Annotated in this window: 57 protein-coding genes, 1 tRNA gene and 1 other annotated feature (2 of these 59 cut by a window edge); of the genes, 36 read left to right on the plus strand and 22 right to left on the minus strand. The window is 61.7% G+C overall.

Going from position 1 to position 54,761, the window contains the following annotated elements:
• The 3 genes from prfB to ACTZWY_RS03650 form a co-directional block, all read right to left on the minus strand.
• Positions 1–107 carry the 5' end (the start) of a peptide chain release factor 2 gene (prfB, locus tag ACTZWY_RS03640; protein ID WP_444789379.1) on the minus strand. The gene continues 1,021 nt to the left of window position 1, outside the view, so 107 of the gene's 1,128 nt are visible here — the first part of the coding sequence; the start codon lies at positions 105–107; its stop codon lies beyond the left edge, outside the window.
• 380 nt (positions 108–487) lie between these two features.
• On the minus strand, positions 488–3,040 hold the full coding sequence (locus tag ACTZWY_RS03645) for a penicillin-binding protein 1A (RefSeq protein WP_444789320.1): 2,553 nt from the start codon (positions 3,038–3,040) through the stop codon (positions 488–490).
• A 129-nt stretch (positions 3,041–3,169) separates the two neighbouring features.
• Positions 3,170–4,441 (minus strand): N-acetylmuramoyl-L-alanine amidase, encoded by a 1,272-nt coding sequence (locus ACTZWY_RS03650; RefSeq protein ID WP_444789321.1) that lies wholly within the window; start codon positions 4,439–4,441, stop codon positions 3,170–3,172.
• Positions 4,442–4,686: 245 nt separating this feature from the next.
• Here ACTZWY_RS03650 and ACTZWY_RS03655 point away from each other — a divergent pair, with 245 nt between their 5' ends.
• Complete coding sequence (locus tag ACTZWY_RS03655; protein ID WP_444789322.1) at positions 4,687–5,547, plus strand: DsbA family protein; 861 nt, start codon at positions 4,687–4,689, stop codon at positions 5,545–5,547.
• A gap of 119 nt (positions 5,548–5,666) precedes the next feature.
• Entirely contained in the window at positions 5,667–7,517 is a 1,851-nt protein-coding gene (locus ACTZWY_RS03660) for an ABC-F family ATP-binding cassette domain-containing protein (protein WP_444789323.1), read from the plus strand.
• Positions 7,518–7,532: 15 nt separating this feature from the next.
• On the opposite strand, the gene ACTZWY_RS03665 is transcribed toward ACTZWY_RS03660, so the two are convergent.
• A complete protein-coding gene (locus ACTZWY_RS03665; RefSeq protein ID WP_444789324.1) occupies positions 7,533–8,612 on the minus strand; it encodes a DUF6456 domain-containing protein in 1,080 nt (359 codons plus the stop codon).
• A gap of 192 nt (positions 8,613–8,804) precedes the next feature.
• On the opposite strand from ACTZWY_RS03665, the gene ACTZWY_RS03670 reads away from it, so the two are divergent.
• Positions 8,805–9,134 carry a DUF6477 family protein gene (locus tag ACTZWY_RS03670; RefSeq protein WP_444789325.1) on the plus strand — a complete coding sequence of 110 codons (330 nt, stop codon included), beginning with the start codon at positions 8,805–8,807 and terminating at the stop codon, positions 9,132–9,134.
• 42 nt (positions 9,135–9,176) lie between these two features.
• Here the strand turns inward: ACTZWY_RS03670 and dusA are convergent, their stop codons facing one another.
• Positions 9,177–10,202 carry a tRNA dihydrouridine(20/20a) synthase DusA gene (dusA, locus tag ACTZWY_RS03675; protein ID WP_444789326.1) on the minus strand — a complete coding sequence of 342 codons (1,026 nt, stop codon included), beginning with the start codon at positions 10,200–10,202 and terminating at the stop codon, positions 9,177–9,179.
• Between the two features lie 616 nt (positions 10,203–10,818).
• Here dusA and ACTZWY_RS03680 point away from each other — a divergent pair.
• A complete protein-coding gene (locus ACTZWY_RS03680) occupies positions 10,819–11,205 on the plus strand; it encodes a DUF4168 domain-containing protein (RefSeq protein WP_444789327.1) in 387 nt (128 codons plus the stop codon).
• Between the two features lie 191 nt (positions 11,206–11,396).
• Here the strand turns inward: ACTZWY_RS03680 and ACTZWY_RS03685 are convergent, their stop codons facing one another.
• Both ACTZWY_RS03685 and ACTZWY_RS03690 read right to left on the minus strand, forming a co-directional pair.
• A complete protein-coding gene (locus ACTZWY_RS03685; protein ID WP_444789380.1) occupies positions 11,397–12,014 on the minus strand; it encodes a peptidylprolyl isomerase in 618 nt (205 codons plus the stop codon).
• The gene (locus ACTZWY_RS03690; protein WP_444789328.1) at positions 12,004–12,510 is read right to left on the minus strand and encodes a peptidylprolyl isomerase; all 507 of its coding nucleotides are present in this window, start codon (positions 12,508–12,510) and stop codon (positions 12,004–12,006) included. The genes ACTZWY_RS03685 and ACTZWY_RS03690 overlap by 11 nt, the downstream gene beginning before the upstream one ends.
• 170 nt (positions 12,511–12,680) lie before the next feature.
• On the opposite strand from ACTZWY_RS03690, the gene ACTZWY_RS03695 reads away from it, so the two are divergent.
• From ACTZWY_RS03695 to ACTZWY_RS03705, 3 genes are all read left to right on the plus strand, one after another.
• Positions 12,681–13,907, plus strand: coding sequence for a phosphoglycerate kinase (locus tag ACTZWY_RS03695; RefSeq protein WP_444789329.1), 1,227 nt, complete (start codon positions 12,681–12,683; stop codon positions 13,905–13,907).
• A complete protein-coding gene (locus ACTZWY_RS03700) occupies positions 13,895–14,110 on the plus strand; it encodes a hypothetical protein (protein WP_444789330.1) in 216 nt (71 codons plus the stop codon). Before ACTZWY_RS03695 ends, ACTZWY_RS03700 begins: the two co-directional genes overlap by 13 nt.
• Positions 14,111–14,209: 99 nt before the next feature.
• The gene (locus ACTZWY_RS03705; protein WP_444789331.1) at positions 14,210–14,506 is read left to right on the plus strand and encodes an FtsB family cell division protein; all 297 of its coding nucleotides are present in this window, start codon (positions 14,210–14,212) and stop codon (positions 14,504–14,506) included.
• A gap of 296 nt (positions 14,507–14,802) precedes the next feature.
• Here ACTZWY_RS03705 and ACTZWY_RS03710 read toward each other — a convergent pair whose 3' ends face one another.
• Positions 14,803–15,096 (minus strand): DUF1330 domain-containing protein, encoded by a 294-nt coding sequence (locus tag ACTZWY_RS03710; protein WP_444789332.1) that lies wholly within the window; start codon positions 15,094–15,096, stop codon positions 14,803–14,805.
• Positions 15,097–15,300: 204 nt separating this feature from the next.
• Here ACTZWY_RS03710 and ACTZWY_RS03715 point away from each other — a divergent pair, with 204 nt between their 5' ends.
• Positions 15,301–15,531, plus strand: coding sequence for a hypothetical protein (locus tag ACTZWY_RS03715; RefSeq protein WP_444789333.1), 231 nt, complete (start codon positions 15,301–15,303; stop codon positions 15,529–15,531).
• 12 nt (positions 15,532–15,543) lie between these two features.
• Here the strand turns inward: ACTZWY_RS03715 and cueR are convergent, their stop codons facing one another.
• The 3 genes from cueR to ACTZWY_RS03730 all read right to left on the minus strand — a co-directional run bounded on the left by cueR (position 15,544) and on the right by ACTZWY_RS03730 (position 19,139).
• Positions 15,544–15,939 (minus strand): Cu(I)-responsive transcriptional regulator, encoded by a 396-nt coding sequence (cueR, locus tag ACTZWY_RS03720; RefSeq protein ID WP_444789334.1) that lies wholly within the window; start codon positions 15,937–15,939, stop codon positions 15,544–15,546.
• Positions 15,936–18,413, minus strand: a complete 2,478-nt coding sequence (locus tag ACTZWY_RS03725; RefSeq protein WP_444789335.1) for a heavy metal translocating P-type ATPase — start codon at positions 18,411–18,413, stop codon at positions 15,936–15,938. The genes cueR and ACTZWY_RS03725 overlap by 4 nt, the downstream gene beginning before the upstream one ends.
• Positions 18,414–18,521: 108 nt before the next feature.
• Positions 18,522–19,139 (minus strand): (d)CMP kinase, encoded by a 618-nt coding sequence (locus tag ACTZWY_RS03730; protein WP_444789336.1) that lies wholly within the window; start codon positions 19,137–19,139, stop codon positions 18,522–18,524.
• A 183-nt stretch (positions 19,140–19,322) separates the two neighbouring features.
• Between ACTZWY_RS03730 and ACTZWY_RS03735 the strand changes: the two genes are divergently transcribed.
• From ACTZWY_RS03735 to hisA, 4 genes are all read left to right on the plus strand, one after another.
• Entirely contained in the window at positions 19,323–20,096 is a 774-nt protein-coding gene (locus ACTZWY_RS03735; RefSeq protein ID WP_444789337.1) for a MipA/OmpV family protein, read from the plus strand.
• An 88-nt stretch (positions 20,097–20,184) separates the two neighbouring features.
• Positions 20,185–21,669 (plus strand): leucyl aminopeptidase, encoded by a 1,485-nt coding sequence (locus ACTZWY_RS03740; protein WP_444789338.1) that lies wholly within the window; start codon positions 20,185–20,187, stop codon positions 21,667–21,669.
• 2 nt (positions 21,670–21,671) lie between these two features.
• Positions 21,672–22,136, plus strand: a complete 465-nt coding sequence (locus ACTZWY_RS03745; RefSeq protein ID WP_444789339.1) for a DNA polymerase III subunit chi — start codon at positions 21,672–21,674, stop codon at positions 22,134–22,136.
• 125 nt (positions 22,137–22,261) lie between these two features.
• Entirely contained in the window at positions 22,262–22,984 is a 723-nt protein-coding gene (gene hisA, locus ACTZWY_RS03750; protein WP_444789340.1) for a 1-(5-phosphoribosyl)-5-[(5-phosphoribosylamino)methylideneamino]imidazole-4-carboxamide isomerase, read from the plus strand.
• A 5-nt stretch (positions 22,985–22,989) separates the two neighbouring features.
• On the opposite strand, the gene ACTZWY_RS03755 is transcribed toward hisA, so the two are convergent.
• Genes ACTZWY_RS03755 through glmU form a run of 3 tightly spaced genes read right to left on the minus strand, consistent with a single transcriptional unit; the run spans position 22,990 to position 26,815 of the window.
• The gene (locus ACTZWY_RS03755; protein ID WP_444789341.1) at positions 22,990–23,652 is read right to left on the minus strand and encodes a DNA alkylation repair protein; all 663 of its coding nucleotides are present in this window, start codon (positions 23,650–23,652) and stop codon (positions 22,990–22,992) included.
• On the minus strand, positions 23,649–25,460 hold the full coding sequence (gene glmS, locus ACTZWY_RS03760) for a glutamine--fructose-6-phosphate transaminase (isomerizing) (RefSeq protein WP_444789342.1): 1,812 nt from the start codon (positions 25,458–25,460) through the stop codon (positions 23,649–23,651). Before glmS ends, ACTZWY_RS03755 begins: the two co-directional genes overlap by 4 nt.
• A gap of 5 nt (positions 25,461–25,465) precedes the next feature.
• Complete coding sequence (gene glmU, locus ACTZWY_RS03765; protein ID WP_444789343.1) at positions 25,466–26,815, minus strand: bifunctional UDP-N-acetylglucosamine diphosphorylase/glucosamine-1-phosphate N-acetyltransferase GlmU; 1,350 nt, start codon at positions 26,813–26,815, stop codon at positions 25,466–25,468.
• 208 nt (positions 26,816–27,023) lie between these two features.
• Between glmU and ACTZWY_RS03770 the strand changes: the two genes are divergently transcribed.
• From ACTZWY_RS03770 to ACTZWY_RS03785, 4 genes are all read left to right on the plus strand, one after another.
• On the plus strand, positions 27,024–27,437 hold the full coding sequence (locus ACTZWY_RS03770) for a universal stress protein (protein ID WP_444789344.1): 414 nt from the start codon (positions 27,024–27,026) through the stop codon (positions 27,435–27,437).
• A gap of 24 nt (positions 27,438–27,461) precedes the next feature.
• Positions 27,462–27,878, plus strand: a complete 417-nt coding sequence (locus tag ACTZWY_RS03775) for a universal stress protein (RefSeq protein WP_444789345.1) — start codon at positions 27,462–27,464, stop codon at positions 27,876–27,878.
• 99 nt (positions 27,879–27,977) lie between these two features.
• Entirely contained in the window at positions 27,978–28,394 is a 417-nt protein-coding gene (locus ACTZWY_RS03780) for a universal stress protein (protein ID WP_444789346.1), read from the plus strand.
• Positions 28,395–28,479: 85 nt separating this feature from the next.
• Positions 28,480–30,519: an ASKHA domain-containing protein gene (locus ACTZWY_RS03785; protein ID WP_444789347.1), complete on the plus strand. Its 2,040-nt coding sequence runs from the start codon at positions 28,480–28,482 to the stop codon at positions 30,517–30,519.
• A 75-nt stretch (positions 30,520–30,594) separates the two neighbouring features.
• Here the strand turns inward: ACTZWY_RS03785 and ACTZWY_RS03790 are convergent, their stop codons facing one another.
• Positions 30,595–31,260, minus strand: coding sequence for a hypothetical protein (locus ACTZWY_RS03790; protein ID WP_444789348.1), 666 nt, complete (start codon positions 31,258–31,260; stop codon positions 30,595–30,597).
• Between the two features lie 243 nt (positions 31,261–31,503).
• Here ACTZWY_RS03790 and infC point away from each other — a divergent pair, with 243 nt between their 5' ends.
• Complete coding sequence (gene infC, locus ACTZWY_RS03795) at positions 31,504–31,992, plus strand: translation initiation factor IF-3 (RefSeq protein WP_444789349.1); 489 nt, start codon at positions 31,504–31,506, stop codon at positions 31,990–31,992.
• A gap of 348 nt (positions 31,993–32,340) precedes the next feature.
• Here the strand turns inward: infC and ACTZWY_RS03800 are convergent, their stop codons facing one another.
• The 4 genes from ACTZWY_RS03800 to ACTZWY_RS03815 form a co-directional block, all read right to left on the minus strand.
• On the minus strand, positions 32,341–32,898 hold the full coding sequence (locus tag ACTZWY_RS03800; RefSeq protein ID WP_444789350.1) for a carboxymuconolactone decarboxylase family protein: 558 nt from the start codon (positions 32,896–32,898) through the stop codon (positions 32,341–32,343).
• Positions 32,895–34,220, minus strand: coding sequence for an aspartate aminotransferase family protein (locus tag ACTZWY_RS03805; RefSeq protein ID WP_444789351.1), 1,326 nt, complete (start codon positions 34,218–34,220; stop codon positions 32,895–32,897). The genes ACTZWY_RS03800 and ACTZWY_RS03805 overlap by 4 nt, the downstream gene beginning before the upstream one ends.
• 12 nt (positions 34,221–34,232) lie before the next feature.
• Positions 34,233–35,138, minus strand: coding sequence for a MurR/RpiR family transcriptional regulator (locus tag ACTZWY_RS03810; RefSeq protein ID WP_444789352.1), 906 nt, complete (start codon positions 35,136–35,138; stop codon positions 34,233–34,235).
• A gap of 67 nt (positions 35,139–35,205) precedes the next feature.
• Complete coding sequence (locus tag ACTZWY_RS03815) at positions 35,206–35,469, minus strand: hypothetical protein (RefSeq protein WP_444789353.1); 264 nt, start codon at positions 35,467–35,469, stop codon at positions 35,206–35,208.
• 228 nt (positions 35,470–35,697) lie between these two features.
• On the opposite strand from ACTZWY_RS03815, the gene ACTZWY_RS03820 reads away from it, so the two are divergent.
• The 8 genes from ACTZWY_RS03820 (at position 35,698) to ACTZWY_RS03855 (ending at position 42,134) form a co-directional block, all read left to right on the plus strand.
• Complete coding sequence (locus ACTZWY_RS03820) at positions 35,698–36,564, plus strand: HpcH/HpaI aldolase/citrate lyase family protein (RefSeq protein ID WP_444789354.1); 867 nt, start codon at positions 35,698–35,700, stop codon at positions 36,562–36,564.
• Positions 36,565–36,569: 5 nt separating this feature from the next.
• The gene (locus ACTZWY_RS03825; RefSeq protein WP_444789355.1) at positions 36,570–37,124 is read left to right on the plus strand and encodes an NnrU family protein; all 555 of its coding nucleotides are present in this window, start codon (positions 36,570–36,572) and stop codon (positions 37,122–37,124) included.
• 3 nt (positions 37,125–37,127) lie between these two features.
• Positions 37,128–37,331 carry a DUF1737 domain-containing protein gene (locus ACTZWY_RS03830; protein ID WP_444789356.1) on the plus strand — a complete coding sequence of 68 codons (204 nt, stop codon included), beginning with the start codon at positions 37,128–37,130 and terminating at the stop codon, positions 37,329–37,331.
• Between the two features lie 56 nt (positions 37,332–37,387).
• The gene (locus ACTZWY_RS03835; RefSeq protein WP_444789357.1) at positions 37,388–38,416 is read left to right on the plus strand and encodes a MaoC family dehydratase; all 1,029 of its coding nucleotides are present in this window, start codon (positions 37,388–37,390) and stop codon (positions 38,414–38,416) included.
• A 249-nt stretch (positions 38,417–38,665) separates the two neighbouring features.
• Entirely contained in the window at positions 38,666–39,049 is a 384-nt protein-coding gene (gene sdhC / locus ACTZWY_RS03840) for a succinate dehydrogenase, cytochrome b556 subunit (RefSeq protein WP_444789358.1), read from the plus strand.
• Positions 39,050–39,062: 13 nt separating this feature from the next.
• Positions 39,063–39,443, plus strand: a complete 381-nt coding sequence (sdhD, locus tag ACTZWY_RS03845) for a succinate dehydrogenase, hydrophobic membrane anchor protein (RefSeq protein ID WP_444789359.1) — start codon at positions 39,063–39,065, stop codon at positions 39,441–39,443.
• Between the two features lie 9 nt (positions 39,444–39,452).
• Complete coding sequence (gene sdhA / locus ACTZWY_RS03850; RefSeq protein ID WP_444789360.1) at positions 39,453–41,258, plus strand: succinate dehydrogenase flavoprotein subunit; 1,806 nt, start codon at positions 39,453–39,455, stop codon at positions 41,256–41,258.
• A gap of 96 nt (positions 41,259–41,354) precedes the next feature.
• Positions 41,355–42,134 (plus strand): succinate dehydrogenase iron-sulfur subunit, encoded by a 780-nt coding sequence (locus ACTZWY_RS03855; RefSeq protein WP_444789361.1) that lies wholly within the window; start codon positions 41,355–41,357, stop codon positions 42,132–42,134.
• A gap of 85 nt (positions 42,135–42,219) precedes the next feature.
• Here the strand turns inward: ACTZWY_RS03855 and ACTZWY_RS03860 are convergent, their stop codons facing one another.
• A complete protein-coding gene (locus tag ACTZWY_RS03860) occupies positions 42,220–43,110 on the minus strand; it encodes a tetratricopeptide repeat protein (RefSeq protein ID WP_444789362.1) in 891 nt (296 codons plus the stop codon).
• Positions 43,111–43,249: 139 nt separating this feature from the next.
• On the opposite strand from ACTZWY_RS03860, the gene ACTZWY_RS03865 reads away from it, so the two are divergent.
• Together ACTZWY_RS03865 and xth are read left to right on the plus strand one after the other, a co-directional pair.
• Complete coding sequence (locus ACTZWY_RS03865) at positions 43,250–43,873, plus strand: hypothetical protein (protein WP_444789363.1); 624 nt, start codon at positions 43,250–43,252, stop codon at positions 43,871–43,873.
• Between the two features lie 343 nt (positions 43,874–44,216).
• The gene (xth, locus tag ACTZWY_RS03870) at positions 44,217–45,026 is read left to right on the plus strand and encodes an exodeoxyribonuclease III (protein ID WP_444789364.1); all 810 of its coding nucleotides are present in this window, start codon (positions 44,217–44,219) and stop codon (positions 45,024–45,026) included.
• A gap of 44 nt (positions 45,027–45,070) precedes the next feature.
• Here xth and ACTZWY_RS03875 read toward each other — a convergent pair whose 3' ends face one another.
• Positions 45,071–46,366: a surface lipoprotein assembly modifier gene (locus tag ACTZWY_RS03875; RefSeq protein ID WP_444789365.1), complete on the minus strand. Its 1,296-nt coding sequence runs from the start codon at positions 46,364–46,366 to the stop codon at positions 45,071–45,073.
• Between the two features lie 168 nt (positions 46,367–46,534).
• On the opposite strand from ACTZWY_RS03875, the gene ACTZWY_RS03880 reads away from it, so the two are divergent.
• Positions 46,535–46,861, plus strand: a complete 327-nt coding sequence (locus tag ACTZWY_RS03880; RefSeq protein ID WP_444789366.1) for a PilZ domain-containing protein — start codon at positions 46,535–46,537, stop codon at positions 46,859–46,861.
• A 312-nt stretch (positions 46,862–47,173) separates the two neighbouring features.
• On the opposite strand, the gene ACTZWY_RS03885 is transcribed toward ACTZWY_RS03880, so the two are convergent.
• Complete coding sequence (locus ACTZWY_RS03885) at positions 47,174–48,085, minus strand: LysR family transcriptional regulator (RefSeq protein ID WP_444789381.1); 912 nt, start codon at positions 48,083–48,085, stop codon at positions 47,174–47,176.
• A gap of 118 nt (positions 48,086–48,203) precedes the next feature.
• On the opposite strand from ACTZWY_RS03885, the gene ACTZWY_RS03890 reads away from it, so the two are divergent.
• The 8 genes from ACTZWY_RS03890 to ACTZWY_RS03925 all read left to right on the plus strand — a co-directional run.
• A complete protein-coding gene (locus ACTZWY_RS03890; protein WP_444789367.1) occupies positions 48,204–49,703 on the plus strand; it encodes a CoA-acylating methylmalonate-semialdehyde dehydrogenase in 1,500 nt (499 codons plus the stop codon).
• A 137-nt stretch (positions 49,704–49,840) separates the two neighbouring features.
• Positions 49,841–50,983, plus strand: coding sequence for an acyl-CoA dehydrogenase family protein (locus ACTZWY_RS03895; protein WP_444789368.1), 1,143 nt, complete (start codon positions 49,841–49,843; stop codon positions 50,981–50,983).
• Positions 50,983–52,029, plus strand: coding sequence for an enoyl-CoA hydratase/isomerase family protein (locus ACTZWY_RS03900; RefSeq protein ID WP_444789369.1), 1,047 nt, complete (start codon positions 50,983–50,985; stop codon positions 52,027–52,029). Before ACTZWY_RS03895 ends, ACTZWY_RS03900 begins: the two co-directional genes overlap by 1 nt.
• 1 nt (position 52,030) lies before the next feature.
• Entirely contained in the window at positions 52,031–52,903 is an 873-nt protein-coding gene (gene mmsB, locus ACTZWY_RS03905) for a 3-hydroxyisobutyrate dehydrogenase (RefSeq protein WP_444789370.1), read from the plus strand.
• Entirely contained in the window at positions 52,903–53,541 is a 639-nt protein-coding gene (locus ACTZWY_RS03910; RefSeq protein ID WP_444789371.1) for a Crp/Fnr family transcriptional regulator, read from the plus strand. The genes mmsB and ACTZWY_RS03910 overlap by 1 nt, the downstream gene beginning before the upstream one ends.
• An 88-nt stretch (positions 53,542–53,629) precedes the next feature.
• Positions 53,630–53,833 (plus strand): YgaP family membrane protein, encoded by a 204-nt coding sequence (locus ACTZWY_RS03915; protein WP_444789372.1) that lies wholly within the window; start codon positions 53,630–53,632, stop codon positions 53,831–53,833.
• 110 nt (positions 53,834–53,943) lie between these two features.
• Positions 53,944–54,018, plus strand: a tRNA-Gln gene (locus ACTZWY_RS03920).
• 377 nt (positions 54,019–54,395) lie between these two features.
• Positions 54,396–54,451 (plus strand) — a sequence feature (sul1 is cis-regulatory element that is thought to sense ions involved in sulfur or methionine metabolism; They are found in Alphaproteobacteria).
• Positions 54,452–54,514: 63 nt separating this feature from the next.
• On the plus strand, positions 54,515–54,761 hold the 5' portion of the coding sequence (locus ACTZWY_RS03925) for a SulP family inorganic anion transporter (protein WP_444789373.1). The gene runs 1,244 nt beyond the window's last position; the window shows 247 of its 1,491 coding nt (coding positions 1–247); it begins with the start codon at positions 54,515–54,517; its stop codon lies off the right edge, out of view.

Here is a 54,761-nt window from a genome sequence, read left to right on the forward strand (position 1 = left end):
TCGAATTCTTCCAGCCGGTGCGGCGCGGTTTCGATATCCATCCGCTGGCCAAGCAAGGCAAGTGATTTGCGGATCGCGTCAATGGTGCTAAGCGTCTCTGCGCGCATGGGGATCGTCCATTCCTGAAGCTGAAAGCTGGGCTTGTCCATAGCGCGACGACGCATCAGGGGCAAGTCGCCCGACCTGTGATCTTGTTTGCACGCGGCCGGTTCTTTGTATGAAGCCAGGCCATCATCAGCGGTTGTGGTGGGTTTTGGGGTGAAGGGGCGTTGAAGAAATGCCCAAGGCGCGGCGCAAAGGGCGCAGCCCGCCGCGCCATCGGCGGGCCGTCCCGCAGCCTGCCGATGCCCTGAAGGCGCGCCAAGCTTTTCGAGTCAGGAGTATGCCGCCTGCATAAAGTGAACGTCACTGACGTCGGATCGGCAGACCCCGGCCCGCTGACAGTGCGGGCTACATCCAAGGATAAAGGGCAGGTTCAACCTGTGCCCTAATACAACCCACCCGTGGAAACTGTGCCGAAACTTGCAGCCCCTCCGCCGCCGTCCCTGCCACTGGTGCGGTCATCGGGCAACTGGCCACGGCCTGAATCCTCGCGCTGCAATTCCTGATAGGACTCGCCGGGTTCAAACATCGGCAAATCGCCCCCCAAGGTAAACCCGCCATCGATAATGGCCGCCAGACCGAAGATCGGCTCCACCCCCTCGCGGAAGAATTCGGCAATGACATTCGGGCCAGTTGCCCCTTCGGGCAATCTTGCCCCTGAATGGCGGTCGATATTTATAAAATACCCGCCCGATGGCACGCGAAAGCGGCTGCCGCCGTATTTCTTGACGGCTTCTTGCATGAATTCGTTAAACACAGGGCCGCACATGGTGCCGCCCCCTGCACCGCGCCCCAACGGGCGGGGCTGGTCATAGCCGATATAACACCCGGCCACGATATTGGACGTATAGCCCACAAACCAGACGTCGCGCGCTTCGTTGGTGGTGCCGGTTTTTCCGGCGGTGGGCACGGGCAGGTTGACTGTGCGTGCCGCCGTGCCGCGCTGCACCACCCCTTCCATCATCGAGGTCAGCTGATACGCCGTGACCGCATCCATCACGCGCTGGCGCTGCGATGTAATCCAGGGCGCGCGCCCTTCCGGCAGGCTTGCTTCGCTGCAATCAACACAAGTGCGCTGGTCATGGCGATAGATGGTCTGGCCCCAGCGGTCCTGCACGCGGTCCACAAGCGTGGGTTCAACCCGCTCGCCCCCATTGGCAAACATCGCATAGGCCGCAACCATACGAAACAATGTGGTTTCCTGACTGCCAAGTGCCGCCGCCAGATATTGCTGGGACCTGTCATAAACCCCGAACCGTTCGGAATAGCCGCCCACAACATCCATGCCGATTTCCTGCGCCAGACGCACGGTCATCAGGTTGCGCGACATTTCAATGCCTGTGCGCACGGGCGTGGGGCCATAAAACTGGTTGCTGGCATTGGTGGGCCGCCAGATACCTTGCACTGTTTCCACCTCTATGGGGGCATCAATGACGATGGTGGCGGGCGTAAACCCGCTGTCCAATGCTGCGGCATACACAAACGGCTTGAACGCCGAACCGGGCTGGCGTTGGGCCTGTGTGGCGCGGTTGAACACCGAATATTCATAGGAGAACCCGCCCTGCATGGCGATGACACGGCCAGTATTGACATCCATTGCCATGAAACCGCCCTGCACTTCTGGCACCTGCCGCAAGGACCAGCGCTGGAAATTACCGGCATCATCGGTAACGCGGCGCACATGGACCACATCCCCCACTGTCAGATTGTCCGACAGCGACCCGCGCGCCCAGTTTATATCAGGGCGGTTGACGACATGGGGCGTATCCACATCGGCGCGCACATCTTCAATACCCAGCCGCACCTGATCGGGCGAAGCGTCCAGCACAACCGCAGGATACCAGCGCCCGCCAAGGGTAATGTCGCGCGCCACTTCAACCCGGGCCAGCGCCGCACGCCACGCAGCCTCGTCCAGCAGATCTTCCGCCTCCAGCCGCTCGCCGCTGGGGCGCAACTGGCCACGACTGCGGTCATAGTCTTCCAGCGCCCTTTGCAGCGCATGGGCCGCATGGGTCTGCATCTCGGGGTCGATGGTGGCGCGAATGCTCAGACCGCCGGTGAAGAATTCCTCCTCGCCGAAGGTGCCCGAAAGCTGGCGGCGCACTTCATCGGTGAAATAATCGCGCGGCGGGATAATGTCGCGCGGGCTGGCAAAATCGCCCGATTGCACGGTCAGCAGGGGCAGTTCGCGCGCGCGGTCATGTTCGGCGCGTGAAATATGGCCATTGCGCAGCATTTCGCCCAGCACATAATTGCGCCGCGCAACAACGCGGTCGCGGTTGCGCACAGGGTGGTAGTTTGACGGGGCCTGCGGCAAGGCCGCCAGAAACGCCGCTTCATGAAGTTCCAGATCATCCAGCGTCTTGTTGAAATAGGTCTGCGCGGCGGCAGTCACCCCATAGGAATTCTGGCCCAGAAAAATCTCGTTCAGATACAGCTCGAGGATCTGGTCCTTGGTCAGTGTCCCTTCCACGCGGCTGGCAAGGATAAGTTCCTTGATCTTGCGCTCTCCGGTGCGGTCGCCTGACAGCAGAAAGTTCTTCATCACCTGTTGGGTAATCGTGGACGCCCCGCGCACATTCCGCCCCCGAGAGGCGATGGCTTCATACCCGGCAACTGCAATCGCGCGCGGGTCAAACCCGGCATGGATATAGAAATTGCGGTCCTCGGCACTGATAAAGGCATTTTTCACCAGTTCGGGAATATCGGCCACAGGGGTGAAAAGCCGCCGTTCGATGGCGAATTCGTCAATCAACCGCCCTTCGCCGGAATAAATGCGGCTGATGGTGGGGGGGGTGTAATTGGCCAGTTGTTCATGGCTTGGCAAATCCTGCCCATACATCCAGAACACACCGCCTATGGCCAGTGCGACAAAAAACACAGCCGTTATGGCGAAGCTGAACAAACCGCCAAAAAAAGATAGAATCGTCCTGAGCACGCGTTACCCCTTGCACCGAATGGCGCGCTTATACGCCCATTCGCGCAGCGCGTCAAAAACCCCCGCTTCACGATTTCGGGTTTCGGACAAAACCCGCCGCCGCAGGCCCGCCACGCCCGCGCCTGCGCGCTATTGGCGGCGCAACAGGCTTTGGGCCTGATCTTCGCGCAGCCATGTTTCAATGGCATCGGCAATCGCGCCCGCCATGCGCGATATCCAGTCAGGATCGCGCAGATTGGCCATATCGCGCGGGCTGGACATGAACCCCAGTTCAATCAGCACCGACGGCATGTCAGGGGCGCGCAATACGCTGAAGGCCCCGGCCTGCACGGGGCGGCGATGCAACCGCAGCCCGGTCTGTGCAATGCCCTGCACCAGCGCTTCTGCCAGATGGCGCGAACGTGGTGCCGTATCCTGCCATGCAACCGACATCAGCACACGGGCAATTTCATCGCTGGTGCGCGCAAGGTCCACCCCCGCCAGAATGTCCGCGCGGTCATGGCGTTCGGCCAGATAGGCGGCGGCGGAATCGCCCTCGCCCTCGCCCAGCAGGTAAACAACGGTTCCCGTGGCCAGCCCTTCGGGCAGCGCATCGGCATGCAACGAAATGAACATATCGGCATTGGCGGCGCGCGCGGCCCTGATGCGCCCGTCAAGGGACACAAACACATCGGCGTCGCGCGTCATGGCCACATCGACCAGATCGCGGCGCAGCAATTCCTCGCGCAGGGTGCGCGCGAAGGCCAGCACCAGATCGGATTCGCGCACACCGTCGCGTTCGGCGCCCGGATCAACCCCGCCATGGCCGGGGTCCAGCATGACAACAGGGCGCCGCCGTTGGGGATTGCGCCCTGCCACATCGTCTGACGCGGGTGGGTGCAACAGGCCCGCGGGGTTGCGCGCAAGAAAATCCTGTTCTGGCATTGCGCGCTGTTCGAAGTGGTCGCGCGCCACGCGTGCCAGCACCACCTGAATGCGCGCCAGCCCAGTTTCAGGGTCAATGCGCTGGTCAACCTGTTGGGGCAGGAATGGCCCGTCCATATCCAGAACCAGCCGCGCCCAGCCATTGCCAAGCTGCCCTTTGCGCATGTTGCGCACCCCGACAGCGGGCAGCGCGACCACATCGCCCGCCTGCGCCCAGTCCACTGTTCCCAGATCCAGCACAAGACGCGGCGGCAGGGGCAACACGCGCACCCGATAGGGCACCGCCTGACTTAATGTCAGATCCAGCGTGATGGTGTGTGCATCCGCCTGAAGCTGCGTGCCCTGTGGCAAGATGCGGGCCTGCGCCCCCAGACGATTCTGCGCCTGTGCGCCCAGTGCCACCGATGATGCAACCAGAACACAAAAGACCCATAGCACCGCCTTCTTGGGCGAAATGACGTTCCTGCCGCTGTTCACCTGTCTGCCCGCTGCACTGCCCCTGTCCGGGCGCGACCCTACACCCAACTGCACCATTCGCAAATGCCCATCGCGCCGCTGTGCAGCGGGATTTGCCCGCCGCGCGATCAAATCTGCGAAAGCGGCGTTTTGTCCATATCCTTTGGGTTGATTCTACGGGGTCGACAGGGTTTAAGAAGGCAAAGAACAATTTTCCGGCCTTTGGCTGCACTGCAGCGCAAGGCCAGTTTCACAAGGAGTAGCGTATGACCCTTCCCGTGACCGACACCGCCCTTATCGGAACCTGCATGGCGGCGGCGGCCCTTGGGGTTCTGGTATTGTCCAGCGCCGGCGGGTCCGCCCCGGTGGACACAGCTGCGCAAACGCAGGCAGCCGTGTCCACCCAACCCGACACCGCAGATGCGGCGCTGGCACAACTGGGCGCGCAACCCGTGCCCGACACAATCGCAGTGGACGCCGAATTCGGCGAGAAGGTGCGCAGCTACCTGTTGCAAAACCCCGAAGTCATTTTCGAAGCGGTGGCCGAGTATGAAATGCGCAACACCGCCTCACAGGCCGACATGGACCTTGCGCTGATTGACGCCAATTATGACGAGATTTTCAATGACGGGGTGTCATGGGTGGGCGGTAACCCGGACGGGGACCTGACGCTTGTGGAATTCATGGATTATCAATGCGGGTTTTGCAAACGCGCCTATCCCGAAGTGACGGATTTTCTGGAACAGGATGGCAATGTGCGCCTGATCATCAAGGAATTCCCAATCCTTGGGCCAGAGTCCGAACTGGCATCGCGCTTTGCAATTGCAGTCAAGAAAATGGCGGGCGATGACGCCTATGGTGCCGCGCATTCCGCCCTGATCCAGCATGAGGGGCGCTACAGCCCCGACATGCTGACCGATCTTGCCGCCGATCTGGGCCTTGACGGTGACGCGGTGCTGGCGATGCTCAATGATGACGACATCACCAGCATTCTGGCTGATAATCGCGCGCTGGCCCAACGCCTGCAAATCAGCGGCACGCCCAGCTTCATCATGGAAACCGAATTCCTGCGCGGTTTTGTGCCCGCGGATACGCTGGCGCTGGTGGCTGAAAACCTGCGCGAGTAAACGCAGCCCCCCAATTCAGGCACGATCCGCCCCCGGCCGCCACCTTGCGCCGGGGGTTTTCATATCCGCACTGCGAAGGCCACCTTGACGCCCCGCTGTTTTACAGGCACTTCGCGCACATGCTGCATATAGACGACATATCATTCTCCATCGAAGGCAGGCCCCTGTTTGAAGGGGCGTCAGCCAATATTCCAACAGGCCACAAGGTCGGGCTGGTCGGGCGCAACGGCACGGGAAAAACCACGCTGTTTCGCATGATCAAGGGCGATCTGCCACTGGAAGGGGGGGCGATCACGCTGCCATCGCGCGCGCGCATCGGCGGCGTCGCGCAAGAAGTGCCGTCATCGTCAACGTCGCTGCTGGAAACAGTCCTGCAAGCCGATGTGGAACGCGCCGCCCTGATGGCGGAAGCCGAAACCACAACCGACCCCGCCCGCATTGCCGCCGTGCAAACCCGCCTTGCCGATATTGACGCATGGTCCGCCGAAGGGCGCGCAAGCGCCATCCTGAAGGGGCTGGGGTTTGACACCGCCGCACAAGCGCGCCCCTGTTCGGATTTTTCGGGCGGCTGGCGGATGCGGGTTGCGCTGGCGGGTGTGCTGTTTGCACAGCCTGACCTGTTGCTGCTGGACGAACCGACCAACTACCTGGACCTTGAAGGCGCGTTGTGGCTGGAAAGCTATCTGGCCAAATACCCGCATACTGTTCTTATCATCAGCCATGACCGCGGCTTGCTGAACCGCGCTGTCAGCCATATCCTGCATCTGGAAGACCGCAAACTGACGCTGTATGCGGGCAGTTACGACACCTTCGCGCGCACCCGCGCCGAACAGCGCGCCGTTCTGGCCGCCGAGGCGCAGAAAGTGTCGCTGAAACGCGACCATATGCAGAAATTCGTGGACCGTTTCCGCGCAAAGGCGTCCAAGGCAAAACAGGCGCAATCGCGGCTGAAAATGCTGGAAAAGCTGACGCCCATCACCCCGCCAGCGGAAGCCGCGCGCCATGTTTTCACCTTTCCTGCGCCAGAAGAACTGTCGCCGCCCATTTTGCGGCTGGACGGGGTTGCCGTGGGCTATGGCGGCCCGCCCATTCTGCGCGGGCTGGAACTGCGCATTGATCAAGATGACCGCATTGCCCTGCTTGGGCGCAATGGCGAAGGCAAATCAACGCTGTCGAAATTGCTGGCTGGCAAGCTGGAAGGCAACGGCCAGCTGACGCGCGCCAACAAGCTGCGCGTGGGGTATTTCGCCCAGCATCAGGTGGATGAACTGGACCTGGATGAAACGCCCCTGCAACATCTGCAGCGCATGCGCCCGACGGAGGCGCCGCCGCGCCTGCGCGCGCGGCTGGCAGGCTTCGGTCTGATGGCCGATCAGGCGGAAACAGTGGTTGCACGCCTGTCGGGGGGACAAAAAGCGCGCCTGTCGCTACTGCTGGCCACGCTGGATGCGCCGCATATGCTGATTCTGGACGAACCGACAAACCACCTGGACATCGAATCGCGCGAAGCGCTTGTGGATGCGCTGACTGTTTATACCGGCGCTGTGGTGCTGGTCAGCCATGACATGCATTTGCTGTCACTGGTGGCCGACAGGCTTTGGCTGGTGTCCGGCGGCAAGGTCACGCCCTATGAAGGTGATCTTGAAAGCTATCGCGCGTTCCTGCTGTCCAATGATGACAAACCCGCGCGCGAAAAACCCAGCGCGCCCAAACCCAAACGCGCCACCCGTGAAGATATTGCAACCCTGCGCAGCGAGCTGCGCAAGGCCGAAGCCCGCATCGAAAAGCTGGAAGACATGCGCAGCAAACTGGCCACAAAACTGGCCGATACCGAACTGTATGAACAGGGCCGCGAAGGGGATCTGGGCGTGTGGCAGCGCAAATATGCTGAAGTGATGGACGCGCTGGACCGCGCGGAAACCATGTGGGTGGCCGCGCAAGAAGCACTGGACGGCGCACAAAACGCCTGACGGCGACAAGCGGGCCTACCCCATCAGGGCCGTGTCCTTACCCATTTCGTCATAGCGGATTTTCAGCCGCTGCAGCGCAATGCGCAACACAATCTTGCCCGACCGCGCGGACCACCCCAGCGCGGTTTCAGCCGCTTCCACCCCTTGCAGATAGCAGCAACACCGCAGCGCAATATCCCCCAACCCCGGCCCCAGATCGCGCAGCACATCCAGCACGCGCAGCCGCGCCGCCCGTGTTCCGGGGGCTGCAATATTTGGACCGGGCAACTTGCGCGCCTTCAGCACTTCGACAAGGTTTTCAACAGGCTGCAGCGGCACATTGTCCAGCTGGGCCATGACATAATCCTCGCGCAGGCGTTCGGCGACAGCGGCAAGGTCGGGGTGCAAAAACAGCTTGCCGGATTTTTCCCGCCGCCGCGCCAGAATGCTGACAGGGGTTTCAGCCGGGCCATAGCGCGTCCGCCGTCCTGCGCCCTGCGCATCCGCTGCGGGCGCATGCGCATCATTGGCCCCATGCGCCAACAGCGCCGCTTCGCCCGTCGGGGTAATCCGGTAACACGCCACCCGCCCGGGCCGCGAACAACATATCCAATCCTGCAGGGCCATAACTTCGGCGATATCCCGGTCCAGCACCGCAATGCGCTGTGTGGTGCCGCTGCCGGTTTCCAGAATGACCACGGCCTTGGGCATCTGGGCGGCCACCACCAGAACCGCGCCCGGCGTTTTCAGGTGGCGCAGCACAGCCATCACATCTTCGTCGGTGCCTGCAGCCCCAAGACTGGGGGGCACAGCGCCACTTTTGGCAGGTTTCATGACAGGTTCCCTTCGGTATGGACCGGGCAATGGTGCGCGTATGGCGTTGTCCAGACGGGTCAGCGCGTCATCAACAAGCGGGTCATCGCGGCGATTTTCAAACCTGCGCACCTGCCGCAACACTGTTGAGGCATGACACCCCCGCTTGCGGGCAATCGCGCGCAAGGACAGCCCCCCCGCCGTGTGCGACAGATACACCCTGACCCCCTCGGGCACCCAATCGGGTAGCGTCTCCACCTGACAGGGGTGGGGGTCTGCGGGTCGGCACGGGTTCGCACTCATCAGGATCATGCTCCTTTTTCACAACACCACCTAAGATTGCATTGGTTACCGATTTCTAAACAATCGAGCGTCCGGCAATCATGACTAAGAAACAATAAACCCTGCTGAACGCATCGCGCGCACCCGCACAAGTCACGCAACACTCGGTTTTCCATGGCAAGATGGGGACCTTGACGATTCAGGAGTTCGGGAATGAAGACGCTGCGCAACAATTTGGAAACAACAATTCGCCCTCGCCTTTTGGTTGTGGCAGCGCGGCATGCAACAGAGGATTACTGCCGCGATAGCGTTCTGCCACGGGTGTTGGGCCTGCCACTGGCAAGCGCCCTGCCCCCGCCGCAACAGGCAATCCACCAGCTGACAATGCTGGAAACAGACATGGAACAGGCGCGGCGCTACCATGATGCGCGCTGGCGCGTGGCCGAACATGTTTTGGTGATGGCGGCGCTGATGGCCGAAACGGCCACGCTGCGCGCACAGCAAAACGGGACCATCCCTTTGCGTGCAGTTCAGGCATGCTAGCCACGCGGCCCCCGCGGCCCCCGTGCCGTGGCCGCGGGCACGTCAGTCGGCGGTGGGCTGCGCAGCCGCGTCTTGCACCGCAGCAAGCGCCATATCCAGAACCTCTGGCCCGGCGCCGGCGCGATGCGCGTTTTCAGACAGCACACGACGCCATGCCCGCGCCCCCGGCTTGCCCGCAAAAAGCCCCAGCATGTGGCGCGTGATGCTGGCCAACCGCACGCCCCGCGACACTTCGCGCTGGATATACGGGCGCATGGCCTGCAGCACGTCAAACGCATCGCGGCCCTGTGCCATGTCCCCAAAAATCATATCATCGGCATCTTGCAAAATATCGGCAGGCCGCTGATACGCCGCACGCCCGATCATCACGCCGTCAAGCCCCTGATCCAGCAAATCACGCGCCTGCACCAGCGACGTGACACCACCATTGACCGAGATATGCAGGTGGGGAAATGCAGCTTTCATCGCCACAACCAGCGGGTAATCCAAGGGTGGAATTTCGCGGTTGTCCTTGGGCGACAAGCCTTGCAGCCACGCCTTGCGGGCATGAATGATGACACGGCGCACCCCCGCCTTGTCAAGCGTGTCCAGAAACCCCGGCAGCACAGTTTCGGGATGCTGGTCATCTACGCCGATGCGGCATTTCACGGTCACTTCGGCAGGGCTGGCCGCGATCATGGCGGCGCATATCTCCCCGACAAGCGCGGGATGTTCCATCAACACCGCCCCAAAACTGCCAGATTGCACCCTGTCGGACGGGCAGCCGCAATTCAGATTGATTTCCTGATATCCCGCCTGAAAACCAAGCGCTGCCGCCTGCGCCAGTTCACGCGGATCAGACCCGCCCAGTTGCAGCGCGACCGGATGCTCGGCGGCGTCATGGTCCAGCAAATGCACCGCCCCCCCCCGCACCAGCGCGGGCGCGGTCACCATTTCCGTGTAAAGCAGGCTGTGGCGCGAAAACTGACGATGGAAGAACCGGCAATGCCTGTCGGTCCAGTCCATCATCGGGGCAACGGACAGGCGGGAATTGTCGATTTCCGTTTTTTTTATTGGCTTTTCCAGCATATATCCTGTTTCTCACATCGTCGTATTTGGCGCCGAACTGGCATATTTGGACGGATACATCCACCCTGGCACGTTATGGAATACCAGAAAACCACGTTTGGGATACCGAAAATGGGCACAACCATCGAACGCAAACGGGCAGATGTGTGGATTGTCACTTCTGTAACTGACCCGGCAACAGCAGAACTTGTCACGGGGTCAGGTGTTGGCATTTCCTCGGGCTTGCTGTGCTGGGTGGTGGCCATGGGGGCCTGTGCGACGCCCAGTATTGGGCATGTGAGATCAGTGCTCCGGGGCATACCGTCAGCTTGGGGCCCGTAACGCGGGACGGGATCATACCCGGGATCGGGGACCCGGGGCGCTTGGCCAGACAGCAGGGGGGGGCTGAAGGCGGGATGGCCTGAAACAGTCACCCATGGCGCGGGCTTCATCCAAGTGCCAACGTCCCCTTCAGGCCAAACTCATCAAAAAACCCAAGACGCCCCCCAACCTGCAGCCTGAACATAATCCAAGCATTTTCCCGCCGAGCGATTTGCAGGCCTGCACGGGGATCCCTAGCTTCAGGACAGGCGCGCGGCGAACCTGTCGCGCACTGCCCATAAAACAGGAGATTGCAATGAGTTTGAAGAAAATCCTCGCCTCGACCGTGCTGGCCGCATCCATGGCGGGTGCCCCTGTGCTGGCACCTGTGGCCATGGCCCAGGACCAGATCGATGGTGCAGCCATTGCCGCCGAAAGCGATATGGTCGATGCCTTCATCGAAGCGGCGCTGGCCGTCAATGAAGTCCGCGAAGGATATATGGCCCGGATCGAGGCGGAATCAGACCAGAATGCCCAGATGGAAATTCTGGAAGCCGCCGACGCAGCCATGCTGCAAGCCGTGGAGGAAACGCCGGGTATTACGCTGGACGAATACATTGCCATCGCCAATGCCGCAGCAGAAGACCCTGAACTGGCCGCGCGCATCGATGCCCGCTTTACCGAAGCGCATATGGGCGGCTGACGCCCCGTCAGAGTGTGAACACAATAAAACGGGCGGGGTGCACAAACAGCACCCCGCCCTTGTTTTGTGCCGCCGCCCAGCGGCGTATAGCGTATTGCACAAAATCGGGAACCGGAGTCATGCAAAAAAAACGCGCGACCCTAAAGGGTTAGAATGGGTCGCGTGAATGCCAATGAACGCGGGCACACACTCTAGCGTTCGATCGTGACACGTTCCATGCGGTCAGGCGTGCCGACCACGGCACCATTGCCACCCGTGCCGCGCTTGATGGCGTCCAGCACCTCGAACCCGTCCATCATCTGGCCCACAACAGTATATTGCCCGTTCAGATGGGGCGCAGGGGCGAACATGATGAAAAACTGGCTGTTGGCGCTGTCGGGGCTTTGTGACCGCGCCATCCCGACGACACCGCGTTCAAAGGGTTGATTGGTGAACTCCGCGCGCAGATTGGGCAAATCCGACCCGCCAGTGCCCCAACGGCGTGGATTGGACGCATCCTTACCATGTTCCACATCGCCCGTCTGGGCCATGAAGCCGTCAATCACGCGGTGAAACACCACGCCGTCATAATCGCCACGTTCGGCCAATGTGACCAGACGTTCCACATGGTTTGGGGCCAGATCGTCGCGCAGGGCTATGCGAATTTCGCCCATAGCTTCGCCAGCCACATCAATGACCATTACAGGGCCGGAATGGTCCGCAGGCACCGAAGTGTCGGCATTGGCGCGCGTCACGCTGTGCCATGACGCACCCAAAATACCCAGACCAACCGCGAACAGACCTGCAAACAGCAGTTTATCACGCATCAGCGGCCACCTTCACGCTGATCATCTTGTCAGGGGTCGCAGGCGGTTCGCCGCGGGTAATGGCGTCGACATGTTCCATGCCGGAAATGACGCGGCCATACACGGTATATTGACGGTTCAGGAAATGGTTATCCCCGAAATTGATGAAAAACTGGCTGTTGGCGCTGTCGGGGTTTTGCGACCGTGCCGCGCCCAAGGTGCCACGATCATGGGGCACGCCGGAAAATTCCGCCTTCAGGTTGGGCAGGTCAGACCCGCCGGTGCCTGCGCGGCGCAGGTCGAAATCACGTTCGGTATTGCCATTGGCCACATCGCCGGTCTGGGCCATGAACCCTTCAATCACGCGGTGAAACACAACATTGTCATACGCCCCGGCACGCGCCAGTTCCTTCATGCGTGCGCAATGCCCCGGCGCCACATCGGGCAGCAGTTCGATTGTGACAGTGCCGGTTTTCAACTCCATCAGGATGGTGTTTTCGGGGTCTTTGATCTCGGCCATCTTTGGCGCTCCTTCTGATCTGGTCTGGGGCGCAACCTAATGCGTCTTGTCCCCAAGGAAAAGCCCCGCCTTGCGCATGTGTTGTGCGGCATTGGGCCGACTTGGCATTGACCCCGCCCCCCCTTTCGCGCCAGATAGCGGCAACGTGATCAGGAAGGGGACAGGCGACCATGGCTTTCAAAACGCTTGACGAGGTTGATTTTGCAGGCAAGACAGCATTGGTGCGGGTGGACATCAATGTTCCTGTAAGTGACGGGCGCGTGACAGACGCCACGCGCATTGACCGGATCGTGCCCACCATCACCCATATCACCAATGCTGGCGGCAAGGCCGTGGTGCTGGCACATTTTGGCCGCCCCAAGGGCAAGCCCGTTCCCGAAATGTCGCTGGCGCTGGTGCGCCCCGCACTGGAAGCGGCCCTTGGCGCGCCTGTGGCATTTGCCGACAACTGTATCGGGATTTCCGCCAAGAAAGCCGTGTCCGAATTGCCGGCAGGGGGGGTTTTGTTGCTGGAAAACACCCGTTTCCACGCGGGCGAGGAAGCAAATGACCGCATGCTGGCCGCCGGAATGGCCGCCTTGGGCGATATTTATGTGAACGACGCGTTTTCCGCCGCCCACCGCGCCCATGCGTCCACCGAAGGGCTGGCGCATTTGCTGCCATCCTGCGCGGGCCGCTTGATGGAGGCCGAGTTGAAAGCGCTGGACGCCGCCCTTGGCACGCCCGAACGCCCCGTTGCGGCCATTGTGGGCGGTGCCAAAGTGTCCACCAAGCTGGATTTGCTGTCGAACCTGATTACCCGCGTCGACCATCTGGTGATCGGCGGGGGCATGGCCAATACGTTTCTGGTGGCGCAGGGGCTGGCCATCGGCACATCGCTGGCCGAACGCGACATGGCCGATACGGCGCGCGACATCCTTGCGCAGGCGGATGAAGCGGGCTGCACCATTCACCTGCCCCGCGACATTGTGATCGCGCGCGAATTTGCCGCCGGTGCAGCACATGAAACCCTGCCTGCGGACCAATGCCCCGATGATGCGATGATCCTTGATGCGGGACCGCGAACAGTGGCGGCCATCGGCGCGCTGTTTGCAAGCTGCAAAACGCTGGTCTGGAACGGGCCGTTGGGGGCGTTTGAAATCGCGCCGTTCGATGCGGCAACAAATGCCTGCGCACAAGAAGCCGCACGCCTGACGCGCGAGGGCGCGCTGATTTCGGTTGCGGGCGGCGGTGACACAGTATCGGCCTTGAACAAGGCGGGCGTTGCCGATGCTTTCACCTATATCTCGACGGCGGGCGGCGCGTTTCTGGAATGGATGGAAGGCAAAACCCTTCCCGGCGTGGCGGCACTGGACAGTGAACAAGGGTCAAATAAGGACAAGGAATGGAATATCTGATCTGGGCAGGGGCGCTGATTTCGATCGGGGGAATTGTCGGGCTGGTCTGGTGCATTGTCTATGTGCTGAAATTGCGCAAATCCGGGCTGGATGATGCAGCGATGCGCGCGCGCATGCAACGGGCCGTGATGGTGAATTTTGCGGCGCTTGCAGTGTCGACATTGGGCCTGATGATGGTGGTTCTGGGGGTTTTCCTGGCCTGAGGGGCGCGAAAAGGGGATTCACAACGCCCACCTTGTGTGGCATGATGCCGATATACAGAAGGCAAAAACGCCCCCGTCCCCGAAGCAGGCAGTGCATCGATGAAAAGCCCCCGTCCCGCAATAGGCGCATTCTTCTATTTCGGAACCGCCAGTGTGCTGGCGATCTATTTCACCTTTGCTGCGGTGCAAGGGGCGTTTGGCCTGTTCAACCGCGTTCAGGTCGAAGCCGAAATCGCCGAGTTGCGCCTGCGCCGTGATGCGCTGGCCGTAGAGCTGTCGGAACTGGAGAACCGCACACACCGCTTGTCCGATGATTTTCTGGATCTGGACTTGCTGGACGAACGCGCGCGCGATGTGCTGGGTCTGGTGCGCCCGGATGAAATTGTCATCCGCTGATGGCGCGCAGGGTGCGGCAAATTGGCAAGGGGTTTGTGCTGGATGCTGGCGTGAAGCTGCCCTTCACCCTTGGATGAAGCCCGCGCTGTCGGCGGGCCGGGGTTTGCCGATCCCACATTATAGGAATGCAGTTTATCCCTGCGGCACACTCCTGACTTCAATCGCTTGGCGCGCCTTCAGGTCATCGGCAGGCCGCGGGCCGTCCCGCCGACAGTGCGGGCTTCATCCAAGCGCCAACGTCCGCAAAAGGCCCGCCAAGCGGCACTCTATCTCAATCGGCCAAACCCATCGCAAGGTCAGCCCTCATACCCTTCCACGATAATCAGATCAGCCATTGAACAGGGCGCGCGCAGCGCTTTGGCCGCCTGATACTGCGCACTGTCATAACAGGCGCGTGCAGTCGCCATGTCGGCAAATTCGATCACGACGGTTCTTGCACGGCTGGCCCCTTCAAGCTGGCGCTGTGCCCCGCCGCGAATGATGAATTTTGCGCCGTATTTTTCAAATGCGGCAGCATTTGCGCGGATATATGCAGCATAGGCTTCGGCATCTTTGACATCCACATGGGCAACCCAATAGGCTTTGGGCATTGAAAACCATCCTTTGTTCAAATCATCCGATTGCAGGGCAAGGTAAGTGTCAGTTTTTGCGACAAGTCAAGGTGTCGTTACATTCGGCTTGGTATAGATGAGTCATGATGCAGGGGTGCGACATGGGTGCATATCGGTTGAAAATCCGGGCACGGCGCAACATGTCCCGCACAGACCCCGCATAACAAGGAGGAGGACTAAAACATGATGGACCCGGTGTCGTTCTGGCTGCAGGCCAATCTTTTCTGGATCAAAATGTATCAATCCCAGCAAGATACATATTTGCGCGTTCTGTGCAGCATGGCAAAAGTGCTGCCTCACGAAAGCGCTGCCGATATCGCAGCCGAAGCAGACGCCATGAAGAAAACGCTGAAGCCCGCAACGCGCGCCCCCAAAACCCGCACTGCCCCGCCCAAAGCGGTGGTAAACGCCTGATTTGCGCCAGTATCAGCCCTTCGGGGTTTGCGACAGGTCGGCCAGTATCGGGCAGTTCGGGCTTTGATCGCCGGAACAGGCGTCAATCAGATGGGCAAGTGTCGCGCGCATCTGCTGAAGTTCTGACAATTGCGCATCCACGCGCCGCAAATGTTCGCGCGCAAGGCGTTTGACATCCGCACTGGAACGCGTCTTGTCGTGATACAGGCCCAGAAGCTGGCGGCATTCCTCAACCGAGAAGCCAAGCGCGCGCGCGCGGCGCAGAAATGCAAGCCTGTGCAGGTCTTCTTCACTGAAATCACGATAGCCATTCTCCATGCGTGCCGGCGCAACAAGGCCGATATCTTCATAGAAGCGTATCGTCTTGGGGGGTAATCCTGCCCTGCGTCCTGCTTCTGAAATATTCATCCGTCCCCCTTTTGTTCACTGTGCACCATAGCGGGCATGAACCGTAACCGCAGTGCATTCGATAGCACGAAGACCGAACTTAGCGCCATGGCCCCTGCCGCCAGCATGGGCGACAACAACACACCCATGGCCGGATACAACACCCCCGCCGCCACGGGAATAAGCGCCGTGTTATACGCGAATGCCCAGAACAGGTTCTGGCGGATATTGCGCATGGTGCGGCGCGACACGTCCAGCGCCTGAACCACGCCGCGCGGGTCCCCCGAAGCCAGAACCACATCAGCCGTTTCTACGGCAACATCGGTTCCTGTGCCAATGGCGATACCCACATCCGCTTCGGCCAGCGCGGGGGCGTCGTTGATTCCGTCACCCACGAAGGCCACGCTTCCCCAATCGGCGCGCAGCTTTTCCAACGCCTCGACCTTGCCCTTGGGCAAGACGTCGGCCACGACATGGTCAATGCCCAGATCGCGCGCAATCGCGTCGGCGGTGGGGCGGGCATCACCGGAAATCATGGCCACGCGCAGCCCGCGCGCGTGCAGCGCCGCAACCATCTGGCGCGCGCCTGCCTTGGGCTGGTCGGCCACGGCAATCATGGCCAGAAGCTGGCCGTCACGCGCCAGATACAGCGGTGTGTGGCCCTGCCCCGCCAAGTCAAGCGCCTTGCTGCGCATTTCGCCCGGATCAATGCCTTCCTGCACCATCAGACGATCCGCCCCCAGAAGCACCGCCTGCCCGTCCACCACAGCGCGCACGCCCAGCCCTGTCAGCGATTTGAATTCGGCGATGGCGGGCAGGGTCAGGCCCTTTTCGCGCGCAGCCGCCACAATCGCGCGCCCGATCGGGTGTTCGGACTGCCCCTCCAATGCCGCGGCCAGCGCCAGCGCCTGATCGCTGTCACCAAGGGCGTGCAGCGCGGTCAGCACGGGGCGCCCTTCGGTCAGGGTGCCGGTCTTGTCGAACGCGACGCCCTGAATGCCATCCATCACTTGCAGCGCACTGCCCTTGCGAAACAGAACCCCCAGTTCTGCCGCACGCCCGGTTCCCACCATCACCGATGTGGGCGTGGCCAGCCCCATGGCACAGGGGCACGCGATAATCAGCACCGACACCCCGGCAACAAGCGCGAATGTCAGGTCCGGCCCAAAGGCCAGCCAGACCAGCACCGTCAGCACCGCAAGGGCGATGACCACAGGCACGAAATACATCGTCACCTTGTCGACCAGCGCCTGCACCGGCAGCTTCGCGCCCTGTGCCCCTTCGACCATGCGGATGATCTGCGCCAACACCGTATCAGCGCCAGTGCGGGTAATCGTCATGCGAAACGCGCCCGCCCCGTTGACAGTACCGCCCACAAGCGTGTCGCCCTGCGCTTTGGACACTGGCAGCGGTTCGCCCGTGATCATGGCTTCATCGATCAGCGCCTCGCCCTCGGTCAACGCGCCATCACCGGGGATACGTTCGCCGGGGCGCACCAGCACCACATCGCCGGGGACCAGTTCCGCAGTCGCAATGTCCATTTCCGCCCCGTCGCGCAAAACGCGGGCGGTTTTGGGCTGCATGCCCACCAGCCGCGCGATGGCCGCGCCCGTGCGCCCCTTGGCGCGCGCTTCCAGCCAGCGGCCCAGCAAGATCAGCGTGACAATCACTGCCGCCGCTTCGAAATAGACCGCGCGCGTGCCATCGGGCAACATTGCCGGCGCAAATGTTGCAATGACCGAAAACACCCATGCGGCTGCGGTGCCCACAGCAACAAGGCTGTTCATATCCGGCGCGCCGCGCCACAGCGCAGGCAGACCCCGCCGGAAGAACACCCGCCCCGGACCGGCCAGAACCACCGTCGTCAGCACGAATTGCACCACCCACAACACCTGCATCCCAAAGGTGTGATGCAACCAATGGTGAAAGGGCGGATAGGCATGCCCCCCCATTTCAAGCACAAAAACCGGCAGCGTCAGCACCGCCGCAATCAGGAATTTCAGGCGCATCTGCGCGGCTTCCATCTTCTGGCGTTCGCGCGGGTCCGGCCCGTCTGCAGCGCTGTCTGTCACCACGCGCGCATCATATCCGGCCTTTTGCACCAGATGGACCAGCGCGTTCGGGTCGCCCTGCCCCGCTGGCACGTCCACTGTGGCGCGCCCTGTGGTCAGGTTGACACTTGCGCGCAGCACCGCAGGGTCAGCCGCAAGCGCGCGTTCAACACGCGCAACACACGAAGCGCAGGTCATATTGTCCAGTTCCAGATCAATCTGGGACACGCGCATGGGGTATCCGGCCTTGCGCAGGGTGTTTTGCACATCCTGCAGCGCCACATCCGCACCCATCTGGACCGACGCCTGCGCCAGCGCCAGATTGACGCTGGCATCGTGAACCCCCTCAATGGCGTTCAGCGCCGTTTCGGCACGCCGCACACAGCCAGCGCAAGACAAACCATCAAGATGGAAAGAACGGGTCATCGTGGCGGTATCAGGCATCTGGCGCTCCAACAGGCAAGGTCTTTGCACCAGCAGATGGGCCTTCCAGTAGATGGAGGGTCAACCCCCATATCCCGTAAACCCGCAAAAAAAACCGCTATGTCAGGCTTAGGGCTGCGTTTGCGCCTGCGTTTGCGCAAGCTTGGCCGCGATGCTGGCCTTGGCGGCATCCACGGCTTGCGCAATGCTCATTTCCGTGGTGTCCAGAATCACCGCATCACTGGCAGGGCGCAACGGGGCATCGGTGCGCCCCATATCGCGCGTGTCGCGGTCGCGCACCTGCCGCAGCACCTCGTCATAGCTTGCCGCCCCTTCGCCCGCTTCCAGCCAGCGGCGGCGCGCGCGTGTTTGGGCATCGGCGGTGACAAACAGCTTCACCTCGGCCCATGGACATATGACCGTGCCAATATCGCGCCCGTCCAGAACGGCCCCGCCATCGCGGCGCGCGAAATCGCGCTGAAAGGCCACAAGGGCCGCGCGAACCTGCGGTATGACGGCAACCCGGCTTGCCGCTTCGCCCGCCTGCAGACTGCGCAGGTCATCGCGCGCCAGATCATCAGGTGTCAGCCCTTGCGCGGCCAGAACGGGGTTGCCGCCCTTTGCGCCGACGGCGCGATACAGCAGGCCGGTATCCAGATGGGCAAACCCGAATTCGCGTGCCACCGCGCGGCTGATGGTGCCCTTGCCTGCCGCTGCGGGGCCGTCAATGGCGACTGTGAATTTCATCATCCCCTCCGTCGGGTTCGGTCCTGTCACGTTCAGACCTGTCTTGCCTGTATTGTCACGCAACTGCAACGGTGAAGCGAATTTTTCGCGCAGCAGAACGGGCCCCATGGAAAGCCAGCCAAACCCCACTATGTGAAAGGCAACGCCACCAGCGGCGATTCCGTGAACGAAAGCCCCAAGCACATGCCCTTATTCCGTAAATTCATCGCCCCCCTGACAGTCGCAGCGCTTGGCCTTGGCGCGCTGCCCGGTTTTGCGCAGGACCGCGCACTGGCATTTTCGCTGACAGGCGGGGTTGCAACTGCGCCAGACTATTTCGGTGCAGGGCGCAACAGTATTTCACCGGGCGGATCATTCGGATTTACCGGACTGCGCTTTGGGCGCGTGCAGCTTGGCGACCCTGACGGCCCGGCACAATTTGCCCCCGGAACCGGCGCGCGCGGCGCGCTTCGCTACATTCCCAAACGCAAGGGCGAAAAGGAACTGGCGGGGCTGAATGATGTGAAAGCCTCGCTTGAAATTGGCGCAGGGCTGCATCACACGGCGGAATTCTGGCAGGTTTTCGCGGATCTGCGCTATGGCGTGATCGGGCACAAGGCCATTGCCGGTGAATTGGGCGCGAATGCCATCTATCGCGGGGCGGATGGTCTGGTCGTGCATGCTGGCCCGCGCGCAAGCTTTGGAAATACGCGCTTCGCGCGCAGTTATTTCGGCGTCACCGCCGCAGAAGCAGCCGCATCGGGGCTGGCGGCCTATACGCCGTCCGGCGGGATTCATTCAATCGGGATGGAACTGGGCGTTTACCAGCCCCTGAATGAGGATTGGGGCATTACCGGCACAGTGCGCTATGACCGCTTGCGCGGGGACGCTGCCGCATCGCCCATCGTGCGACAGGGCAGCCGTGACCAGATGGGCGCGTCCATCGGGGTGACGCGGCATTTCAACTTCCGGTTCTGAAACCCATGCGGATTGCGCGCGGCTGACAGTGGCAATTGCCCCGACCGGGCGCTAGGTTCAGGGCAAATGCAACCGAATCGGAGTGCGCATGTCCAGCCCAACCCCAAACCCTGTTACTGGCCCGCTGTCGCCGGAGTTTGTTCCCTTTGATATTGACGCCATTGCCGCCCATAGCGGCCATGTGGTTGTGTTTGCCGATGCAAATTCCGGCCTGCCACGCGCGGCGCGCCGTATCGACAAACTGACGCGCGGCGCCGTGTCGCGCGCTGTGGCCAGTGCCGATTTCGCGGCACTGGAACAGGGCGGCGCGCTGACGCTGAACTGGCCCACAGGCCTTCAGGCTGCGCGGGTGCAGGTTGTCCGTCTGGCCAGCCGCGCCGACAGGGCCAGCCTGCGCAAGGCCGGGCTGAGCATTGGCAAGGCGCTGGGCAAATCGCCCGCGCTGATCTGTGCAGATGCGACTGCCCTGCCCGACATGCTGCAAGCAGTTGCGCTGCGCGCCTATCAGTATCAGGCGCAGAAATCCGACCCCAAACCGGATTTCGGCCCTGTTACGGTCATGCTGCGCGACATGGACAAGGCGGCCAAGTGCGCCGATGCGCTGGCGCTGGCGCGCGCGGTGCACCTGACACGCGATCTGGTGAATGCGCCCGCCAATGTGCTGACCACAACCAGCTTTGCCACCCGGATCAGTGACATGCAGGCCCTTGGGCTGAAGGTCGAGATACTGGAAGAAGACGATTTGCACCGCCTTGGGTTGCGCGCCATGCTGGCCGTGGGTCAAGGGTCTGACAGCCCGTCAAAACTGGCCATCCTGCACTGGCAAGGGGCGCAAGGGGCGCCGCTGGCCATTGTCGGCAAAGGCGTGATGTTCGACACAGGCGGGGTTTCCATAAAACCCGCCGTCGGCATGGAAGAGATGACCATGGACATGGGCGGCGCGGCCGTCACAGTGGGGCTGATGCAGGCGCTGGCCGAACGCAAGGCGCGTGCCAATGTCGTGGGTCTGGTCGGATTGGTGGAAAACATGCCCGATGGCCGCGCCCAACGCCCCGGCGATGTGGTGCGGTCCATGAAAGGCGACATGATCGAGGTGATCAACACTGATGCTGAAGGGCGCATGGTGCTGGCCGATGTGCTTTGGTATGCGCAAGACCGCTTCGCCCCGCGCGCCGTGATTGACCTTGCGACATTGACAGGGGCCATCATCATCGCGCTGGGCCATGACAAGGCGGGCGTGTTTTCCAACAACGACGCGCTGGCCAATGCGTTTTTGAAAGCGGCGGATCACGTCGGCGAAGGGGCGTGGCGCATGCCGCTGGGCGCGGGCTATGACAAGCTGATTACGTCACGCATCGCGGATGTGAAGAATTCCGGCGGGCGGCCTGCGGGCTCCATCACTGCCGCGCAGTTTTTGCAACGCTTCATCAAACCTGACACCCCTTGGGTGCATCTGGACATAGCCGGTGTGGCGCTGACCAAAACCGACAGTGCGCATGCCCCCAAAGGGGCGTCAGGCTGGGGCGTGCTGGCGCTGGACGCGCTGATCCGCGCGGAATTCGAGGATGGCTGAACATGGGCAAGGTCATGTTCTACCATCTGACGCGCAATCCGCTGGAAGTGACCGCGCATATGCTGCTGGACCGCGCCTATCAGACGGGATGGCGCGTGACCGTGCGCGGGCGCGACCCGGACATTCTGGCGCGGCTGGATGACACGCTTTGGCTGGGCAACAAGGCCAGCTTTCTGCCCCATGGGCTGGCCGGCGGGGCGCATGACGCCGATCAACCCATTTTGCTGACGAATGATCACGACTGCCCCAATGCCCCCGCCTGCCTGATGGTCATCGACATGGCCGATATGGCCCCGACAGATGCCGACGCGCTGGAACGGATATGGGTGTTGTTTGACGGCAATGACGCAGCCGCACTGGCGCATGCGCGCGGGCAATGGAAAGCGGTGACCGCCGCCGGGGTGCTGGCCGAATACTGGTCCGAAGACAGTGGCCGCTGGCAGATGAAGGCGCAATCGGGCAAATGATGGTCAATCCCGCCTGCGGTTCATTTTGAGTATTTTTTGCAAGATGAAGTCAAATGCGGTTTCCGTCTGTGTCTGTGCGGGCTAGAAGGCAGGAAAAATAACGCAAGTTTGAAAGGCGCAAGGGCATGATCCTTTATCCGGCGATTGATCTGAAAGACGGGCAATGTGTGCGGCTGTATAAGGGCGCGATGGATCAGGCGACAGTGTTCAATGATGACCCTGCCGCGCAGGCGCGCGCTTTTGTGGCGCAGGGGGCGGAGTGGTTGCATCTGGTGGATTTGAACGGCGCTTTTGCCGGTGCCCCCGTGAATGCGCCTGCCGTGGAGGCGATTTTGGCCGCTGTGGATGTTCCCTGCCAGTTGGGCGGCGGCATCCGGGATATGGCCACGATTGAGATGTGGCTGCAAAAAGGGCTGCGCCGGGTGATTTTGGGCACAGTCGCGGTGGAAAACCCCGATCTGGTGCGGCAGGCGGCGGCGGCGTTTCCGGGGCAAGTGGCCGTGGGCATTGACGCGCGCGAGGGGCGTGTGGCCACCAAGGGCTGGGCCACGGAAACGGATGTGATGGTCACGGATCTGGCCCGCCAGTTCGAGGATGCGGGTGTTGCGGCCATCATCTATACGGATATCAACCGTGACGGGGCCATGCAGGGGCCGAATGTGGCCGCGACGGCCGCACTTGCACAGGCAACGGGCATTCCTGTGATTGCGTCAGGTGGCGTGTCGCGGCTGGAAGACCTGATTGCGCTGCGCGACTGTGGCGCGGCCCTGGACGGGGCCATTTCGGGGCGCGCGCTGTATGATGGCAAGCTGGATCTGGCGCAGGCTTTGGCGGCGCTGAAGGGATAAGCGCTTCAGGGTTCGGGCGGCAGGTGGCAGGCCGCTTCGCGCCGCGCAGGCGGCACAAGCGCCAGGCCCGGCCCGGCCAGAAATGCGCGCACGCGGTCAGGATCGCGCCGCGACAGGTCGCGCAGCCACCCTGCAATCGCGTTCTGGATGGCGATGTCGCGCTCGGGCACAAGCTGCGCGGCCCAGTCCAGCACCTGTTCGCGCAGCGCCATGTCAGCGGGTTTGGGATGCGGCAACCGCGCCCATGGCAGGGTCATGACCAAGGCCGCGCGGCGCGTCCACATATTCGGGGCTGTGATCCACTGCGCAAGCTGTTCCAGCCGGGCGGGATGCGCCTGAAGCCGCTTGCCGCCCGCGATTGCCACATGATCGGCCACGGCGCGGGTGTCACATTGCTGTGCCCAAGCGGCAATCACCCCCCATGCGGCACTGTCATTGGGGCGCATTCGGGCCTGTGTCAGCAGTTTCGCAGCGAGGATGCGCGCTTCATAAACGCCACTGGCCCAAAGCGCCCCGGCCATGTCGCAGCGCGCGGGCAGGTCATGGTCGCGGCGCAAATCGCGTGCCAGAACGTCCAGAGCCTGTGCAGGGAGGCCCAGATGGGTGGCCCCGTGTTCCGGTGTGGCGGTGTTTGACATTGCGTATAACTGCGCGAGGAGCGGGGTCATTCCACAGTCACCGATTTGGCCAGATTGCGCGGCTGGTCCACATCCGTGCCCAGATGCAAGGCTGTATGATAGGCGATAAGCTGGGCGGGCACGGCGTAAACAAGCGGCGCGATCAGTTCGGGCACAGCGGGCATTTGCACGCTGCGCGGCACAGCGCCCGCCGCAGCCAGCCCCTGCACGTCAGAGATGAGCAGGACTTGCCCCTGCCGGGCCATCACCTCATGCATGTTGGAAATTGTCTTTTCAAACAGCGCATCATGGCGGGCAAAGACAATGACGGGCAAATCTTCGTCAATCAGCGCGATGGGCCCGTGTTTCAGCTCGCCCGCCGCATAAGCTTCGGCGTGTATGTAGCTGATTTCTTTTAATTTCAAGGCCCCCTCAAGCGCAATGGGATACATGACCCCGCGCCCCAGAAACAGCACATCGCGCGCCTTGGACAGGGATTCGGTGATGCGGCGGATCTCCTCCTCGCGGTCAAGGGCCTGCGCGATGAAGCCGGGCGCGCTGCGCAATTGCGCCACAAGATCAGCATGTTGTGCAGCGTCGATATGCCCGCGCACCACCCCTGCCTGAAGCGCCAGAAGCGCCAGAACCTGCAATTGCGCGGTAAATGCCTTGGTGGAGGCCACGCCGATTTCCGGCCCCGCATGAATGGGCAGGGCAATGTCACTTTCGCGCGCGATGGAGGATGTGGGCACATTCACCACTGACACCACCTGCGCAACACGCCCCTGCACATGGCGCAATGCGGCCAATGTGTCGGCGGTTTCGCCCGACTGGCTGACAAACAGCGCCAGATTATCCGGCCCCAAAACCGGGTCGCGGTAGCGGAATTCAGACGCGATATCCAGTTCCACGGACAGGCCTGCGTATTTCTCGAACCAGTATTTTGCCACCTGACAGGCATAAAACGCCGTGCCACAGGCCACCATGATCAGCCGGTCGGCACGCGCGAATTTCAGCGTATCGGGCAGGGTCACGCCGGCAGGCCCGCAATATTGTTCCAGCGCCGCTTGCAGTATGGCGGGTTGTTCGGCCATTTCCTTGGCCATGAAATGGCGGTGGCCGGATTTGTCCACGCGCGCGGCATCGACATTGATGCGCTGGATGCGGCGGTTGGTCTGGCGGTCTTGCGCGTCGAAGATCTGCGCACCCGCCCGCGTAATAACCGCCCAATCCCCGTCTTCCAGATAGGTGATGCGGTCCGTCATGGGGGCCAGCGCAATCGCGTCCGAGCCAAGGAACATTTCCCCGTCCCCGTGCCCGATGGCCAGGGGCGAGCCGCGACGCGCGCCAATCATCAGGTCATCTTCGCCCGCAAACAGGAACGCCAGCGCAAACGCCCCTTCCAGCCGTTCCAGCGTGGCGCGCGCGGCCTGAACGGGGGTCATGCCCTGTTCCAGATGGCGGCTTGTCAGGTGGACAATGGTTTCCGTGTCGGTTTCGCTGCTGAATTGCGCGCCCGATGCGGCCAGTTCGTCGCGCAGCGCGCGAAAATTTTCAATGATGCCATTATGGACAACTGCCACACGCCCCGCCTGATGGGGGTGGGCGTTTTCCACCGTGGGGGTGCCATGCGTGGCCCAGCGGGTATGACCAATGCCCGACCGCCCCGGAAGCGCGTCATGGACCATGACATCGGACAGGTTGATCAGCTTGCCCACTGCGCGGCGCCGGTCCAGATGGCCACGATTGACCGTTGCAATGCCCGCGCTGTCATAGCCGCGATATTCCAGCCGTTTCAATGCATCCAGAATCAGGGGCGACACTTCATGATTGCCCAGAACACCAACAATACCACACATTACATTTATCCTTTTGCTTTGGCCGCTTTGGCCGTGCGCAACTTGTCCATCAGGCGCTTGCCCAGACCGGGCCTGGTGTCCTGCCGCGCGCGCCCCAGTGCAAGCGCGCCATCGGGCACATCACTGGTAATCACCGATCCCGACCCCGTCATCGCCTGCGCCCCCACAGCCACAGGCGCCACCAGCATGGTGTTCGAGCCAATAAACGCCCCTTCGCCAATACGGGTGTGATGCTTGAACACCCCGTCGTAATTGCATGTGATCGTGCCTGCGCCCAAATTGGCGCGCGCGCCGATATGCGCATCGCCCACATAACTCAGGTGGTTGACTTTCGCGCCTTCGTCCAGTGTGGCATTCTTGATTTCAACGAAATTGCCGACGCGCACATCCTCGGCCAGTTCTGCGCCCGGACGCAGCCGCGCATAGGGGCCGACCACTGCGCCGCGGCTGACATGCGCGCCTTCCAGATGGCTGAACGCGCGGATTGTCGCGCCCCCTTCAACACTGACACCAGGGCCGAACACGACATAGGGTTCGATGATGCTGTCGCAGCCAATAACAGTGTCCTGCGCGAAAATCACCGTGTCAGGGGCCTGCATCGCCACGCCGTTTTCCAGCGCCGCCGCGCGCGCACGCGCCTGAAACGCCGCTTCCGCTGCGGCCAGTTCGGCACGGGTATTGATGCCCAATGTCTCGGATTGCGGGCAGATGACGACACCGGCGGACAGGCCCTGTGCTCGCGCAAGCGCCACAATGTCCGTCAGGTAGTATTCCTGTGCGGCGTTCTTATTGCCAACCTGCGCAACAAGGTCGAAAAGCTGCGCGCGACTTGTACATATAACCCCGCTATTACATAAGGTTATGGCGCGTTCTTCCTGCGTTGCATCCTTGAATTCGACAATGCGTTCCAGCGCATCCCCCGCCGTGACCAGCCGCCCATAGCGCGCGGGATCTGCGGCATTGAAGCCCAACACAACCACATCATGGCTGGCGCGTGCAGCGCGCAGGGCCTGCAGCGTTTCCTCGCTTATGAAGGGGGTGTCGCCATACAGGACAACCACATCCCCCGCCACATCAGCCAGGGCCGCACGCGCCTGCGCCACGGCATGCGCGGTGCCCAGCTGCTGGTCTTGCGACACGATCTGCGCGCGCTCATCCTCGGCCAGCACCACATCGGCCACCTGCGCGCCACCATGGCCCACCACGACCACAACGCGCGCAGGTTCCAGCGTGCGGGCGGCACGCATGGCGTGAACCACCAGCGGCACTTGCGCCAACGGGTGCAGCACTTTTGGCAGCTCCGACATCATGCGACTGCCCTGCCCGGCAGCAAGAATAATCAAGGAAACCGACATGCTGCCCACCTTTTTTCTGTCTTTTTTCTGAACGCGGTTTTGCCCCAGATACGCAACAAGGCGCAAGGCGCGCAAGCTTCACTTCTGATTTCAATCTGAAACAGGGACAAATCAGCCCGCAAAATTCTTAATTTGACAGAAATCAACGTCCTGCGCGAAGCTGCATGCCAAAGTGACACCGCGCAACAGGATAAGGAAGGACATAACGATGTATGGCAGAATACTTGTCGCAGTCGATCTGGAACATTTGAATCAGGCCAAAGCGCTGATCGCGCGCGCGCAAACCCTGCTGGATGCGGGGGGTGAATTGCGGCTTGTTCATGTGCTGGAAGAAGTGCCCAGCTTCATTGCCGCGCAATTGCCGCGCGACACCCAGGACCGCCGACGCGCCGAAGCGATGGTGGAACTCAAGGCACTGACCGACCCTGCGGCGGGGGTGCGTGTTGTCGAGGATGTGCGCCTTGGGGCGGCATCGGGGCAAATCATGCAAGCCGCCGAAGACTGCAACGCAGACCTTATCATGATCGCCAGCCACAAACCCGGCCTAAGCGATTATTTCATCGGCTCCACTGCGGCACGCGTGGTGCGCCATGCAACCTGTTCCGTGCTTATTCAACGCTAAGATCAACACAAGGAAACCTGACACATGTATACTTCCATCGTTATTGCTGCGGCGCTGTTCAACGAAGGGGCCACCACCCGCGCGGCACTGGACAAGGCGCGCAAGCTTTTGTCAGCGGGGGGCAAGGTCACGCTGGTTCACGTCATTGACGAAATTCCCGGCTATGTCGCAGCGGCCATCCCGCAATCGCAAATTTCCGCCCGTCGCAAGGATGTCGAGGACCAGCTTGCCGCCATTGCTGCCGAATTTTCCGACATCACCGTCGAGGCCGTCATTCGGCAAGGCCAGCCGTCAGCGTCAATTCTGGGCTGCGCGCAAGAAGCGAATGCCGATCTGATCATGATTGCCAGCCACAAGCCGGGGTTAAGTGACTATTTCATCGGCTCCACCGCCGCGCGCATTGTGCGCCATGCGCAAGTGTCGGTTCTGGTCACGCGCTAAGCCCCCCAGCCCCGCGCATTCTGTCACGGATGCGCGGGGTTTGCTTTGCATGGCGTGCTGTGTCATCCTTGCCCAAACCACCGGACCGGGAGGAAACGCATGTATAATTCCATCGTTGTTGCAGTTGCCTTGTTCAATCAAGGCGCAACCAGCCGCAGCCTGATTGAGAAGGCAAACGCGCTTGTGGGGGCGGGCGGGTCCATCACACTGGTGCATGTCATGGATGAAATCCCCGCCTATCTGACCGCTGCCGTGTCCAAGGACCAGCTTCTGAACCACCGCAAGGCCATTCGCGCACAGCTTGAATCGCTGGCCACGCGCGCCAAGGCCAAGAATGTGGATATCGATCTGCGCGGCGGGCGCCCTTCGGAAAATATTCTGAAATGCGCGCGCGAATGCAACGCAGACCTGATCATGATTGCCAGCCACAAACCGGGCATGAGCGATTATTTCATCGGCTCCACAGCCGCGCGGGTTGTGCGGCATTCATCCGTTTCGGTTCTGGTTGAACGCTGACGCTTTTTTCCGCCATATGCCGCGATCCGGCCTTTCCTATTGCGCATAAGCCGTTATCTGATGTGCAGAATACAGGAGGCGGCACATGTCAGATGCGTTGGTAATTTTCACGCCCTCGGGCAAACGGGGGCGTTTTGCTTTGGGCACGCCGGTTCTGACGGCCGCGCGTCAATTGGGCGTCGATCTGGATTCGGTCTGCGGCGGGCGCGGCATATGTTCCAAATGCCAGGTGTCGCCGGGTTACGGTGAATTTTCCAAGCATGGTGTGACCGTTGCCAGTGACGCCTTGTCAGACTGGAACGCGGTTGAACAACGCTATCATGACAAGCGCGGACTGAAGGACGGGCGGCGGCTGGGCTGTCAGGCGCAGATCATGGGTGATGTGGTCATTGATGTGCCCGCCGAAAGTCAGGTGCACCGGCAGGTTGTGCGCAAGGCCGCCAGCGCGCGCCCCATCACCATGGACCCGGCCACACGCCTGTATCTGGTGGAGGTGGCAGAACCTGACATGCATGAACCCACGGGCGATTTCGAACGCCTGGCGCAAGCGCTGCGCGAGCAGTGGCAGATTGACGCCATCACCGCCCCGCTGGAGGTGCTGCGCAAGCTGCAGCCTGCCCTGCGGCAGGGGGGCTGGCAGGTGACCGTTGCCCTGCACAAGGACCACCGCGCAGGGCCGCACCGCGTGCTGGACATCTGGCCGGGCCTGTATGAAGGCGGGCTATACGGGTTGGCTGTTGACCTTGGGTCCACCACGATTGCCGCGCATCTGTGCGACCTGCGCACCGGCGACGTGGTGACATCTTCAGGGATCATGAACCCGCAAATCCGCTTTGGTGAAGATCTGATGAGCCGCGTCAGCTATGCCATGATGAACCCCGGTGGCGATGTGGAAATGACACGCACAGTGCGCGAAGGCATGAACACCCTGTTTGACGCCATCGCGCAGGAAGCGGGTATAACCGCGCGCGAAATCATGGAAGCGGTGGTGGTGTGCAACCCTGTCATGCATCATCTGTTTCTGGGCATTGATCCGGTGGAACTGGGGCAGGCCCCTTTTGCGCTGGCCACGTCCGGGTCGCTGTCGCTGGACGCGCGCGAATTGGATTTGCACGCCATGAACCCTGCCGCGCGCACCTATCTGCTGCCCTGCATCGCGGGGCATGTGGGCGCGGACGCCGCCGCAGTTGCCCTAGCTGAAAGCCCCGAGATGTCGGATGATCTGGTTCTGGTGGTCGATGTGGGCACCAATGCCGAAATCCTGCTGGGCGACAAGCGGCGCGTTCTGGCCTGTTCATCCCCCACGGGGCCAGCATTTGAAGGGGCGCAAATATCCTCTGGCCAGCGCGCCGCCCCCGGCGCGATCGAGGCCATTCGCATTGACCCGGCCACGCATGAGCCGCGCTTTCGTGTCATCGGGTGCGACTTGTGGTCGGATGACCCCGGCTTTGCCGCCGCCACGGCCGCAACTGGCGTGACGGGGATTTGCGGGTCCGGCATTATTGAAGCGGTGGCCGAAATGCGCATGGCGGGGCTGGTGGACAAGTCTGGCCTGATCGGGTCTGCAGAGCAGACCGGCACCTGGCGCTGCCAGCCCGAAGGGCGCACACATGCCTATCTTATCCATGATGCCAGCGCCACAGGCGGGCCGCGTATTACCGTGACCCAGGGCGACATTCGCGCCATCCAGCTTGCGAAATCCGCGCTTTATGCGGGGGCGCGGCTGTTGATGGATGAAATCGGCACCGACCATGTGGACCGCGTGGTTCTGGCCGGTGCGTTTGGTGCCCATATCAGCCCCAAACACGCCATGGTTCTGGGCATGATCCCCGACGCGCTTCTGGCCAATGTGACCAGCGCAGGCAATGCCGCAGGCCACGGCGCGCGCATTGCGCTGTGCAGTGCCAGCGCCCGCGCCGCGATTGAAGGAACAGTGGGGCGCATCCATAAGGTCGAAACCGCGATCGAGCCGCGCTTTCAGGAACATTTCGTCAATGCCAGCGCCCTGCCCCATGCGGTGGACATGTTCCCCGAACTGGGGCGTATCGTCACCTTGCCTGATGTCAGCTTCAACACCGGCGGGGGCGAAGGGGATGGCGGACGCCGCAGGCGCAAACGCGCCTGAAGCCAGACGCACCGGCCCATAACAAAAAGCCCGGATGCAAGGCATCCGGGCTTTTCTTGCAAGGATCGAACCGGATCAGTTGCCGGTCAGTTCGCGCAGACGGTCTGCAACCTGCTGCAACAATTCGGGGTTTTCGCCCGCAGCTTGCAACAAGCTTTCGATGGCGGCACGGTCCGCCAGCCCCAGCCCGGCAGCATCGATGCGCGCACGAATGGCCTCAATCGACAGGTCAAGCCCCAACTCCTGCGTCTCAACAGCTTCATCAATCGCATCAGCTGTTGTTTCGGCTGCGTCCTGCGACAGGTCTTGTGCGGCATCATCGACGGCGGCTTCGACATTTTCCGCATCAGTGCCCGCATCTGTGCCCGCATCGGCGCCCGTGTCACCGATAATGTCTTCCACAACATCTTCGACGCTTGGCGCTTCAGTAGCAACATCCCCTTCAATGGCTTGATTGACAGTTTCCGCAGCTTCGTCCGCAACCTCGTCCATCAGGTCCTGAACACTCGGTTCTTCCGCAGCGACGGGCGCTTCGGCTTCGGCAACGGGGTCTTCCGCAGCACTTGGCGCTTCGGGTTCGGCAACGGGTGCGGGGTCCTCAACCTGTTCGATCGGGTCTTCCGCGACCAGTTCGGGTTCTGGTGCGGGAACAGGCTGTGCGGTTTCGCGCGACTGAACCCCCAACCAGATGGCCACCGCAACTGCGGCAGCGGCGATAATAATCAACACTGTCTTGTTCATGAAGAACATCCTTTACCATGACATCAAACTGGCGTCGGCTTATCACAGAGATTGCTGCACTTGCAAAGTGCCGATCTGCGGGTTTTGGAAAACAAGCGTGTTACTGCGCAAATCTGTGAATCTTCGCGCTTGAATCACATCCCTTGCGGCTTTATCCTGCGTCACCAACGAAATGTCAGAAGGAATCTTACCATAGCCCGCAGACCGCATAATGCCCCGCCGCAACGCGACACTGGCCCACGCGTGAATGACCGCATCCGCGCGCCGGAAATTCGCCTTATCGGGGCCGAAGGTGAAAATCTTGGGGTTGTCAAACCCTCTCAGGCAATGATGCTGGCCGAAGAGGCTGGCTTGGATCTTGTCGAAATCTCGCCCAATGCGACCCCGCCGGTCTGCAAGATCATGGATTTCGGCAAGTATAAATATGAACTCCAGAAACGCGAAGCCGAAGCGCGCAAGAAGCAACACATCATTGAAATCAAGGAAGTCAAATTCCGCCCCAATACCGACACGCATGATTATGATGTGAAGATGCGCAATGTCATCCGCTTTCTGGAAGGTGGCGACAAGGTGAAAGTAACCTTGCGGTTCCGTGGGCGCGAAATGGCGCATCAGAATATCGGGTCGGAACTGCTGCACCGCGTTGCAGGCGATATCGAGGAAATTGGCAAGGTCGAAAGCATGCCCAAGATGGAAGGGCGGCAGATGATCATGATGATCTCGCCCCGCTGACAGGATCGATATTGTTGCGAACAATGGCCCGCTGCAATCTGTGGCGGGCTTTTTTTTACTGTGGGTTGGTCTGGCCTGTAGGGGACGTTGGGAATGCCCCAAGGCGCGGAATCAAGGGCGCAGCCCGCCGCGCCATCGGCGGGCCGTCCCGCGGCCCGCCGATACTTCTCGTGGCGCGCCAAGCCTTGAAAGTCGGAGTAGGCCGCCTGCATAAAGTGAACCCCTAAACCGTCGGATCGGCAGACCCCGTCCCGCCGACAGCGCGGGCTTAGTCCAAAGGCGAAGGGCAGCTTCAGGCCAAAATTGTACGCGCCTGCACGGGTTCAACACGTCGCACATTGCGGCCACTCAGACCGCAAGTTCCGGGGCCTGCTGCGCCAAAGCCTGCGCAATTGCGGGTTCCAGCGCGGGCGGCGCAGTGTTCAGCATGAACCCAAGCGTCAGATACATGCCCACAGTCGCCATCAGATCCAGCGCACCCTGCTTGCCCACAAGGGCCACCACATCCTGCAACAATGCAGGATCAAGGCGCTTGGTGTCCACCAGCGCATCCACCGCCCCGGCAAGCCGCGCATCTTCCGCCTGCAGTGCGCCCACCGGCCCGCGCAGGGCTGCAATGCGCCCTTTGTCCAGCCCTGCGGCCAGCGCGCGCACAACATGCTGGTTCCATTCATAGGCACAGCCCAACCGATGCGCGAGCCGCAGAATAACCACCTCGGCGCGGATTGGGCCAAGCGCTGTCTCATGCACGATATGGGTGCGCAGCCCTGTCCATGCCCGCAACAGCGCGGGATGATGGGCCATCATCCGGTAGACATTCAACTGCCCGGCGAACCCGCCTTGCATATCGTCCAGCGCGCGGGGCCAGTCCTCATCGCATAGCGGCGCAAAATCCGGCCCGCTCATGCTGCCAGCGCGGCCTTGACCGCATCGGACAGGCGCTGTGTCACCTGCGCCAGATCATCGCGTGTCACAATGAAGGGGGGGGCAATCAGCACATGATCGCCTTGCACCCCGTCAATCGTGCCGCCCATAGGATAGACCATAAGCCCGCGGTCCATGGCTTCACGCTTGATATGGGCATGAAGCTTGCGCGCGGGGTCAAACGGCGCTTTGGTGTCGGGGTCCGCCACAAGTTCGATCGCCTGAAACAGCCCGCGTCCGCGAATATCGCCAACATGCGGGTGCTGCCCGAAGGCAGAATGCAGGTTTTCGTGCAGTACCGCGCCCATATCGCGCACATTGGCCAGCAGATTGTCGCGCGCAATCACCTGTTGCACCGCCAGACCAGCGGCGGCGGCCATGGGGTGGCCCATATAGGTGTGGCCGTGCTGGAAAAAGCCCGATCCGTTTGCGAAAGCGTCGTAAATCTTGCGGCTTAGCAATGTGGCCCCGATGGGCTGATAGCCGCCGCCAAGCCCCTTGGCGATGGTCAGCAGGTCTGGCGCAATGCCGTCATGGTCGCACGCATACAAGCTGCCGGTGCGCCCCATGCCGCACATCACTTCGTCAAGGATCAACAACACCCCGTAACGGTCGCAAATTGCACGGATATGTTTGAAGTAATCGCCCACTGCAGGCACCGCGCCCGCCGTCGCGCCCACCACGGGTTCGGCAATGAACGCGGCAACTGTATCGGGGCCAAGCTCCAGTATTTTTGCCTCCAACTCGCCCGCGGCGCGCAAGGCATACTCGGCATCCGTTTCACCGGCGCGCTGTTCGCGGTAGGCAAAACAGGGTGCTATGTGATGCGCCTCCATCAACAGCGGCTTGAACTGCGCGCGGCGCCATTCATTGCCCCCCGCCGCCAGCGCGCCCAGCGTGTTGCCATGATAGCTTTGACGCCGCGCAATGATGTGGCGGCGCTGCGGCTGGCCGGTTTCGGTGAAATACTGGCGCGCCATTTTCAACGCGGCCTCCACAGCTTCGGACCCGCCCGACACCAGATAGGCATGGCTTAACCCTTCGGGGGCGCTGGCAATCAGCGTATCGGCCAGGTCTTCGGCCACATCGGTGGTGAAAAACCCGGTATGCGCATAGGCCAGCCGGTCCAGTTGCGCATGCAACGCAGCCAGCACATCAGGGTGCGCATGCCCCAGACAGGACACTGCCGCCCCGCCCGACGCATCTATATAGTGTTTGCCCGCAGCATCGGTAAAATGAATTCCCGCAGCAGAAACCGCCCTGCGCGGGGGGGTATGGATGGCGCGGTGCAACAAACGTGTCATGGGATAGCCTTGTCAGTTCGGATCATGGAAAAACGTGTTCAGCGTGGCAAGATGGCGGTCCAGCCCGTCAAGATGGTCCAGCGTTGCAGCATCATCCCCACAGGCCACCAGCGCGGCCAGCGTGTCTGCCAGAACAAAGGCAGGTGTCATGGCGTGCAGAAATGATGAACTGGCTGTCGGCACAACCAGCGCAATATCCCCTGCCCCCACAAGCGGCGAAAACGGGCTGTCAGTCACCGCGATAATGCGCAGCCCGCGCGCGCGGGCCTGTTCGGTCGCATCCACCACAGCGCGGGTATAGGGTTTCACGCAACACACAAACAAGGCATCATTGCCACCCGCGCGCAAAAGCGGATCAAACCCTGTGCCGCCCGTCATGTCCAGCAATCGCATGCGGTCATCCACCAGCGACAGCACATAGTAGAAATGCCACGCCACCGCATGGCTGGACCGCTGCCCAAGGCAGAAAATGCGGGCGGATTTCGACAATTGATGCGCCGCCCCTTCCAGTGCGGCCAGCAGGTCCGCATTGGCCAGGCCGGAAACCTGCGCCGCCGTGTGGGCGATCATCGCATCGGCAGTTCCGGCCGCTGTGCTGGCATCCAGCTTCAGGCGCCGCTGGGCCTGCCCGCTTAACCCGTCGCCGATGTCGCGCAAAATATCGGCATGCTGCGCGCGCAATTCGTCAAACCCTTCATACCCCAACGCCTGCGCAAGCCGCGTCATGGACGCAGGCTGCACACCGGCGCGCCGCGCCTGTTCGCGCATTGACAACAGCGCTACATCGCGGGGGTTATCGACCACCCATTGCGCGGCGCGGCGCAGCTGGCCGGGCAAACTGGACAGGCGGCTGGCAATACGGGACTGGATTCGCTGCATGGGCATGATGGCGCCAGAGTGCCAGATTTGGCGCGTCATTGCAACATTCATTTCTATTTTTGTAACACTTGTATCACGTGACACCCAGACTCGTGCCGCCCCCCGATTACAGCGCCACCCCGCGCGCGGGGAACATGTCACCGGGCGCGTCAAATGCTGTGCCCACAGCCAGCACGCACATACGGCCATCCGGCAGGGTCAGGGTCAGCGTCCATTCGGCGCTGTCCGGGGCCGAAAACAGTTCCATGACCGCGCGCCCCGTCAGCCCGATGGCGCGGCGCGATTGCGCGGTGTCGGCCAGACGGGCCAGAATATCCGCGCGCGGGGCGCAGGATAGGGCCTGCGCCTGCACTGGCGCGGCCAAAAGCATGACGCAACCTGCAAGGAGTTTTGATTTCAGACACATGACACCGACCTTTCGCATGGGGTATTCAGCAAGCCATCAGTGTGCCACGCGCTTGCGCAAAACTGGTGAACAGGGCGAACGCCCCTGTCGGGCCACGACAACATTGCTTTCGCCGCAGCGCGGCAAAACAGGGCTTGCCAAATGTGACCAGAAATGATGTGTTGCGCGCAATTTTATTGCGAGGAGAGACTCATGGACACGCGCCCCTTCCGTTCGGTTCTGTATATCCCCGGTTCAAAGGAACGGGCGCTGGAGAAAGCCACCGGCCTGGCCACAGATGCCATTATTTTTGATCTGGAAGACGCAGTGGCCATTGACGAAAAAGCCAATGCGCGCACCCTGCTGGCTGAAAAGCTGGGTGCTCTGGACTATGGCACGCGCGCGAAACTGGTGCGGATCAACGCGCTATCCACGCAATGGGGCGCGGAGGATCTGGACGTGATTGCCACGGCAAGGCCCGAAGCGATCCTGCTGCCCAAAGTGGACAGCGCCGCCCATGTTGAAGCGCTGGCCCGGCTGCTGGATGCCCGGCCCGAGACTGCCGATACCCGCATCTGGGCCATGATCGAATCGCCCCTTGGGGTGCTGAACGCGCAGGCCATCGCGCAATCCCCGCGCATGGCGGGATTTGTCATGGGAACCAATGATCTGGCCAAGGATATGGGCTGCCGGTTCCGCGCGGACCGCCTGCCGCTGCTGACAGCGCTGCAACTGCCCCTGATGGCCGCCAAGGCCGCGGGCATTGTGGCGGTGGACGGGGTTTACAATGCCTTCAAGGATGATGACGGGCTGCGCGCCGAATGCATGCAGGGCCGCGACATGGGGTTTGATGGCAAGACGCTGATCCACCCCGCGCAACTGGACATCGCCAATCAGGTCTTTGCCCCGTCAGACGCGGAAATTGACCTTGCGCGCCGCCAGATTGCCGCATTCGACGCGGCCACGGCAAAAGGCGAAGGTGTGGCGGTCGTGGATGGTAAGATCGTCGAAAACCTGCATATTGTCAGCGCACAGCAAATCCTTGCGAAGGCAAAAGCCATCGCATCAATGACGGAGTAGCCACAATGGGAACCATCCTTCTGATCCTTGGCGTCGCCCTTTGGGCTGGCGCGCATCTGTTCAAGCGACTGGCCCCGAAGCGGCGCGCGGACATGGGCGACAAGGGCAAGGGGGCGGTCACATTGGCGCTGCTGGCGTCCATCGTTGTGATGACCATCGGCTACCGCATGGCAGACCCGGTCTGGCTGTGGGTGGCGCCGCCATGGATGACGCATCTGAACAATTTGCTGGTGTTTCTGGGCTTCTATCTGTTCGCGGTGTCGGGGTTGCAGACCAACCTGCACCGGCGCATCCGTCACCCGCAATTGTCGGGGTTCAAGGCCTGGGCACTGGCGCATCTGCTGGTCGTGGGCACGCTTCAGGGGGTAATCCTGTTTGGCGGCCTGCTGGCCTGGGCGGTGGTGTCGGTCATCATGATCAACCGGGCCAACCGCGATTGGACACGCCCGCCCGAAGCTGCGATGTGGAAAGAAGGCGTGGCCCTGGTGGGCGCGCTGTTTGCACTGCTGGTGGTGGGCCAGATACATGGCTGGCTTGGCCCCTGGCCTTTTGGAGGATAAATGATGCGCGCTTACAGATTGCTGACTGCAGAAGATACCCCGGCCTTTTGCCACAAGGTGACCGAGGCCCTGTCAAAGGGGTGGGAGCTCTACGGATCGCCCGCCTATGCGCATGACCCCGCCACGGGGAGCATGCGTTGCGCACAGGCTGTCATCAAGGATGTGGACGGCCCGTATGACCCTGACGTGCGGTTGGGCAGTCTGTGATGTGACGGGCATTGCCGCAAAAAGATGAGTATTTCTGGCAAGATGAAGAGGGCAGGATGAGCAAGACCAGTGCGGGGCGTTTTTTCGAGGATTACCGGGTCGGGCAGGTGATTGAGCATGCTGTGCCGCGCACTGTGGGGACCGGGGAGCGCGCGCTGTATCATGCGCTGTATCCGGCGCGCGGCGCGCTGTATTCATCGGATGAGTTTGCCCGCGCCTGTGGGCTGCCTGCCAGCCCTGTGGATGACCTGATTGCGTTTCATATCGTGTTCGGAAAATCGGTGCCCGATATCAGCCTGAATGCTGTGGCCAATCTGGGCTATGCGGGGGGGCGGTTCCTGCGCCCTGTCTATCCGGGCGATACGCTGCAAAGCCGCTCAGAAGTGATTGGGTTGAAGCAGAATTCCAATGGCACATCGGGGGTGGTCTATGTGCGCACGCAAGGGCGCAACCAGCGCGGCGAGGTGGTGCTGGACTATGTGCGCTGGGTGATGGTGCGCAAGCGCGACCTGGATGCGCCGGCCCCCGAGACTGTTGTGCCCGATTTGCCGCCGGTGGTTGACCCGCAGGATCTGGTTGTGCCTGAAGGGCTGGATTTCACCCGCTATGATTTCGCGGCTGCAGGCGAGGTCCATCGCTGGGGCGACTATTCAGTGGGCGAACGGATAGACCATGTTGATGGGGTGACCCTTGAAGAGGCTGAGCATATGCTGGCCACGCGTCTGTGGCAAAACACCGCCAAGGTGCATTTTGACGCCACATTCCGCCCTGATGGCAAACGCCTGATCTATGGCGGGCATGTCATTTCACTGGCGCGCGCGCTGTCGTTTAACGGGCTGGCCAATGGGCAGATGATCGCGGCCATCAATGGCGGCGCGCATGCCAACCCGTGTTTTGCGGGCGACACGCTGCGCGCATGGTCCGAGGTTCTGGACCGCGCCGACACCCCTGCCCCCGGTGTTGGCGCGCTGCGGTTGCGGCTTGTGGCTACCAAGGGCGCAGCGGGGGTGTTGCGCGGGGAGCACGGGAAATACCACCCTGATGTGTTGCTGGATCTGGACTACTGGGTTTTGATGCCGCAGTAGCGCATGACCCCGAGTCGGCGCGGCCCGAAATAGGTGATCACAAATCGCCCAAAAATGTGATCACACGCTACTGTCTTGTGATCACATTTTCCATTTTGCCTGTAATTTTATGTCAAACCTAACGGTTTTTGCGAGTCTGGCGTGCCTCGGCGCGTGACATTCGTGGAAAATCCGCTATTGAAAGGGCCAGAGCTGAGGCACTTGAGCCAGGCTGCGTGTGCAGCCCTGCCAGACAGAAGGGAGCCAATCATGGCCGACGTGAACAGGGGCAACCGCCCGCTTTCCCCGCATTTGCAAATTTATCGCCTGCCGCTGGCTGCCATCTCGTCGATCCTGAACCGGATTACGGGGGTGGGCATGACGCTGGCGACGCTGCTGATCATCTGGTGGTTTGCCGCCGGGGCCTTCGGGGCGGCGTATTTCGACTTTGTGGACGGGTTGCTGACATCCGTTCTGGGGCATCTGGTGCTGATCGGATCGCTGGCGGCGCTGTGGTATCATATGCTCAATTCCATCCGGCACCTGATCTGGGACACAGGCCGCATGATGGATGTCGAGATTGTCGAGAAGACGACCTATGTTGTTTTCGCAGGCACCGTCATTTTCACCTTGCTGACCATCATCATCATATAAAGGGGCGCGCAACATGGGGTTCAAGACAGATTATTCCCGCGTACACGGGTCCGGCGCCGCGGGCGAAGGGGCCCATCACTGGTGGTCGCAGCGTGTGACATCCATTGCGCTGGTGCCGTTGACGCTGCTGTTCATCGTGCCCTTCGGGCGGGCCTTGGGGTCGGGGCATGAGGCGTTTGTCGCCACCTATTCCAACCTGTGGCATGCCTTGGTGGCGGTGTTGTTCATCATCGCGGTTTTCGTGCATTTGCAACAGGGCTTGCAAACTGTGCTGGAAGACTATGTGCCAAACAAAGCGGTGCGCACTGTGGCGCTTATGGCCAATACATTGCTGTGCTGGGCGTTTGGCATTGCCGGTGTCCTGTCGGTTGCATCCGTCCTGTTCAGCGCCTGAGGGAAAGATATGTCTGCTTACAAGATCGAAGAACATACCTATGATGTGGTTGTGGTGGGCGCGGGCGGTGCAGGGTTGCGCGCGACGCTGGGCATGGCCGAACAGGGGTTGAAAACCGCCTGTGTTACCAAGGTTTTCCCCACCCGCAGCCACACAGTGGCCGCCCAGGGCGGCATTGCCGCCAGCCTGTCCAATATGGGGCCGGATCATTGGCAATGGCACATGTATGACACTGTAAAAGGGTCGGACTGGCTGGGCGATACGGATGCGATGGAATATCTGGCGCGCGAAGCCCCCAAGGCCGTGTATGAGCTGGAGCATTACGGCGTGCCGTTTTCGCGCACCGAGGATGGCAAGATTTACCAGCGCCCCTTTGGGGGACACACGACCGAATTTGGCGAAGGCCCGCCCGTGCAGCGCACTTGCGCCGCTGCCGACCGCACTGGCCACGCCATGTTGCACACGCTTTATGGCCAGTCGGTCAAACAAAAGGCCGAATTCTTCATCGAGTATTTCGCCACTGACCTGATCATGTCCGAAGATGGCGTGTGTCAGGGCGTGCTGGCATGGAAACTGGATGATGGCACGCTGCATCTGTTCAGCGCCAAGATGGTGGTTCTGGCAACGGGCGGTTATGGCCGCGCCTATTTCAGCGCGACATCGGCCCATACCTGCACTGGCGACGGCAACGGGATGGTGGCGCGGGCGGGCCTGCCGCTGCAGGATATGGAATTCGTGCAATTCCACCCGACCGGCATTTATGGCGCGGGCTGCCTGATTACCGAAGGCGCGCGCGGCGAAGGTGGCTATCTGACCAATTCCGAGGGGGAGCGGTTCATGGAACGCTACGCGCCCCATTACAAGGATCTGGCCCCGCGCGATTATGTCAGCCGGTGCATGACGATGGAAATTCGCGAAGGGCGCGGTGTTGGCGCGAATGGCGATCATATCCATCTGCACCTGAACCACCTGCCACCCGAAACCCTGAAACTGCGCTTGCCCGGTATTTCGGAATCTGCGCGGGTTTTTGCGGGTGTTGACGTGAACAAGGAACCCATCCCGGTTCTGCCGACAGTGCATTACAACATGGGCGGGATTCCCACCAATTACTGGGGCGAGGTGCTGAATGCCAATGCCGACAACCCCGACCGCATTGCGCCAGGCCTGATGGCTGTGGGCGAAGCGGCCTGTGCATCGGTGCACGGGGCCAACCGTCTTGGGTCCAACTCGCTGATCGACCTTGTGGTGTTCGGGCGTGCAGCGGCCATTCGCGCCGGTCAGGTTGTGGACCCCAAAGCGCCCAACCCCAAGCTGAACAAGGCCAGCGTGGACAAGGCACTTGAACGGTTCGACAGGTTCCGCAATCTGGACGGCGCTGTGCCGACAGCCGATCTTCGGCTGGAAATGCAAAAGGCCATGCAGTCCGATGCGGCCGTATTCCGCACCGACAAAACGCTGGCCGAGGGCTGCCGCAAGATGGCGGATGTGGCGGGCAAGATGGCGGACCTGAAGGTGACCGACCGCAGCCTGATCTGGAACACCGACCTGATGGAAACGCTGGAACTGGACAACCTGATGCCCTGCGCGCTGACCACCATTGTGGGCGCCGAGGCGCGCAAGGAATCGCGCGGCGCACATGCGCATGAGGATTACCCCGACCGCGATGATGCGACATGGCGCAAGCATACGCTGGCATGGGTTGATGGCGCGAATGTGCGGCTGGATTACCGCCCGGTCCATACAGAACCACTGACAGCGGAAGCCGATGGCGGCATTTCCCTGAAGAAAATTGCCCCGGCCGAACGCAAGTTCTGACGGGCCGCCCTGCGCCCGCACCGGGCGCAGGGCAGTAAGTGATACGATGTCTAGCCACAGACGGGCATACCCCGTTCCTGAGTATAGGAGGCGAAAATGGTCCAACTGACCCTGCCCAAAAACAGCCAGATGCGCACAGGCAAGACCTGGCCGAAACCCGAAGGCGCAACGAATCTGCGCAAATTCCAGATCTATCGCTGGAGTCCCGATGACGGGGAAAACCCCCGCGTGGATACATATTTCGTTGATATGGACAGCTGCGGCCCCATGGTTCTGGACGCGCTGATCAAGATCAAAAGCGAAATTGACCCCACCCTGACCTTCCGCCGTTCCTGCCGCGAAGGGATTTGCGGGTCTTGCGCGATGAATATCGATGGCGGCAACCGGCTGGCCTGTATCTTTGGCATGGACGAGGTGAAGGGCGATATCAAAATCTATCCCTTGCCCCATATGCCTGTGGTCAAGGATCTGGTGCCGGACCTGACGCATTTTTATGCGCAGCATGCGTCCATCAAACCATGGCTGGAAACCAAATCGAACACGCCGGCCAAGGAATGGAAACAGTCGATTGAAGACCGTGAAAAACTTGACGGGCTTTATGAATGCGTGATGTGCGCGTGCTGCTCCACGTCGTGCCCCAGCTATTGGTGGAATGGCGACCGCTACCTTGGGCCAGCCGCGCTGCTGCACGCCTATCGCTGGCTGATCGATTCGCGTGATGAAGCCACGGGCGAGCGGCTGGATGATCTGCATGACCCGTTCAAACTGTATCGGTGCCACACCATCATGAACTGTGCCAAGACCTGCCCCAAGGGCCTGAACCCGGCCAAGGCCATTGCCGAAGTCAAGAAAATGATGATTTCACGCACGCATTGACCGCATGCAAGTGCAGGGTAACAGATAAAGGCCGGGCGCATCCCTGCGCGCGGCCTTTTCAGTTGGGGTTGTTCTGCACCCGCGGTCAATCGCAATCCTGCGCGTTCGGGTCAAGACAGCTTGGCGCCAGCGCTTCGGCTTGCGCCTGTGCCTGTGCGGACATGACCTCGCGCAGCGCCGACACCAGTTCTGCAGCGGGGTCATGGCCCGCTTCCTGCGCATTCAGCGCCCATGCCAGCGCCAGCCGGTAACTGCTGCGCCCGCCCTGTCCACGCGCCTGCATCAGCGCCAGATTATGCATCGCAGGCCCAAACCCCGACCGCGCAGCGCGCAAATACCAGCCGCGCGCGGCGGGGACATCCTGCGCAACGCCGTTTCCCGCAGCAAGCGCGCGCGCAAGGGCGAATTGCGCCGCCGCATGGCCTTGGAGCGCGGCATGTTCAAACCAGTGCGCGGCGCGGTCAGACTGCCGGGTTTCCTCCAGAAGGGTGGCCAAGGCAAATTGCGCTTGCAAATGGCCCTGCTGCGCGGCGCGTTCATACCAGGATACGGCTTCGTTCAGGTCACGCGCCCCCGCCAGCCCCTGATCCAGAATCCGCCCCGACATGAATTGCGCCGTCACATCACCCGCCTGCGCGGCCAGATCATACCAATAGGCCGCCTGCGCCCAGTCATGGCGGTCCACCATCACATCTGCCAGCACAGTTTGCGCGGGCACATAGCCAGCCCCGGCCGCCTTGCCCAACCACAGATCGGCGTCATCGGCGGTCATGCCCGCCTGCCCCGCCAAGGCCAGAACGCTCAGATTGTATTGCGCCAGCACATCGCCACGCGCGGCCAGCGGGTGCAGGATCTGCACTGCACTGTCGCGGTCGCCCTGATCCAGAAATGCCAACGCGTCATCAAGGCGCAACTGCGCCTGCGCGTGAAGGGGGATGGCCGAAAGTGCCAGCGACACACAAAGGATTCGTATCACGTTGCGACACCCCGCAATTTTTCAAATTTTGCTTTCTATACTTTGGGGTTGGCGCAGTGTCACGCCTTTGTGACGCAGCTGCGACAGGTTGCGCCGGTGCTGCGGGGACATTAAGCGTAGCGCATCAAAAGGAGGCCCCATGACGCCCGACCAGATTGAACCGCTTTTCACCCGTTCCGATGGCAGCTTTTTGTGCGCACGCTGGGGGCGGCCTATTGTGCCGGTGATTTTCGGGGTGGATGATGCAACGCTCGCCACGATCAAGGGTGCGATTGAAGCAGTTGTGGCGCTGGCAGGGCACACGATGGCCGAAACCGATCCTGAATTGGGTGCCAATCTGATGGTGTTCATTTTCAGGGACTGGGCCGAACTTCTGGACGTGCCGAATCTGGACCGGCTGGTGGACGGGCTGAAACCGCTGGTGGCGCGTTTGCAGGCGGCAGGGGCAAACCAGTATCGCGTGTTCCGGTTTGATGCGCAAAACGCCATTCGCGCGGCCTTTGTCTTTGTGCAGATGGATGACGCCTTGTCGCGTGTGCCTGCAGATGTGCTGGCGCTGTCACAGGCGGTGCAGATTATATTGCTGTGGTCGGATCGCGCCTTCACGGATATCTCTGCGCTGGCGGTGCATCAGGACCGCACAATCCTGCGGCCCGAAATTGCAGATGTCATTCGCGCAGCCTATGATCCTGTTTTGCCCGCTGTCGCAAATACCCCCACCCATGCGCTGCGCCTGTCCGCGCGCATTTCTCCGCGTCAGTAGGTGCTTTATTGGCCTGCAGCGGACATTGGGAATGCCCCAAGGCGCGGAGCAAAGGCCGCAGGCGGCCGCGCCATCGGCGGGCCGTCCCGCGGCCTGCCGATGACCTGAAGGTGTGCCAAGCGTATAATGTCAGGAATATGCCGCTTGGATAAAGTGCTTCCCATATAACGCCGGATCGGCAGACCCCGGCCCGCCGACAGCGCGGGCTAAGTCCAAGGGCGAATGTCCCCTTCACGCCGATACTTGCCCCTGCCTGCCGTCATCAGGCGCTTTCGGTCTTGCCCAAGGGCGGTGCAAACTGGCACAAGCACCCCATCCCCTCACCCCGCAAAAGGTCCTGTCCATGAAGATTGCCAGTTTCAACATCAATGGAATCAAGGCCCGTGCGGGCGCGCTGACGCGCTGGCTGGATGAGGCCGCGCCTGACCTGCTGGTGATGCAGGAAATCAAATCCACCGATGAAACCTTCCCCCGGGAGTTGCTCGAGGAGCGCGGCTATAACCTGCACACGCATGGGCAAAAAGGGTTCAACGGCGTAGCGATTGCCAGCAAACTGCCGCTGGAAGATGTGGTCTGCGGCCTGCCGGGTGACGACACCGACCTTCAGGCGCGCTGGATAGAAGCCACAGTCACCGGCGATGCACAGGCGCTGCGCGTCTGCGGTCTGTATCTGCCCAATGGCAACCCCGTTGAACTGGACGCGCAGGGCCAGCCGGTTGCGGGGGGCAAATATGCCTATAAGCTGGCATGGATGGCGCGCATGCACGACCGCTTGCGCGACCTGCTGGCGATGGAAATACCGCTGGCAGTGATGGGGGATTACAACATCATTCCGCAAGCCGAAGATGCCGCGCGCCCTGATGCATGGGCAGATGACGCGCTGTTTCGCCTGCCGTCACGCATGGCATTCCGGCGGATCATGAATTTGGGCTTCACAGATGCCTTGCGCGCAGTCAATCAGGCACCGGGCCTGTATACGTTCTGGGACTATCAGGCCGGGGCGTGGCAGCGCAATGACGGGATCAGGATTGACCATATCCTGCTGAACGCGCATGCGGCGGACCTGCTGCGCGCATGCCAGATTGACAGTGAAGCCCGCGCCGGTGACAAACCGTCCGACCATGTGCCCATATGGGCAGAACTGGCCGTGTGACGGGTTGGTTGGGGCGGGTTCCCAAACCGCCCGCCCCCGCCAGTTCAGAAGTTCCGCGTGGCCCCGATGGACGCGCGGATATTCGTAAATGACCGCGACGGGATATTACTGTCCTGACGCTCTGCCCCCAAATGAAGCACAGGTGCAAAGCCCTGCACGCTCAGGTCGCGGTGCATCAGCGACGCGGTGACACTGACATTGGTGTCGCGCGCGGGCGCAAACTGCGGCAACAGCGGATTGGACGCGGCGTATTGCGTCTGCGATGCCGCGAGGTTCAGGCCCGTGGTCACCCCACCCGCATGGGCATATTGCCCCCCGAAGCTGACGCCGATATCGCGTCTGGTGTTGAAATCCGCGCCCGCATTGTGTTTGGCCAGCGACACGCCCCCATCCAGCCGGATTTGCGGGGTCAGAACGTGAATGGTATTGACCGATAGCGCCGTGCGCCAGCCATCCATCGCCTTGTTTACCACCTGCGGGTAATGCAGCCTGTCGGCATTGGCCCGGATGGACAGATGCGTGCGTGGCCCGAAACGGCGCTGAAAGCTGGCATAGATGCCCGCCCCTTCCATGATGCGCCCGCCCTGCCCGAACGCGGCCTGCAGGCTGATACCTGCCCCGATCTGGCGCCCGTGATCGCCCAGGGCCAGCACGCCCCATTCACTGCGCAAGCGCCATGTGTTCAGGCGGCTTTGCTCAAACACCTGCCCATGTGCCATAACATGGACCCGCCCGCGCAGGTCATGGCCCAGACGCGGCAGCCATGTTCCCCCAAGCCCCAGATCCACGCCAACCCCGCGTTGCGCCTGCGCCAGCGGCAAGGGGATCGCGCCCCCGATCATGACATGGCTTTCCCCCGATGCGCGCGTGGGGTTGGTTTGCGGGACAATGGCAATGCTGGCATGGCCCTGCCATGTCTTGCGCCGGTCCATCGCGGTCAGATAGTCCTGAATCGCCGCGATTTCGCCCAAAGCCAGTTGTCCGGCAAGCGCGTTTTCGAAATGGAACCGCGCGCGGTCATCCTGTTCGGTCAGATACAGCGCGCGCGCCAGTTCCAGACGAAACCGCGTCACGTCCGGGGCCAGTGTGACACTGCGTTCCAGATAAGGCAGCGCCGCGCGCGGGGCGTTTTCGCGCATATGCGACAACCCGATGATCCAGGCCTGTTCAACGGTGTCTTGCGGGGTTTGCGGCGTGGCGGCCTGGGCTGCATCGCGCGCGCGCGCATAGTCCTGCGCCACCATCAGGCGGCCCGCCTGTTCCAGTGTTTGCGCCTGCAGCCCCCCGCCCGCGCACCAAAGCGCGGCAACAAGGGCCAACGCCCTGCTTCCCCATGCCATCCGACTGCCCGATCCTGCAACGGCGCTGAACGCCATTTCTTATTATTTCGCTGATTTTTATATATTTTCTGCATCAAGTCAATTGTTTGCGAATCATCCCCCGGACTTAACTGTTCATCAATGAAATGGCGGCAATAACCGGACTGACCCTAGCTGACAGGCCGCCCCATGCGTTACCGCCCCCAAAGACAGCGCCAAAACACACCCGTGGGAATTATTCGCAACGGCACGCGCATTTTATCCCATCTGGTCGATGTGTCGGACGGGGGGGTGCGGCTGCAATGCAATCTGCAAACCCAGCCCGGGGAAGTGCTGCAATTGCACGCAAAAGGGGCCATCGTCACGGCCGAAGTGCGCTGGATCAAGGGCAACCATATCGGTTTGCAATTCACCAAGGACGGATCGGCTGCGGACCGTTCGCGCTTTTTGCTGCGCCTGATACCGGGAAAGCAGCAGGTTGCGGGCGCAAGGGTTCATGGATTTACCGAATTGTAGCGGCAGGCTGTGCAGCTTTGGGGATTGTGCAACAAGTTGCAGCGGCGCGGGTTTTGGCCTTTTGCTGACGTTGGGAATGCCCAAGGTGCGGAATCAAGGGCGCAGCCCGCCGCGCCATCGGCGGGCCGTCCCGCGGCCTGCCGATACCTCTCGTGGCGCGCCAAGCCTTGAAAGTCGGAATATGCCGCCTGCATAAAGTGAACTTCACTGGCGTCGGATCGGCAGACCCCGGCCCGCCGACAGCGCGGGCTTCATCCAAGGGCGAACGTCCCCTTCAGGCCAAAACCAGCGCCACAGGTGCTGCGACACTCCTCAACCCTTTTCCGCGTTCGCCACCTGCGCTTGCAGGCGCGCCACCTCCTGCCGCAACCCGCGCACCAAGGCCTCTGCAAACCTGTTCAACCGCGCCACGCGCCGGTCATCAAGATGGCGGATCAAAAAGAAGCTGCGCGACAGGCGGAACGTCTGGGGCAGAACCCGCTGAATGTCGGCCCCTGCAGGAATGGCGAAATCATGCACCACCGCAACGCCCGCCCCGCTGCGCACCCAGTTGAACTGCACCGCAACCGAATTCGATGTCAGCGCCACCTGTTCCAGCCCCAGTTGCGCCAGATAGTCCAGTTCACGGTCAAAGATCATGTCAGGAATATAGCCGATCACGCGATGCGCCCGCAGATCGCGCAAATCCGTGATCGGCGGGTGGGCCGCCAAGTAGCGCCGGGATGCGGCCAGATGCAGGTCATAATCAGTGATTTTCTGGACCGACAGCCGCCCCGCTTCGGGGGCCGACACGCCGATGGCCATATCCGCTTCGCGCCGCGACAGGTTGAACACACGCGGCAGCGCGATGATCTGCACCTCCAACGCGGGGTTTTCGGCGCAGATCGCGGCCACCACCTGCGGCAACAGGTAATTTGCACACCCGTCCGGCGCCCCGATGCGAATCTGGCCTGACAGGCCGGTTCCGCCTGTGGCCTGTGCGGCGTCACTGGCGGCAATCAGGGCGGTTTCGGCCTCGATGGCGTGGGGCAGCAGGCGCGCGCCCTCCTCGGTCAGGGCATAGCCCTGATGCGAGCGCGTGAACAAGCGCCGCCCCAGCCCTTCTTCCAGCCGCGTGATGCGGCGGCCCACTGTGGCCGGGTCCAGACGCAGCACCTGCCCTGCCCGCCCAAGGCTTTCGCCCCGCGCCAGCGCCAGAAACACGCGCATGTCATCCCAATCCATCATCGCCCCAATCAAGGCCAACCCTTGCGAAAACGCAAGACCATTTTGGAATATTCCCTGTTCCCTGCGCGAAAATGCAAAGCTAAAGTCTGGCCAAACCCCAGAACAGGAGGACAGCATGAAAGAGCTTTCACATTGGATTGACGGGCAGCGCGTTTCAGGCGCATCGGGGCGTTTTGCCGATGTGTTCAACCCCGCGACAGGCGAGGTTCAGGCGCGCGTGCCGCTGGCGTCCAGGGCCGAACTGGATGACGCGGTCGCGCGCGCGGCGCGCGCACAGGTCAAATGGGGCGCCACCAACCCCCAGCGGCGCGCCCGCGTGATGATGGCCGCCGTGCAGCTGATCAACCGCGACATGGACAAACTGGCCGAGGCCCTGTCCTCGGAGCATGGCAAGACCTTCCCCGACGCCAAGGGCGACATCCAGCGCGGGCTGGAAGTCATTGAATATTGTATCGGCGCGCCGCAGCTTCTGAAGGGCGAATTCACCGACAGCGCAGGGCCCGGCATTGACATGTATTCCATGCGCCAGCCGCTGGGTGTGGTTGCAGGCATCACGCCTTTCAACTTTCCGGCCATGATTCCGCTGTGGAAAATGGGGCCAGCGCTGGCCTGCGGGAACGCGATGATCCTGAAACCCAGCGAACGCGACCCGTCTGTGCCGCTGATGCTGGCAGAGATTTTCAAGGAAGCGGGCTTGCCGGACGGGGTGCTGCAAGTCGTCAATGGCGACAAGGACGCGGTTGATGCGATTTTGGACAATGACACCATTCAGGCCGTGGGGTTTGTGGGCTCCACGCCCATTGCGCATTACATCTATTCGCGCGGCTGTGCGGCGGGCAAGCGCGTCCAGTGTTTTGGCGGCGCCAAGAACCACATGATCATCATGCCCGATGCCGATATGGACCTGGCCGCTGATGCGCTGGTGGGGGCGGGCTATGGCGCGGCGGGCGAGCGGTGCATGGCCATTTCCGTGGCCGTGCCTGTGGGTGAAGGTACCGCCGAGGCGCTGCGCGAGCGTCTGGTGCCAAAAATCGAGGCGCTGAAAGTCGGCCCCTGGACAGCGGGCGAGGATGTGGATTACGGCCCGGTGGTGACCGCCGCCGCGAAAGAAAACATCCTGCGGCTGGTGGAAACCGGCGTGGAACAAGGGGCAGAACTGGTGGTCGATGGCCGCAATTTCAGCCTGCAAGGCTATGAGGACGGGTTCTTCGTTGGCCCCCATCTGTTTGACCATGTCACCCCTGAAATGGAGATTTACCGCAAGGAAATTTTCGGCCCGGTCCTGTCGATGGTGCGCGCGGCCAGCTATGAAGAAGCCCTGGGGCTGGCGATGGACCATGAATATGGCAATGGCACCGCGATTTTCACCCGCGACGGGGACGCGGCGCGCGATTTCGCGCACCGTATCAATATCGGGATGGTTGGGATCAATGTGCCCATCCCCGTGCCGCTGGCCTATCACACATTCGGGGGGTGGAAGAAATCGGGCTTTGGCGATCTGAACCAGCACGGGCCGGATGCGTTCAAGTTCTACACGCGCACCAAAACCGTGACATCGCGCTGGCCAAGTGGCATCAAGGAAGGCGCGGCCTTCAACTTCAAGGCGATGGACTGACGACCCAAAGGGGGGCTTCGCGCCCCCCTCTTGGCGCTCGCGCGCCAATTCACCCCCTGCGGAGTATTTGAGGCAAGATGAAATATTGCTGAAAGATTCCCGCAGTATCGGGGTTTTGGACTGAAGGGGAGGATTTGATGGATTTCAGTTTGACCGAGGAGTCGGGCGCGATTTTCGACATGGCGCGGGCGTTCGGGCATGAGCATATCGCGCCCTTTGCGCGCGACTGGGACGCGCAGGGCACCATCCCGAAAGAGCTGTGGGCGCGATTCGCCGAATTGGGATTTGGCGGGCTGTATGTGCGCGAAGCCAGCGGCGGGGCGGGGTTGTCGCGGCTGGATGCGACGCTGATATTTGAAGCGCTGGCCATGTCCTGCCCGTCAGTTGCGGCGTTTTTGTCCATTCACAATATGTGCGCGGCGATGATTGACCGTTACGGGACGGACGCGATGCGCGCCGAATTGCTGCCGCGTGTTGTGGGGCTGGAGTGTTTCATGTCCTATTGTCTGACCGAACCGGGGTCAGGGTCGGATGCGGCGGCGCTGAAGACACGCGCCCTGCGCGACAACGACGGCTATGTTCTGAATGGCACCAAGGCGTTTATTTCGGGTGCGGGCTATTCGGACGGCTATATTGTCATGGCGCGCACAGGCGCGGACGGGCCGCGCGGCATATCTGCGCTGGTCGTGATGGATGGCGCGCAGGGCCTGAGTTTCGGCGGGTTGGAAGACAAGATGGGCTGGCGGTCCCAGCCCACCCGTCAGGTGCAATTCGATGATTGCCATGTGCGTGCAGACGCCCTGCTGGGCGAGGAAGGGCACGGGTTTCGCTATGCCATGGCGGGGCTGGACGGGGGGCGGCTGAATATCGCGGCTTGCTCATTAGGGGGGGCACAGGCGGCGCTGGATGCGACACTGGCCTATATGGGAGAGCGCCAGGCCTTCGGGCAAGCGCTGGACCAGTTTCAGGCGCTGCAATTCCGGCTGGCGGATATGGAGATTGAGCTGCAGGCCGCGCGCGTTTTCCTGCGTCAGGCCGCGTGGAAGCTGGACCAGGGCGCGCCGGATGCGACAAAATTCTGCGCGATGGCCAAGAAATTCGTGACCGAAGCGGGCAGCCGCGTGGCCGATCAATGCCTGCAACTGCATGGTGGATACGGCTATCTGGCTGATTACGGGATTGAAAAACTGGTGCGCGATCTGCGGGTGCATCAGATCCTTGAAGGCACGAATGAAATCATGCGCCTGATTGTGGCGCGCCAGATGCTGGCGGCGCGCTGATGGCGGATGTTTTTATCCGCAAGCAGGGGCGCGCGGGCCGTGTGACCTTGACACGGGCGAAAGCGTTGAATGCCTTGAGCTATGAGATGTGTCTGGCCATTGATGCGGCATTGCGGGATTGGGCCGAGGATGACAGCGTTGCGCTGATCGTCATTGACGCCGAAGGTGACAAGGCATTTTGCGCAGGCGGTGATATTGCGCAGATGTATGAAACCGGGCGCGCGGGCGACTATAGGTATGGCCGGGCATTCTGGGCCGATGAATACCGCATGAATGCGCGGCTGGCGGAATACCGCAAGCCCATCGTCAGCTTTCTGCAAGGCTTCGTCATGGGCGGCGGCGTGGGGTTGGGGTGTCATGTCAGCCACCGTGTGGTGTGTGAAACCAGCCAGATTGCCATGCCCGAATGCAGCATCGGGCTTGTGCCGGATGTGGGGGGGACGCATCTTCTGGCACGCGCGCCGGGGCAGCTGGGGGTCTATCTGGGGCTGACGGGGGCGCGTATGGGGCCGGGTGATGCGATACGCGCGGGGTTTGCGGATCTGTTCGTGCCCGGCGCCGAGTGGGATGCCCTGAAGGCCGCGCTGGTGGCAACGGGCAAGGTTGATGTGTTGCCGTGCCCAACGCCGCCGCCCCACGCGCCGCTTCTGGCCCATAGCCAGTTGATTGACGCCGCTTTCGGGCAGGATTCAGGCGCAGATATACTTGACTGGCTGGACCGCGATGCAACGGAATTTGCGCAGCGCACGGCCAAAGCGCTTCGGCGCAATGCCCCTTTAGCGATGGCATGCACTTTGGCCATGCTGCGCCGCCTTGGGGCAACGGCCACCCTGCGCGATGCCTTGGTGCAGGAATTTCGTTTTACATGGCGGTCTATGGAGCATTCGGATTTTCTGGAGGGTATTCGCGCCGCCATCATTGACAAGGACCGCACCCCGCGCTGGCGTCATGACGGCCTTGGGGATATAAGCGCCGCTGAGGTTGCCGCGATGCTGGCGCCCCTTGGCCCGGATGAGTTGACATTTGCGACATGCGGAAGGGATTGACATGAAAATAGGCTTCATCGGGTTGGGCAATATGGGCGGGCCAATGGCCGCCAATCTGGCCAGGGCGGGCCATCAGGTCGCGGGGTTTGACCTTGTGGCCCCCTGCCCGCAAGGCGTGGCGCGCGCCGACAGTGCCACAGATGCGGCGACGGGTGCGGATGTAGTCATCACAATGCTGCCCAATGGTGCGATCCTGCGCGATGTCGCGGCGTCGGTCATTCCTGCCATGTCCGCAGGCGCAGTGCTGTGCGATTGTTCCACTGTGGATGTGGACAGCGCCCGGGCGGTGGCAACTCAGGCCCTTGCTGCGGGGCTGGATGCGCTGGATGCGCCCGTATCAGGCGGGGTTGGCGGGGCCAGCGCGGGCACGCTGACCTTCATGGTGGGCGGGTCCGAGGCTGCGTTTGCGACAGTCCTGCCACTGTTTGACATCATGGGCCAGAAGGCCGTGCATTGCGGCGCGTCAGGGGCCGGTCAGGCCGCGAAAATCTGCAACAACATGATTCTGGGCGCGACGATGGCCGTCACCTGCGAGGCGTTTGCGCTGGCCGACAAGCTGGGACTGGACCGCGCGCGCATGTTCGATGTCGTGTCCACGTCATCAGGCTATAGCTGGTCGATGAATGCCTATTGCCCTGCCCCCGGTGTCGGCCCCCAAAGCCCGGCGGACAATGACTACCAACCCGGATTTGCGGCGGAACTGATGCTGAAGGATTTGCGCCTGTCCCAACAGGCCGCCGAAAGCGTGGACGCCCCCACCCCCATGGGCGCGCGCGCCACCGAGCTGTATGCCGGTTTCGTCGAGGTTGAGGGCGGCAAGGGGCGCGACTTTTCAGCCCTGCTGCCCCATTTTGCCACACACGGGCGCGAATGATGTCCTGGGCGGCCCAAACCCTGCCCGGACTGGCGCTGCCCCAGATTGCCCGTCTGGACGCCCTGCCCTGCGACAGCGTGCCCGCCCATAGCCCCATGTTCCACGCGGGCGACAGGGCGCAAGGATTCGCCATGGTGCTGGCAGGCCGCATAGAGGTGCATCTGACCGGCATTTCGGGGCGCGAAATCCTGCTATACGCCATTGAACCGGGCCAAAGCTGCATCCAGACAACCCTGGGCCTGTTGGGGGACGCGCCCTATAGCGGCACCGCCACCACAGTGACCGACTGTCGTTTAGTCATGATTCCGGCAGCGCTGTTTCATGAGATGATGGCGTCCTCGCCGGTTTTCCGGTCTTTCGTGTTCCGCGCCTTTGCTGCGCGCATGTCCGAAGTGACAGAGTTGTTGGAACAGGTGGCCTTCAGCCGGATTGAGGCCAGACTTGCGCGCGCGCTGCTGGATTTGGACAACAACGGCGAAATTGGCGCAACCCATGCCCAGCTTGCCGCCAGAATCGGCACCGCGCGCGAAGTCATCTCTCGCCAGTTGGAACGCTGGACCGCCGCAGGCATTTTGCAGACCGGGCGCGGCCATGTCACCCTGCGCGACCGCGCGGCATTGCAAGCGCTGGCGCAATAACCACGCGCGGTCTGTGATCATGTCACAGACATCAGTGCAGCCATGCGTTAACCTTGCTGACATATGAACACTGAACCGGAGAAATGCGATGTTGGCACGGAATGTTGGCGGTATTGACCGCATCTTGCGTATTGTGGTGGGACTGGCCCTGCTTGCGGGATTCTTCCTGAATTCAGACGCAAGCCTGCGCTGGCTGTATCTGATCGGCCTCGTGCCATTGGCCACCGGCCTGATGCAGACCTGCCCGTTATATACGCTGATCGGGCTGAATACCTGCCCAGCCAAGAAGTAGCCCGCAGCAACTCAAATTGGTGGCAAATCGCATTGCCACCATTTCTTGCATTTTTTCATCAGAAGGGTCTTGCAGCGCCGCGAAGCCTTGGCTAAACAGCGCCACATAGTTGGGGTGTAGCCAAGTGGTAAGGCATCGGTTTTTGGTACCGTGTATCGTAGGTTCGAATCCTACCACCCCAGCCAGTATTCTCTAAGCCATTGATATTACATACGGAAATCAGACCGATTCTCGGTTGAGGCCTGAAATGGCCCAACTGCGACACATTTGTGCGGCTCGGGCCTGAAAGCGGTCTGGGGGGGCGCGATCCATGGCCGCCACAAAGCAAAAAATGCATCGGCACCACCTCGCAGGCGGGGCGAATAACGCTTATATGTCCGCCTGGTCGGCTTACAGTAGCAAACAGCCAGTCATGGTATGGCGTCCAGTGTCGCATTTCGCTATCGCCCCCATCTTGCCCGCAAAATACGCAAACAGCGGTGGTTTTGCCACACAGCGGCAAGCCCCACCCCTTTTCGAGTTGCGCAAGAGACATCTTTTCGCGTAAGGCTCGCGCCAATCGCATGGACCCGGTGCAAGTCCGGGTGGCTCTTTCGGCCGCTGATCCGCCGGATAACCACAAGACACACCATGAAAACCGGCGCGCCATAGCGCAGCTTCAGCCGGTCAGGAACTTATGACATGATTTCAATGAATGCTTACCGCGACCAGTGGTTTGGCAACATACGCGGCGATCTTATCGCGGGGCTTGTCGTGGCGCTGGCGTTGATCCCCGAAGCGATTGCCTTTTCCATTATCGCAGGCGTTGACCCCAAAGTGGGGCTGTATGCCAGCTTTTCCATCGCTGTTTTGATCGCCTTTACCGGCGGCAGACCGGGCATGATTTCGGCGGCAACAGCCGCAACAGCCGTGCTGATGGTCACGCTGG

Source organism: Roseinatronobacter sp. NSM (assembly GCF_052379845.1).
Classification (GTDB): Bacteria; Pseudomonadota; Alphaproteobacteria; order Rhodobacterales; family Rhodobacteraceae; genus Roseinatronobacter.

Excerpts from the sequence above, each read along its gene's own strand:
- ACTZWY_RS03655 (WP_444789322.1), top strand. The coding sequence starts at position 4,687 with ATGACCCTTCCCGTGACCGACACCGCCCTTATCGGAACCTGCATGGCG.
- ACTZWY_RS03660 (WP_444789323.1), top strand. The coding sequence starts at position 5,667 with ATGCTGCATATAGACGACATATCATTCTCCATCGAAGGCAGGCCCCTG.
- ACTZWY_RS03665 (WP_444789324.1), bottom strand. The coding sequence starts at position 8,612 with ATGAGTGCGAACCCGTGCCGACCCGCAGACCCCCACCCCTGTCAGGTG.
- ACTZWY_RS03670 (WP_444789325.1), top strand. The coding sequence starts at position 8,805 with ATGAAGACGCTGCGCAACAATTTGGAAACAACAATTCGCCCTCGCCTT.
- dusA (WP_444789326.1), bottom strand. The coding sequence starts at position 10,202 with ATGCTGGAAAAGCCAATAAAAAAAACGGAAATCGACAATTCCCGCCTG.
- ACTZWY_RS03680 (WP_444789327.1), top strand. The coding sequence starts at position 10,819 with ATGAGTTTGAAGAAAATCCTCGCCTCGACCGTGCTGGCCGCATCCATG.
- ACTZWY_RS03690 (WP_444789328.1), bottom strand. The coding sequence starts at position 12,510 with ATGGCCGAGATCAAAGACCCCGAAAACACCATCCTGATGGAGTTGAAA.
- ACTZWY_RS03695 (WP_444789329.1), top strand. The coding sequence starts at position 12,681 with ATGGCTTTCAAAACGCTTGACGAGGTTGATTTTGCAGGCAAGACAGCA.
- ACTZWY_RS03700 (WP_444789330.1), top strand. The coding sequence starts at position 13,895 with ATGGAATATCTGATCTGGGCAGGGGCGCTGATTTCGATCGGGGGAATT.
- ACTZWY_RS03705 (WP_444789331.1), top strand. The coding sequence starts at position 14,210 with ATGAAAAGCCCCCGTCCCGCAATAGGCGCATTCTTCTATTTCGGAACC.
- ACTZWY_RS03710 (WP_444789332.1), bottom strand. The coding sequence starts at position 15,096 with ATGCCCAAAGCCTATTGGGTTGCCCATGTGGATGTCAAAGATGCCGAA.
- ACTZWY_RS03715 (WP_444789333.1), top strand. The coding sequence starts at position 15,301 with ATGATGGACCCGGTGTCGTTCTGGCTGCAGGCCAATCTTTTCTGGATC.
- cueR (WP_444789334.1), bottom strand. The coding sequence starts at position 15,939 with ATGAATATTTCAGAAGCAGGACGCAGGGCAGGATTACCCCCCAAGACG.
- ACTZWY_RS03725 (WP_444789335.1), bottom strand. The coding sequence starts at position 18,413 with ATGCCTGATACCGCCACGATGACCCGTTCTTTCCATCTTGATGGTTTG.
- ACTZWY_RS03730 (WP_444789336.1), bottom strand. The coding sequence starts at position 19,139 with ATGAAATTCACAGTCGCCATTGACGGCCCCGCAGCGGCAGGCAAGGGC.
- ACTZWY_RS03735 (WP_444789337.1), top strand. The coding sequence starts at position 19,323 with ATGCCCTTATTCCGTAAATTCATCGCCCCCCTGACAGTCGCAGCGCTT.
- ACTZWY_RS03740 (WP_444789338.1), top strand. The coding sequence starts at position 20,185 with ATGTCCAGCCCAACCCCAAACCCTGTTACTGGCCCGCTGTCGCCGGAG.
- ACTZWY_RS03745 (WP_444789339.1), top strand. The coding sequence starts at position 21,672 with ATGGGCAAGGTCATGTTCTACCATCTGACGCGCAATCCGCTGGAAGTG.
- hisA (WP_444789340.1), top strand. The coding sequence starts at position 22,262 with ATGATCCTTTATCCGGCGATTGATCTGAAAGACGGGCAATGTGTGCGG.
- ACTZWY_RS03755 (WP_444789341.1), bottom strand. The coding sequence starts at position 23,652 with ATGACCCCGCTCCTCGCGCAGTTATACGCAATGTCAAACACCGCCACA.
- glmS (WP_444789342.1), bottom strand. The coding sequence starts at position 25,460 with ATGTGTGGTATTGTTGGTGTTCTGGGCAATCATGAAGTGTCGCCCCTG.
- glmU (WP_444789343.1), bottom strand. The coding sequence starts at position 26,815 with ATGTCGGTTTCCTTGATTATTCTTGCTGCCGGGCAGGGCAGTCGCATG.
- ACTZWY_RS03770 (WP_444789344.1), top strand. The coding sequence starts at position 27,024 with ATGTATGGCAGAATACTTGTCGCAGTCGATCTGGAACATTTGAATCAG.
- ACTZWY_RS03775 (WP_444789345.1), top strand. The coding sequence starts at position 27,462 with ATGTATACTTCCATCGTTATTGCTGCGGCGCTGTTCAACGAAGGGGCC.
- ACTZWY_RS03780 (WP_444789346.1), top strand. The coding sequence starts at position 27,978 with ATGTATAATTCCATCGTTGTTGCAGTTGCCTTGTTCAATCAAGGCGCA.
- ACTZWY_RS03785 (WP_444789347.1), top strand. The coding sequence starts at position 28,480 with ATGTCAGATGCGTTGGTAATTTTCACGCCCTCGGGCAAACGGGGGCGT.
- ACTZWY_RS03790 (WP_444789348.1), bottom strand. The coding sequence starts at position 31,260 with ATGAACAAGACAGTGTTGATTATTATCGCCGCTGCCGCAGTTGCGGTG.
- ACTZWY_RS03800 (WP_444789350.1), bottom strand. The coding sequence starts at position 32,898 with ATGAGCGGGCCGGATTTTGCGCCGCTATGCGATGAGGACTGGCCCCGC.
- ACTZWY_RS03805 (WP_444789351.1), bottom strand. The coding sequence starts at position 34,220 with ATGACACGTTTGTTGCACCGCGCCATCCATACCCCCCCGCGCAGGGCG.
- ACTZWY_RS03810 (WP_444789352.1), bottom strand. The coding sequence starts at position 35,138 with ATGACGCGCCAAATCTGGCACTCTGGCGCCATCATGCCCATGCAGCGA.
- ACTZWY_RS03815 (WP_444789353.1), bottom strand. The coding sequence starts at position 35,469 with ATGCTTTTGGCCGCGCCAGTGCAGGCGCAGGCCCTATCCTGCGCCCCG.
- ACTZWY_RS03820 (WP_444789354.1), top strand. The coding sequence starts at position 35,698 with ATGGACACGCGCCCCTTCCGTTCGGTTCTGTATATCCCCGGTTCAAAG.
- ACTZWY_RS03825 (WP_444789355.1), top strand. The coding sequence starts at position 36,570 with ATGGGAACCATCCTTCTGATCCTTGGCGTCGCCCTTTGGGCTGGCGCG.
- ACTZWY_RS03830 (WP_444789356.1), top strand. The coding sequence starts at position 37,128 with ATGCGCGCTTACAGATTGCTGACTGCAGAAGATACCCCGGCCTTTTGC.
- ACTZWY_RS03835 (WP_444789357.1), top strand. The coding sequence starts at position 37,388 with ATGAGCAAGACCAGTGCGGGGCGTTTTTTCGAGGATTACCGGGTCGGG.
- sdhC (WP_444789358.1), top strand. The coding sequence starts at position 38,666 with ATGGCCGACGTGAACAGGGGCAACCGCCCGCTTTCCCCGCATTTGCAA.
- sdhD (WP_444789359.1), top strand. The coding sequence starts at position 39,063 with ATGGGGTTCAAGACAGATTATTCCCGCGTACACGGGTCCGGCGCCGCG.
- sdhA (WP_444789360.1), top strand. The coding sequence starts at position 39,453 with ATGTCTGCTTACAAGATCGAAGAACATACCTATGATGTGGTTGTGGTG.
- ACTZWY_RS03855 (WP_444789361.1), top strand. The coding sequence starts at position 41,355 with ATGGTCCAACTGACCCTGCCCAAAAACAGCCAGATGCGCACAGGCAAG.
- ACTZWY_RS03865 (WP_444789363.1), top strand. The coding sequence starts at position 43,250 with ATGACGCCCGACCAGATTGAACCGCTTTTCACCCGTTCCGATGGCAGC.
- xth (WP_444789364.1), top strand. The coding sequence starts at position 44,217 with ATGAAGATTGCCAGTTTCAACATCAATGGAATCAAGGCCCGTGCGGGC.
- ACTZWY_RS03875 (WP_444789365.1), bottom strand. The coding sequence starts at position 46,366 with ATGGCATGGGGAAGCAGGGCGTTGGCCCTTGTTGCCGCGCTTTGGTGC.
- ACTZWY_RS03880 (WP_444789366.1), top strand. The coding sequence starts at position 46,535 with ATGCGTTACCGCCCCCAAAGACAGCGCCAAAACACACCCGTGGGAATT.
- ACTZWY_RS03885 (WP_444789381.1), bottom strand. The coding sequence starts at position 48,085 with ATGGATTGGGATGACATGCGCGTGTTTCTGGCGCTGGCGCGGGGCGAA.
- ACTZWY_RS03890 (WP_444789367.1), top strand. The coding sequence starts at position 48,204 with ATGAAAGAGCTTTCACATTGGATTGACGGGCAGCGCGTTTCAGGCGCA.
- ACTZWY_RS03895 (WP_444789368.1), top strand. The coding sequence starts at position 49,841 with ATGGATTTCAGTTTGACCGAGGAGTCGGGCGCGATTTTCGACATGGCG.
- ACTZWY_RS03900 (WP_444789369.1), top strand. The coding sequence starts at position 50,983 with ATGGCGGATGTTTTTATCCGCAAGCAGGGGCGCGCGGGCCGTGTGACC.
- mmsB (WP_444789370.1), top strand. The coding sequence starts at position 52,031 with ATGAAAATAGGCTTCATCGGGTTGGGCAATATGGGCGGGCCAATGGCC.
- ACTZWY_RS03910 (WP_444789371.1), top strand. The coding sequence starts at position 52,903 with ATGTCCTGGGCGGCCCAAACCCTGCCCGGACTGGCGCTGCCCCAGATT.
- ACTZWY_RS03915 (WP_444789372.1), top strand. The coding sequence starts at position 53,630 with ATGTTGGCACGGAATGTTGGCGGTATTGACCGCATCTTGCGTATTGTG.